Raw genomic sequence first — 55,780 nt, forward strand, 5'->3', positions numbered from 1 at the left:
CTCCAGTTCTGAGACCCTCTCCGTCCGCCCTCCCCTCGCTCAGGAGTCACGCACGCCATGGTTCGCGCCGCCGTACTGCCCGCCGTCGGCTCTCCGCTGGAGATCACCGACATCGACCTGCCCGCGCCGGGCCCCGGCCAGGTGCGGGTCCGCCTGGCCGCCGCCGGGGTCTGCCACTCCGACCTCTCGCTCACCAACGGCACGATGCGGGTCCCGGTCCCGGCCGTCCTCGGCCATGAGGGCGCGGGCACGGTCGTCGCCGTCGGCGAGGGCGTGACCTCCGTCGCCCCCGGCGCCGAGGTCGTCCTCAACTGGGCTCCGTCCTGCGGCAGTTGTCACCCCTGCTCGCTGGGTGAGGTGTGGCTCTGCGTCAACGCCCTGAACGGCGCGGGCGCGGTGTACGCGCACACCGCCGACGGCACCGAGCTGCACCCGGGCCTGAACGTGGCCGCGTTCGCCGAGGAGACCGTCGTCGCGGAGAACTGCCTGATCCCGCTCCCCGAGGGCATCCCGCTCACGGAGGCCGCGCTGCTCGGCTGCGCGGTGCTCACCGGGTACGGGGCGATCCATCACTCGGCGCAGGTGCGGCCGGGCGAGACGGTCGCGGTGTTCGGCGCGGGCGGCGTCGGCCTCGCCACCCTCCAGGCCGCCCGGATCGCGGGCGCGGGGCAGATCGTCGCGGTCGACGTCTCCCCGGACAAGGAGGGGCTGGCCCGCGAGGCCGGGGCGACCGACTTCGTGGTCGCCTCGCAGACGACGGCCAAGGACATCCGCAAGCTGACCGGCGGCCAGGGCACGGACGTGGCCGTCGAGTGCGTGGGCCGCGCGGTGACGATCCGTACCGCGTGGGAGTCGACCCGGCGCGGCGGCCGTACGACGGTCGTCGGCATCGGCGGCAAGGACCAGCAGGTCACCTTCAACGCCCTGGAGATCTTCCACTGGGGACGCACGCTGGCGGGCTGCGTCTACGGCAACTGCGACCCCGCGACCGACGTCCCGATCCTGGCCGACCACATCCGCGCCGGCCGCCTGGACCTCAACTCACTTGTCTCCGAGCGCATCGCCCTCGACGGCATCCCGGCCGCCTTCGACACCATGCTGGCGGGCAAGGGCGGCCGGGCGCTGGTGGTGTTCTAGGGCGACCGGCGAGGGCAGGGGCGGCCCACCCCCGGCGGCCGCGGCGGGCACCACCGCGGCCGCCGCGCCGCCGGAGGCAGGCCCGGGGCGGGACCGGGAGACGGCCACCCCCGCGAGGCACACCGCCCCGCCCGCCAGCGTGAGCGCGGCCGGTACCTCGTGCAGGACCGCCCAGGACATCAGGACGACCAGCGTGGGCACGACGTACGTCGTCGCCCCCATCCGGCTCGCCGAGGTGCGGGCCAGTGCGTATGCCCAGGTGGTGAAGGCGAGCGCGGTCGGGAACACGCCGAGATAGACCGTGTTGAGGGTCGCCGAGGCCGGCGCGCGCGAGGCGTCCGAGACGAGCTGCCCGCTGAAGGGCAGACAGGCGAGGGTCCCCACCAGGCAGGCGAAGAACGTCACTTGGAGCGGGCTGCCGTGCCGCAGCGCGGGCTTTTGGAGCACGACCCCGGCCGCGTACGTGGCCGCCGCGACCAGGCACAGGACCACCCCGAGCACCGACGCGTGCCCGTCGCCCGACATCGAGAGCCCCACGGCGATCGCGCCCGCGAAGGAGACGGCCATCCCCGCGACCAGCCGCGGCGGCAGCGCCTCGCCGAGGAAGCGGGCGGCGAGCAGCGCCATGAGGAGGGGCCCGATGTTCACGATCATCGCGGCGGTGCCGGCGTCGACCTGCTGCTCGCCCCAGTTCAGGGCCACCATGTAGCAGGCGAACCAGAGCACGCCGGACGCCACGATGCCCGGCCAGGCGCCCCGCGGCGGCAGCCCCTCGCGACGTATCAGCATCAGGAGGCCGAGCACGAGCGTGCCGGCGAGCAACCGGCCCAGGGCGAGCGCGCCGGGGGAGTAGGCGGCGCCCGCGCTGCGGATCGATACGAAGGCCGAGGCCCACAGCACGACGGAGACCGCCGCCGCGGCCAGGGCGAGCCGGGCGGCACGGCGCTCGGGCGAGGAGTTCGTCATGGTCATGCGAGGACAGTAGGCGCAGCGCGCCCCGGACCCGGCCGAATTTCCGGGCGGTTCGGGCGCGCCCCTGAACTCCCTTGCGGGAGCGCGGAGTTCGACGGAGCGGGCCGGGGCTAACCGTCCAGCGCCTCGTACTGGAGGCTGAGCCCGTCGAGCAGTGCCCGAAGGCCCGTCTCGAAGGCGCCCTCGTCGATCTCCTGCTGCCGCTCGGCGAGCAGATGTGCCTGCCCCAGGTGCGGATAGTCCGCCGGATCGTAGGCCGCCTCGTCGTCCACGAAGCCCCGGGCGAACGAACCGAGCGCCGAGCCCATGATGAAGTACCGCATCAGAGCGCCGATCCGGGTCGCCTGGGCCGGGGGCCACCCCGCCGCGACCATCGCGCCGAACACCGCGTCCGCGAGCCGCAGCCCGGCCGGCCGGCGGCCGGGCCCCTGTGCGAGCACCGGCACGATGTTGGGGTGCCGGGTGAGCACCGAGCGATAGGCCAGCGCCCAGTCGTGCAGGGACGTACGCCAGTCGCGCCCGTCGTCCGCGTCGAACATCGACAGGTCGACCTGTGCCGAGGTGGCGTCGGCGACGGCCTCCAGGATCTCGTCCTTGGTGCGGAAGTGGTTGTAGAGCGAGGGTCCGCTGACCCCGAGCTCCGCGGCGAGCCGCCGGGTCGAGACGGCCGCGAGGCCCTCCGCGTCCACGAGCGCGCTCGCCGCCGCGACGATGCGGTCGGTGCTCAGGAGGGGCTTGCGCGGTCGGGCCATGCGGCACATAGTAGGGCCTGCCAACCAAAAACTAGCAGTGGTAATTAAATCTGGGGTGCAGCGAACATGAACCTGGAGCTGAGCGAGGAACAGGCGGCGGTCCAGCGGCTCGCCGGGGAGTTCGTCGAGCGCGAGATCACCCCGCACGTCATCGAGTGGGACCGCGCCGAGAACGTCGACAAGTCGATCGTGAAGAAGCTGGGTGCGCTCGGCTTCCTCGGGCTCACCATCGACGAGGAGTACGGCGGCTCCGGCGGCGACCACCTCGCGTACTGCCTGGTCACCGAGGAGCTGGGGCGCGGCGACTCGTCGGTGCGCGGCATCGTCTCGGTGTCACTGGGCCTGGTCACGAAGACCATCGCGTCCTGGGGCGGCGAGGAGCAGAAGCGCGCCTGGCTGCCCCGGCTCACCTCGGGCGACGCCATCGGCTGCTTCGGCCTCACCGAGCCCGGCACGGGCTCGGACGCGGGCAACCTCGCCACCAGGGCGGTCCGGGACGGCGACGACTACGTCATCAACGGCACCAAGATGTTCATCACCAACGGCACCTGGGCCGATGTGGTGCTGCTCTTCGCCCGCACCGGCGACACCCCGGGCCACCGGGGCGTGTCCGCCTTCCTGGTCCCCACCGACACCCCCGGCCTCTCCCGCCGCACCATCCACGGCAAGCTCGGCCTGCGCGGCCAGGCCACCGCGGAACTGGTCCTGGAGGACGTACGGGTCCCGGCGGCCGCGCTGCTCGGCCCGGAGGGCAAGGGCTTCTCGATCGCGATGTCGGCGCTCGCCAAGGGGCGGATGTCGGTCGCGGCCGGCTGCGTCGGCATCGCACAGGCGGCCCTGGACGCGGCCGTCAAGTACGCCGGTGAACGCGAGCAGTTCGGCAGGTCCATCGCGCACTACCAGCTCGTCCAGGAGCTGATCAGCGACATCTCGGTGGACGTGGACGCGGCCCGGCTGCTGACCTGGCGGGTCGCCGACCTCATCGACCGCGGCCAGGACTTCGCGACCGCGGCGTCCAAGGCGAAGCTGTTCGCCTCCGAGGCCGCGGTGCGGGCCGCCAACAACGCCCTCCAGGTCTTCGGCGGCTACGGCTACATCGACGAGTACCCGGTCGGGAAGCTGCTCCGTGACGCCCGCGTGATGACCCTGTACGAGGGCACGAGCCAGATCCAGAAGCTCATCATCGGCCGTGCGGAGACCGGGATTTCGGCCTTCTGAACCCGGGCGCCCCGGTCGCGCGGACGAGGGCCCGGGCGACTGAGTACGTACTGAGTACGAGAGCGGATGTGGCACGTGCCACATCCGCTCCATGCTGTCGCCATGAGTGAGACACAGGTCAAGCAGCAGAACACCGCGGCGTACTACGGCCAGGCCGTCGCCGCCTTCGCGATCGCGCTGGTCGCCACCGCGATCGGCATCCTCCGCCTTCAGGCCGACGCCTGGGTCCGCGCCTTCCTCGCCATGGCGGTCCTCTACCTCGTCACCTCCGCCTTCACCCTGGCCAAGGTGATCAGGGACCGCCAGGAGGCCGGCCAGATCGTCAGCCGCGTCGACCAGGCCCGCCTGGAGAAGCTCCTCGCCGAGCACGACCCGTTCCAGAAGCTCTAGGCGTTTCCGGCCGAGGCGGCCGGACCCGCCGGACAGGCTCTAAGCGCTTGCTCACCTTCGGGGTATGGTGTTCGTCCCGCTGAACGATAAGCGCCGACGGACGGAAGGGGCGAGCGATGGGTACGGCTGACGTGACCGAAGAGACGGCCAACGGCGAGGAAAAGCCCTGGGGCGAAGTCACTCCCGAGGCCGCCAGGAGACTGCTGGTCGCCGCCGTCGAGGCGTTCGCGGAGCGCGGCTACCACGCCACCACGACCCGGGACATCGCGGGCCGGGCCGGCATGAGCCCGGCCGCGCTCTACATCCATTACAAGACCAAGGAAGAGCTGCTCCACCGGATCAGCCGGATCGGGCACGACAAGGCCCTGGAGATCCTGCGGTCCGCGGCCGAGGCCGAGGGCAGCGCGGCCGATCGGCTCTCCGCCGCCGTACGCTCCTTCGTCCGCTGGCACGCCGGGCACCACACGACGGCCCGTGTGGTCCAGTACGAACTCGACGCGCTCGGCGCCGAGCACCGCACCGAGATCGTGGAACTGCGCCGGCGGAGCGACGCCGCGGTGCGCCGCATCCTCAACGAGGGCGTGGCGGCCGGTGAGTTCGACGTCCCGGACGTGCCCGGCACCACGCTCGCCGTGCTCTCCCTCTGCATCGACGTGGCCCGCTGGTTCAACACCGAGGGCCGCCGCACGCCCGACGAGGTCGGCGCGCTCTACGCCGACCTCGTGCTGCGGATGGTGGGGGTCCAGAAGTAGCGGACCCGGCCTCGAAGGCCGAAGCCCGGGAAACCGCTGGAAGTCGGGGCCGCGCTCAGAAGAAGTAGCGCGAGACCGACTCCGCCACGCACACCGGCTTGTCGCCGCCCTCGCGCTCGACGGTGACCTTCGCGGTGACCTGTACCCCGCCGCCCGCCTCCACGACCTCCGTCAGCTCCGCCGTCGCGCGCAGCCGCGAGCCGACCGGCACGGGGGAGGGGAAGCGGACCTTGTTGGTGCCGTAGTTGATGCCCATCTTCATGCCCTCGACGCGCAGCACCTGCGGCACCAGGGTCGGCAGCAGCGACAGCGTCAGATAGCCGTGCGCGATCGTCGTGCCGAAGGGCCCGGACGCGGCCCGCTCCGGGTCGACGTGGATCCACTGATGGTCGCCGGTGGCGTCCGCGAACAGGTCGATGCGCTTCTGGTCGATCTCCAGCCAGTCGCTGTGCCCGAGCTGCTCGCCCACCCCGGCCTTCAGCTCCTCGGCGGACGTGAAGATCCTCGGCTCTGCCATGTCCCTGGTCCCTGCCTCTCGCGACGCTCTCGCCGTCATGAACAAGCGCCTGCGCAAGCACCTGTACAAGCGCTTGCTCAGCTAGCTCAGCATGGTTCGGGCCGCCGGTCCTGTCAACGACGTACGGCGGTGGGGGTGGGACCTGCGGTGGTGGGGGGTGGGGGGAAGGCGGCGCCGGGTCAGGGGGCGGGGACAGTAGGGTTCGAGGGGTGCCGCAGATTCCAGAGAAGATCCACGAGCTCACGGTCGGGCAGCTGGCCGCACGCAGCGGAGCCGCCGTGTCCGCCCTGCACTTCTACGAGTCCAAGGGCCTGATCGTCAGCCGCCGCACCTCCGGCAACCAGCGGCGCTACTGCCGCGACACCCTGCGCCGGGTGGCCTTCATCCGGGCCGCGCAGCGCGTCGGCATTCCGCTGGCCACGATCCGCGACGCACTGGCCGGACTCCCCGAGGAGCGCACGCCCACCAAGGAGGACTGGGCCCGCCTCTCCGAGAACTGGCGGACCGAACTCGACCGGCGCATCAGCCAGTTGGGCCGCCTGCGCGACCACCTCTCGGACTGCATCGGCTGCGGCTGCCTGTCCCTGGACAACTGCGTCCTGTCCAACCCGGACGATGTCTTCGGCACCACCCGGGTCGGCTCCCGGCTGCTCGCCGAACGCGAGGGCTGAGGGCTGGGGGCCGGAAGGGGGGCAGCTTGTTCGGCGCCGCCGCCCACTCGCGCAGCCCGGCCCGCCCCTCTCGCGGACGCCCGCTCCTCCCGCTCGCGGACGCCCGCTCCTCCCGCTCGCGCCGCCCGCTCCTCCCGCTCACGCCGCCGGCCCCTCCCGCGGACGCCGGCCCGCCCTCACGCGCGGGCCAGGGCCGCCCTCACCAACTCGGCGTTGGAAGCCGCCGGTTCGCCGTTCGGCAGCACCAGTACGTCCTCCAGGCCGATGCGGGTGTCGAGGCCGAGCGAGCGCGCCAGGCGCAGCACCGGCCAGGCGCCCGCGTCCTCGCCGTGCAGCAGCACGGGCCTGCCGTGTGCCGTACCCAGCTCGGCCAGCAGGGCGCGGGCCGTCGGCTCGGCTTCCCCCGGCGTCGGGGCGGTCACCTCGGCCAGGATCCGCAACACCCGTGACACATAAGGGGAGGTGAGGAAGCGGCGGGCTCCGTCCGTGCCGGACCGGATGCCCGCCTCGATGCCCACGCCCCGCTCCAGCAGGGCTGCCGCCACCTCGTCGGCGCCGTCCTCGTGCCAGTTGACCGAGGCGTAGTCGGGCAGCACCGTCCAGGACCGGACGCGCTCGGCGCGGCGTATCGGATCCGGCTCGGCCCAGGCGCCGGTGGTCACCCCGACCGGCACCTCCACCGCCACCCGTATCGCCTCGACGGCCGGGCCCACCACGCGCGGTGAGAGCGAGTCGCTGCCGCACGGTGTCTTGGGATGTACATGGACCTCGGACGCACCCGCCCTCACCGCGGCGGCCGCGGACTCGGCGAGGGCGGCCGGGGACAGGGGCACCGCCGTGCCGTCACCCGCACCGCGTGCGCCGTTCAGACAGACCTGGATCATGCGTTCGATGGTGCCAGGGCCCACTGACAACCGCCCCGGGACCACGGACAGGGCAGGGTTCCCCGGCAACGCGCGGTCTCCTGACACAGGGGGGTCTCCTGACACAGCGGGGTCTCCTGGCGGTGCGGGGTCTCCTGACAACGCGGGGGAGAGTCGGCTCGCCCCCGCGCCGCTCACGCCACCGATGCCAGCTCTCCGCGCCGTGCCGCCTTGGCCCGCGTCAGTGCCTCCGTGGTCAGCACGGGGCGCGGGACCAGAATGCCGCAGCCCGAACAGACCGGCCCGAACCACGGTTCGTGGGACAGGTCCTGGCTCCACACCAGCCGCCTTCCCCCGCACACCGGGCACCCCGCGCCGGGTGTGGTCCGCAGCGCCGCGATCATGCGGCCGAGTACCTCGGCCAGCGGCTCGGTGGGATGCGTGCGCGGATCGTCGCACCACGCCACCCCGAAACCGCCCCAGGTCCGCCGGTGCCAGTCGTCGAAGGAGCCCGGGCGCCGCAGCCCCGCGTGCTTCTCGCGCTTCCTGCGCGCCGCGAACTCCACTTCGTAGGCGAGCCAGACCGTCCTGGCCGCCTCCAGTTCCTCCAGCGCGGCCACCAGCCGCGCCGGATCGGGGGCCCGGTCCTCGGGCCCGATGCGGTGCCTGCCGCACAGATGGTCCCAGGTCGCCCGGTGCCCGTAGGGGGCGAACCTCTCCAGACACTTGCGCAGCGAATAGCGCCGCAACGCGAGGTCGTTCCTCGGGTCGCGCACCTGTCTCGCCAGACTGCGGAAACCAGCCATGGCCCTGCCACCTCCGTCGCTCGTACTTCGGCGTCGAGGAATGGACGTACCGGATGACGATCCGGCTCCATCGAAATTCCGATGGAGTCCATTACGGGGGATTCGCCTACCCTGTCCCAAGGCTTGGAATCCGATTCTCAGGAACTCCTCACAACGTGGCCCGTATGCGCCGGTTGCCCCGGCGACCTGCGGTAACACGCAAAGCCCCTGGCCGAGGGCGGGTCGGAGAAGGGGCCGAGGCGGTCGCGGGCGGGATTGACCCGTGCCTCGGGAAACGCGTCAACCCATCCCATCCCTCAGGGCACTTGTGCGTCATGGGCACGGCCCGCATCCGTCCGCCCCACATAACCCTGCGAAGGCCGGAAGGAATACGCGCGCCGACGGAGGCCGAAAGGGCACAGCGTCCGGTGGTACGGCGCCGCGCTCGCGGAGCCGATCGGGCGAGCGTGTGGGGATTCGGAGAAGGTGACGCATGTTCACCTTACGGCGTGCCGTACCCCCCAGTAGCCTCCCGCGCATCGGCCCCCACTAGGAGCGCGCATGCGACGACGCACCGCAAGGCTCACAACACCCGGAACATTCGGCAGACTTCGACGCACGACGGCCATCGGACGCGGCAGAGCCGCCGCGTGTGCCGTCACCGTCCTCGCCCTCTCCGCGGCCCTGCTCGGCCCCGCCGCCCAGGCCGGCGCCGCCGAACCCGCCGACGGCGACCACTGCCAGGGGCAGTGCTCCGACATCCTGCCGCCCGGCGCCAACGGCAACGCCACCCTCGTCGAGATCCTCGGCAACAAGGTGTTCGGGACCCACCCCGCACACAGCGACGACGAACTCGGCAAGTACGACGCGCTGGTGGCGGGCCAGTCCTCGCTCACCGACGACAAACTCAACTCCTTCTTCAACGACGCCTCCTTCGGGGTGCCGAACGGCCAGGCGCAGTCGACCAGTTCGCCCCGCCCGGACGTCACCATCACCCGGGACAAGGCGACGGGCGTGCCGCACATCAAGGGCACCACGCGCTACGGAACCGAGTACGGCGCGGGGTACGCGGCCGGGCAGGACCGGCTCTGGCTGATGGACCTGTTCCGGCACATCGGGCGCGGCGAGCTGACCTCCTTCGCGGGCGGCGCCCTCGCCAACCAGGGCCTGGAGCAGGAGTTCTGGCCGCAGGCCCCGTACACCGAGGCCGATCTCCAGGCGCAGGTCGACCGCATCCGCACCACCAACGGGCCCCGCGGCGAGCAGGCCATGGCGGACGCGCAGGCCTACGTGGACGGCATCAACGCCTACGCCAAGCAGTCCAAGGACGGCCGGTACTTCCCGGGCGAATACGTCCTCACCGGCAAGATCGACTCCATCACCAACGTGGGGGAGATCCAGCCCTTCAAGCTGACCGACCTGATCGCGCTCGCCTCCGTGGTGGGCGGGCTGTTCGGCGGCGGGGGCGGCGGCGAAGTGCAGGCCGCGCTCTCGCTCCAGGCCGCGCAGGCCAAGTACGGCGTCGCCGAGGGCACCAAGGTCTGGGAGTCCTTCCGCGAGCGCAACGACCCCGAGGCCGCGCTCACCGTGCACGACGGCACCAGCTTCCCGTACGCGGGCAAGCCCGCCGACGCGCAGGGCGCCGCGCTGCCCGACCCGGGCTCCGTCGTGCCCGAACAGCTGGTCTACGACCGCACCGGCTCGGCGAACACCCATGCCAAGGCCGATGTGAAGGTCCCGCAGAACCTCAAGCCGCTGAAGGGCATGTACGACAACGGGGCGCTGCCCGGCGTCGACCTCGGCAAGCCGCGCGGCATGTCCAACGCCCTCGTGGTGTCCGGCTCGCACACGGCGAGCGGCAACCCGGTAGCCGTCTTCGGCCCGCAAACCGGTTATTTCGCGCCACAGTTGCTGATGCTCCAGGAGATCCAGGGGCCCGGCATCAGCGCCCGGGGTGCCTCCTTCGCCGGGGTCGGCATGTACGTCCAGCTCGGCCGCGGCCAGGACTACGCCTGGTCGGCCACCTCCGCGGGCCAGGACATCACCGATACCTATGCGGTGGAGCTGTGCCAGGACGCCACCCACTACGTCTACCGCGGTGTGTGCACGCCGATGGAGAAGCTGGAGAAGACCAACAGCTGGAAGCCGACCGTCGCCGACACGACCGCGGCCGGTTCCTATCGGATGCAGGTGTGGCGCACCAACTACGGCATCGTGACGGCCCGCGCCACCGTGGGCGGCAAGCCCGTCGCGTACACCTCGCTGCGCTCCACCTACCGCCACGACGCCGACTCGATCATCGGCTTCCAGATGATGAACGACCCCTCGTTCGTCAAGGACGCCAAGACCTTCCAGGAGGCGGCGCAGGCCGTCGACTACACCTTCAACTGGTTCTACGCGGACTCGCGAACGGCGGCGTACTACAACAGCGGTCTGAACCCGGTCCGCGACCCGGACGTCGACCCGTCGCTGCCCGTCAAGGCGGAGCAGGCCTACGAATGGCAGGGCTTCGACCCCGCCGCCAACACGGCCGCGTACACCCCGCCCGCCCAGCACCCCCAGTCGGTCGGCCAGGACTACTACGTGTCCTGGAACAACAAGCAGGCCAAGGACTACTCCACGGCCGGCTTCGGCGACGGATCCGTGCACCGGGTCAACCTCCTGGACGACCGGGTGAAGGCCCTGGTCGCGCAGGGCGGTGTGACCCGCTCCTCGCTCACCCGGGCCATGGCCCAGGCAGCCGTCACCGACCTGCGCGGCGAGGACGTGCTGCCCGAGCTCCTCAAGGTGCTGCGCGGCGCACCCATCACCGATCCCCAACTGGCCACCGCCGTCCAGCAATTGGAGGCATGGCAAGGTGACGGAAGTCAGCGCCGCGAGACCGCGCAGGGCTCGCACACCTACACCCATCCCGACGCGGTGCGGCTGATGGACGCCTGGTGGCCGCTGCTGGTCGAGGGGGAGTTCCGGCCCGGTCTCGGCGACCCGCTCTACAGCGCCCTCACCACCAACCTCGGCATCGACGAAGCGCCCTCGGCCGGGCACGGCCCGACCGGCGCCCACGCCGGGTCCGCCTTCCAGTACGGCTGGTGGAGCTATGTCGACAAGGACCTGAGGACGGTCCTGGGCGAGAACGTGCAGGGTCCGCTGGCCCACGCCTACTGCGGCGGCGGCCAGCTCGCCGCCTGCCGCGAGGGCCTGCTCGGCACGCTCAAGCAGGCCGTCGCCAAGACTCCGGCCCAGGTCTATCCCGGGGACGCCGGCTGCTCGGCGGGTGACCAGTGGTGCGCCGACAGCATCACGCAGCGCCCGCTCGGCGGCATCACCCAGTCCACCATCAACTGGCAGAACCGGCCCACCTATCAGCAGGTGGTCGAGTTCCCCAGCCACCGCTAGGGAACGGACGGCCGCGGGTCAGGGTGCGACGATCCTGCCCGCGGCCAGCACCACCCGGGCCAGCTCCGGGTGGCAGATGTCGCTGTGCGCACCGGATGGCGGGCCGCCGTCCTTCACCACCGCCGCCGCGTCCACGCTGACGCAGCCCGAGTCCGGCACCCCGTCGCGCAGCGCCTCGGCGAGCGTGAGCGTGGTGCAGGGGCTGACCGCCTGGATGCCGTCGTGGCCGATCGCCCACCACCGCCGGTCGAGGCCGGGCAGCGCGCTCGCGTAGTCGCCGGACAGCGCGGAGGCCACGGGGTAGATCACGCCGAGCGCGGTGTCGAAGTGCGAGTAGCAGGACACGACCGGGCCGTCGACCCGGCCCTGCGCGTCGCTCAGGGCGCCCGCCCCCGAGAGCCCCTCCGGCAGCCGCTCCGCGAACGTGTAGTGCGAGAAGGCGCCTTCGAGCAGCGTCACCGACTTCACGTTGCGCGCCCCGCCCGGCAGCCCCTTCAGCGCGAAGGCGACCAGGCGTGCGCCCTGGCTGTGCCCGACGAGATGGATGCGCAAGTCCGGTCGGGCCAGGGTGAGTTGGCCGATCAGTGGGCCGAGGCCGCGCTGGCCGACCGTGCCCGCCCGGTGCTTCATCTCGTAGTACGTCGTCTGGCGGAGCACCTCCTTCGCGCCGTCCCAGAGGTGCTTGAGGGAGCCGCCGATCGAGAACGAGGGCCCCGGCGGCCCCGGACGCACGGCCATGCCGGTGTCGGCGAGGGCCGCCGTGAACCGTTGGCACAGGCCGAGGATGTCGTCGGTCAGGATCGCGGGCGAGGCTCCGGGGCCGTCCTCCGTCGCCAGGTCCCCGGGCGTGCCCGGCCCGGTCGTGGGAACCGTCACCAGCTGCCGGGTCAGCCGGGCGAAGTCGGTGAACGCGGCCTCGTCGTCCGGGCGTTGCTCCAGATGTCCGGCGATCCGGTCGATCGCGGCGTCCTGGCCGGGGAAGAACCCCTTGAGCGCGGCGACGGTCGCGCCGTCCAGTCCGGGCCCGGTGGGTGCGGTCACCGCCGCGGCGTGCGGGAAGTTCGGGATGGTCTCGTCCGTGAAGCGGATCGACGGCCAGATCACCCCGCCGTAGCCGAGGCGGACCCCGGCCGACCCGCTGACCCAGGCGGGGAACGCCGCGAAGAAGGCTCGGAACAGGCTCCTCGCGTTGTCGGGGGTGTTGTTCCAGCCGTGCGCGAACAGCACCAGGTCGGTGGCGTCCACGCCGGTCAGGGCCGTGCGTTCGGCGGGATCGGCGTCGCCGTCCGCGTCGAAGGTGATCTCCCGGTACGGCTCGACTCCGATGTCCGTCATGCCCCGACCTCCGGTCCGCTCGACGATGAGCGCCCTCCATCGTCCCGCCGCACCGTGGACCTGGCCATATGCGGGACGGGGTGGAGCGGTGGGGATCCCGGCGTTCGTGCTGCGGCTCAGCCGTGAAGCAGCTGCTTCAGCCGTACATCAGGTACTTGCGGCGTACGGTGCGGAACGCTTCGAGCCCCGGCTGCCAGGCGGCGACGACCTCGTCCGTGGTGGCGCCGGCGTCGATCATCGTCCGTACCAGGGTGGAGCCCGTCAGCTTGTCGATCCAGTGGTCCGACCGCCAGGCGAAGCCGCTCCAGGCCTGCTTGGCGGTGACGAGGAGCGCGATGCCGGTGCGTACCGGGTCGTACAACTCCCTTTCGTGGACGTGCAGTTGTACGCCGCCGATGGTCCTCCCCGCGAACTTGGAGAAGGTCGGCGCGAAGTACGCCTCGCGGAACCGTACGCCGGGCAGGGCGAGTCGGCCGAGCGCGGCCGCCCAGCGGCCGTCGATCCCCTCGGCGCCGAGGAGTTCGAACGGCCGGGTCGTGCCGCGGCCCTCCGACAGGTTGGTGCCCTCGAAGAGACAGGTGCCGGAGTAGACGAGGGCGGTGTCGGGGGTGGGCATGTTGGGGCTGGGCGGCACCCAGGGCAGGGCGGTGCGGTCGTAGAAGTCGGTGCGGCGCCATCCGGTCATGCCGACGGTCGTGAGGCGGACCTTCCCGCCGAGGAACTCGGCGTTGAAGAGCCGGGCGAGTTCGGCCGCCGTCATCCCGTGCGCCTGGGCGATGGGCCTGCGCCCGACGAAGGTGGCGAACGCCGGGTCCAGGACCGGGCCGTACGCGGCCCGGCCGGTCACCGGGTTCGGCCGGTCCAGGACGACGAACCGCTTGCCGGCGAGGGCTGCGGCCTCCATGCAGTCGTAGAGCGTCCAGATGTAGGTGTAGAAGCGGGCGCCGACGTCCTGGATGTCGAAGACGACGGTGTCCACGGCGGAGGCGGTGAAGATGTCGGCGAGGGGTTGGCCGCTCTTCGTGTACGTGTCGTAGACGGGCAGCCCCGTCGCCGGGTCGTCGTAGCGGCCCTCGGAGCCGCCGGCCTGGGCGGTGCCGCGGAAGCCGTGTTCGGGGCCGAAGACGGCGGTGAGGCGCACGCGGGGGTCGGCGTGCAGGACGTCCACGATGTGGCGGACGTCCTGGGTCACGCCGGTGGGGTTGGTGACGATGCCGATGGACTGGCCGGCCAGGGGGGTGTAGCCGTCGGCTGCGAGCCGGTCGAATCCGGTACGGGTGGGGGTGGGGCTGGTGGGGCTGGTGGGGTGGGGTTCCGGGGTGGTTCCCGTGCGGGGCCCTGCGGGGGCTCCTGCGGTGGTTCCCGTGTGGGGGGCTCCTGTGGCGAGGGCGGCCGCCAGCACGTCCCGTCTGGAGGGAGTCATCCTCCGGACGCTAGCCCCTGGGGTGGGGTTTGGGAACGCTCCATGCCGGGGCCCTCCGGGGGTTGGGCTGGGGGAGGTTTGCCCGCCCTCCCGCCCGTTGCCCGGGGTTGGTTGGTCCCGGCCCCGGGGGCTCTGCCCCCGGACCCCCGTTCGCGCCTTGAGGGCGCTCGTCCTCAAACGCCGGACAGGCTGAAAGTGCCTCGGTGCGGGCCGGTATCGAGGTACACGGGCCGCCTACAGGGGCGCGGGGAACTGCGCGGGAAGTGGGCAGGGTCCGCAGCCGGAACGGGGGTTAGGGGCGCGGGGAACTGCGCGAGAAGCGGGCACGGTCCGCAGCCGGAAAGGGTGGTTGGGGGCGCGGGGAACTGCGCGAGAAGCGGGCACGGTCCGCAGCCGAGAAAGGATGGTTGGGGGCGCGGGGAACTGCGCGGGAAGGGGGCACGGTCCGCAGCCGGGAAGGGGGTTGGGGGCGCGGGGAACTGCGCGAACGGCCACGCGCGGTGGGAGGGCGAGGGGCGCGGCCGGGCGGGCGGGCACGCGCTGTGCGAGGGGCACAGTGGGGCGGGCCGGGTGTGCCCGGAGGGAGGGGGCGGGGGGTTCCCCCGAGACATACCGACTGGTTAGTCTGTCGGGGCATTCGGCACGCAGAGAGGCGGGTCCAGATGAGTACGGGACAGCCGGGGCACAGCCCCGCGGTCGTCGTCACCGGCGCGGGCGGCGGCATCGGAGCCGCCCTCGCCCGCAGATTCGCGGCGGAGGGCGCCCGCGTCGTCGTCAACGACCTCGACGCGGACAAGGCCCACCGCACCGCCGAGGAGATCGGCGCGATCGCCGTACCGGGCGACGCGTCCACCGTCGTCCCCGCCGCCCGCGACGCGCTCGGCGGCACCATCGACGTCTACTGCGCCAACGCGGGCCTGGGATCGGGGGGTTCGGAGGCCGCCCCCGAGGACGTCTGGGCCGCGGCCTGGGACGTCAACGTCATGGCCCACGTACGCGCGGCCAAGGAGCTGCTGCCCGCGTGGCTGGAGCGCGGCGAGGGCCGCTTCGTGTCCACCGTCTCCGCCGCCGGGCTGCTCACCATGATCGGCGCCGCCCCGTACAGCGTCACCAAGCACGGCGCGCTCGCCTTCGCCGAGTGGCTGTCGCTGACCTACCGCCACCGGGGCGTGAAGGTGCACGCCATCTGCCCGCAGGGGGTCCGCACCGACATGCTGGCCGCCACCGGAACGGCCGGCGACCTCGTGCTCAGGCCCACCGCGATCGAGCCGGACCAGGTCGCCGAGGCCCTCTTCGCCGCGATGGCCGAGGACCGCTTCCTGGTGCTGCCCCACCCCGAGGTCGCCGATTACTACACGGCCCGGGCCGCCACCCCCGACCGCTGGCTGACCAGCATGAACCACCTCCAGCAGAAGTGGGAGGCCGACGCCGAATGACCTCGATCTACGCGGCCAAGCCCTGGCTCGCCCAGCTCAGCGAGGCCCAGCGGGCGGACATCAGCCCGCCCGAAACGGTGCTGCACTCCTTCCGCGCCGCCGTCGCCCGCGCCCCCGAACACACCGCTCTCGTGTACTTCGACGGCCGGCTCAGCTACGCCGAGACCGACGCGCTGTCCGACTCGGTGGCCGGCCACCTCGCCGCCCGGGGCCTGGTCCGCGGCGACCGCGTCGCGCTCATGCTCCAGAACACCCCGCACTTCGTCATCGCCCTGCTCGGCGCCTGGAAGGCCGGCGCCACCGTCGTCCCGCTGAACCCGATGTACAAGTCGGGCGAGGTCGCGCACGTCCTGCGCGACGCCGAGGTCGCCGCCCTGGTGTGCTCCGATCGCGCCTGGGAGGGGTATCTGCGGGATACCGCCGCCGACTCGACGGTCCGGGTCGCGCTCACCGCCTGCGAACTCGATCTCCAGAGCCTCGACGACGAGAGGGTGTTCGGCGGCTACGAGCGGCTCCCCGTACCGGCCGACACCGACGATCTCGTCACCGTCGCACGGCAGGGGCTGAAAGCACCTTCGGACCGGGAACTGTCCGCCGCCGACACGGCGTTGATCAGTTACACCTCCGGTACCAGCGGGACCCCCAAGGGCGCGATGAACACCCATCGCGGCATCACCTACAACGCGGAGAGGCAGCGCACGGGACATCCGATAGCGGAAGGCTCGGGCTACTTCGCGCTCGCGCCGCTCTTCCACATCACCGGCATGGTCTGCGAACTCGCCGCCTGCGTCGCCAACGCGGGCACGCTGATCCTGGCCTACCGCTTCCACCCGGGCGTCGTCCTCGACGCGTTCGCCGAACACCGCCCCGCCTACACGGTCGGACCCTCCACGGCCTTCATGGCGCTCGCGGCCACCCCCGGCGTCACCCGGGAGCACTTCGCCTCCTTCGAGGTCATCTCGTCGGGCGGCGCCCCCCTGCCGCCCGCGCTCGTCGAGAAGTTCCGCGCTGACTTCGGGCCGTACATCCGCAACGGTTACGGCCTGACCGAGTGCACCGCCCCCTGTGCCTCGGTGCCGCCCGAGAAGGTGGCGCCCGTCGACCCGGTGTCCGGCACGCTCTCGGTCGGCGTGCCCGGGCCCGAGACCGTGGTGCGGATCGTCGACCTCGAAGGCAACGACGTACCGTTCGGCGAGCAGGGCGAGATCGTGGTGCGCGGACCCCAAGTGGTGCCCGGTTACTGGCGCCGCCCCGAGGCCACCGCCGAGGCGTTCCCCGACGGGGAGCTGCGCACCGGCGACATCGGCTTCATGGACCGCGACGGCTGGCTCTACGTGGTCGACCGGATGAAGGACATGATCAACGCGTCCGGCTTCAAGGTCTGGCCGCGCGAGGTCGAGGACGTCCTCTACACCCACCCCGCCGTCCGTGAGGCGGCCGTCGTGGGCATTCCCGACGCCTACCGGGGCGAGAGCGTCAAGGCGTACGTCAGCCTGCGCCCGGGTGCCGAGGCCGATCCGGCCGAGCTCGCCGCGTACTGCAAGGAGCGGCTCGCCGCCTACAAGTACCCGCGCGTGGTGGAGGTCCTGGCGGAGCTTCCCAAGACCACGAGTGGGAAGATCCTCAGGCGGGAGCTGCGCACCCAGGCGTAGCGCCCGGCGCAGCGACACAGCAGGACCGGAACAGGGCGAGGGGCCACGGCCCCCGCGCACGTACGAGAGAAAGGTGGCGGCGATGGCCAAGGCGACGGACACGAGCGGCACCACCCCCGTCCCCCAGCGGCTGCTCGCCGCCGCCACCCGCCTGTTCGCGGAGAACGGCTACGACCGCACCTCCGTACAGGAGATCGTCGAGGCCGCCGGCGTCACCAAGGGCGCGCTCTACCACTACTTCGGCTCCAAGGAGGACCTCCTCCAGGAGGTCTACGCCCGGGTGCTCCGCCTCCAGCAGGAGCGGCTCGACGCGTTCGCCGGTGCGGACGCGCCGATCGAGCAGCGGCTGCGCGAGGCGGCCGCCGACGTGGTGGTGACCACCATCGACAACCTCGACGACGCGGCGATCTTCTTCCGCTCGATGCATCAGCTGAGCCCGGAGAAGAACAAGCAGGTGCGCGCCGAGCGCCGCCGCTACCACGAGCGGTTCCGGGCGCTCATCGAGGAGGGCCAGGCCGCCGGGGTGTTCTCCACCGCGACCCCGGCCGACCTGGTGGTGGACTACCACTTCGGCTCGGTCCACCACCTGTCCACCTGGTACCGGCCGGACGGGCCGCTCACCCAGCAGCAGGTCGCCGATCACCTCGCCGACCTGCTGCTCCGTGCGCTGCGTCCCTGATCCCGAACTGCCGCGCCGCTAGAGGTACTTCTTCAGTTCGCGGCGGGCCAGCGAGCGCTGGTGCACCTCGTCGGGGCCGTCCGCCAGCCGCAACGTCCTTGCCGCGGCCCACAGTTCGGCCAGCGGGAAGTCCTGGCTGACGCCGCCCGCGCCGTGCAGCTGCACCGCGTCGTCGATGATGCCGACCACCGTGCGCGGCGTGGCGATCTTGATGGCCTGGATCTCGGTGTGCGCCCCGCGGTTGCCCACGGTGTCCATCAGCCAGGCCGTCTTCAGGACGAGCAGCCGCAGCTGCTCGACCGCGACCCGGGCGTCCGCGATCCACTCCTGCACCACGCCCTGCTGAGCGATCGGCTTGCCGAAGGCCGTACGGGACACGGCCCTTCGGCACATCAGCTCGATGGCCCGCTCGGCCATGCCGATCAGGCGCATGCAGTGGTGGATCCGGCCCGGCCCCAGGCGGGCCTGGGCGATGGCGAAGCCGCCGCCCTCCTCGCCGACCAGGTTGCTCGCGGGCACCCGGGCCCCGTGGAAGACGACCTCGGCGTGGCCGCCGTGGGAGTGGTCCTCGTACCCGTACACCTGCATGGCGCGGCGGATCTCGACGCCCGGGGTGTCACGCGGGACCAGGACCATCGACTGCTGGCGGCGCACATCGGGGTTGGCCGGGTCGGTCTTGCCCATCACGATGAAGATCTTGCAGTCCGGGTTCATCGCCCCGGAGATGTACCACTTGCGGCCGGTGATGACGTAGTCGCCGCCGTCCCGCTCGATGCGCGTCTCGATGTTGGTGGCGTCCGAGGAGGCGACCTCCGGCTCGGTCATCGCGAAGGCCGAGCGGATCTCCCCGGCGAGCAGCGGCTCAAGCCACTGCTTCTTCTGCTCCTCCGAGCCGAACTGCGCGAGCACCTCCATGTTCCCGGTGTCCGGAGCCGCGCAGTTGAGGGCGGTCGGCGCCAAGTGCGGGGAACGGCCGGTGATTTCGGCCAGCGGCGCGTACTGGAGGTTGGTGAGGCCCGCGCCGTACTCCGCGTCGGGCAGGAACAGGTTCCACAGGCCCTGGCGGCGCGCCTCGGCCTTGAGGTCCGCCACCACCTGCGGGGTGTCCCAGGGCGAGGCGAGCAGGGCGCGCTGCTCGTGGTCGGTGGCCTCGGCGGGGTGGACGTAATCGTCCATGAAGGCGAGGAGTTTGGTCCGCAGTTCTTCGGTGCGGGCGTCGAATGCGAAGTCCATGACGGGCGTTCAGCCTTCCTGAAGGGTCGTGAGGCCGTGCTCGATGAAGACCGGGACCAGCTCGCCGATGCGGTCGAATCCGGCGCCCACGGTCTGGCCGAGGGTGTAGCGGTAGTGGATGCCTTCGAGGATCACGGCGAGCTTGAACCAGGCGAACGCCGTGTACCAGGAGATGGCGGAGGTGTCGCGCCCCGAGCCCGCCGCGTAGCGCTCGATCAGCTCGGCGGGGGAGGGGTGGCCGGCGGCCCCGGCCGTGGTGGAGACCGGGGAGTCGGCGACCTCCAGCTTCGCGCTGTACATCACGAGCAGGCCGAGGTCGGTCAACGGGTCGCCCAGCGTGGACATCTCCCAGTCGAGGACCGCCTTGATCCGGTCGTCGTCGCCGATCAGGACGTTGTCCAGGCGGTAGTCGCCGTGCACGACCGTGGGCGCGGGCGAGACGGGGAGGGCGCGCCCGAGTGACGCGTGCAGCTCGTCGATGCCGGCGAGGTCGCGGTTGCGGGAGGCGTCGAGCTGCTTGCCCCAGCGGCGCAGCTGCCGGTCCAGGAAGCCGTCGGGCCGCCCGAAGTCGCCGAGCCCGACCGCCTCGGGGTCGACGGCGTGCAGCTCGACGAGCGTGTCGACCAGCGCGAGCACGGCCGCCCCGGTCCGCTCGGCACCGAGCGGGGCGAGCTGTTCGGCGGTGCGGTACGGCGTCCCGGCCACGTACTCCATGACGTAGAACGGCGAGCCGAGCACCGACTCGTCCTCGCAGAGCAGTACCGGCTCGGGCACCGGGACGGCCGTGGGGTGCAGGGCGCTGATGACCCGGTGCTCGCGCTTCATGTCGTGCGCGGTGGCCAGCACATGGCCGAGCGGCGGCCGTCGCACGACCCACTGCCCGGTCCCGTCCGTGACGACGTACGTCAGGTTCGACCGACCTCCCTCGATCAGCCGGGCCTTGAGCGGTCCGCCCACGAGCCCCGGCCGCACCCGGTCGAGGTGGGCCCGCAGTTGCTCCGGGTCGAGGCCTGGCGGGGGGACTGTGCTCATCTGCGGCACCTCCGGAACGGGTCGGGCGTCCTGTACGGAGACACGCTACCGACCAGTCGGTATGCCGTCCAGGGCGGCCCCCGAATTCCGGCGCGCGGCGAGTGGCCCCGCTGTTCGCGTCACTGTTCGCGCCACCGTTCGCACGGTTCGCGAGGGCCAGTTCGCAGGTCGGAAGGGTGGAGCCCGGTTCGGAAGCCGGACAGGTGCGGAGCCGGGGTCGGGCGGGTGCGGAGCCGGGTTCGGACGGGTGGGGGAGCCGGGTTCAGAACAGCGTGGCGACGGCGAAACAGGCCAGGGCCACCGTGCAGGCGGCCGCCGCCAGGGCGGCACGCACCCCGAGCACCCGGGGCCGCGCGCCGCCGCTCAGGGTCTGGATACGGCGGTGCGCCACGGCCAGGAAGCCCAGCCACACGAGCCCGCTGAGCGTCACCGCGGCCGGCGCGAGGGGGGAACTCCCTTGGTGCAGCGCCTGTTTGGCGGCGAGTACGGCCGCCACCGTGCACGACAAGGTGGTGCGCCGCCAGGCGAGCCGGGTGCGCTCCGGCTGGAGCCCGGGGTCGCGGGCGGGGACCGGTGAGGGCATCAGCCGGCCCAGCCGAAGACGACGACCACCACCATCACCACGGCGACCACGGCGACGGCGAGGCTCAGCAGGGTGGGGAAGCGCGAGACCGGCAGGTCTTCGCCGCGCCGCATGGCCCGCTCGCAGCGCACCCAGTGGTTCACCGCCCGCAGCGCGCACAGCACCCCGGCCGCCAGCAGCGCGAGGGCCAGCGCGACCCGGACGCCCCGGCGCAGGTCCGGCAGGAACTGGTCGACCGCGAAACCGCCCCCGACCAGCGCCAGCGACGTCCTGATCCAGGCCAGGAAGGTCCGCTCGTTGGCGAGCGAGAACCGGTAGTCGGGGGTCTCGCCCTCCTCGCCGATGCGCTGGGGCGCGAACCACAGCCGCAGGGTCTGCACGATCGTGATCACCCGCCGCACCCTACCCGGCGGCCCCTCAGGACGGGCCGAGCCCCGAGGCACGCAGCCGCCGCCAGGCCGCGAGCCCGTCCGGCACCCACTCCCAGGTGTCGATGCGCGCCTCCAGTTCGGCGAGCGGCAGGAAGTCGTGCCAGGCGACCTCCTCGGCCTGGGGGTTCACCGGCAGCTCGCAGCGCACCTCGTACACCGACGACCACCAGCTGTGTTCGCCGTTCTCGTAGAGGAACTTGAACACCGGCCGCGGGCGCGGCAGTCCGGACACACCGAGCTCCTCCTCGGCCTCGCGCAGCGCCGCGCTGTCGTACGACTCGCCCGCGCCGACCACCCCGCCGACGAACATGTCGTACAAGGAGGGGAAGACGAGCTTCTGTGGGGTGCGGCGGTGCACGAAGATCCGGCCCGCCGCGTCGCGGGCGAGGACGAACACACAGCGGTGGCGCAGGTTGCGGGCGTAGGCGTCGGCGCGCCGGGCCTGCCCGGTCACGTTGTCGTGCTCGTCGACGATGTCCAGGATTTCGTCAGCCGGATTCATGGACCCATGAAATCACCGGGCGCCCGGTGGTCCGGCGCGTGCGGGTCACCAGCCGCCCGGTGCCTCGGCGCTGCCGTCAACGGCGGCCGCGACGGGCTCGCCTCACTGGCCCATCACGTACTTCACGGTCGGCCCGGTGGTCCAGCCGCCGTCCACGGCCAGCTCCGCGCCGGTCACGTAGGACGCCGCGTCCGAAAGCAGGAAGACGACCGCGCCCGCGATCTCGTCGGGCTCACCGACCCGGCCCATCGGGGTGTTCGGGTAGTTGCCCTCGCCCTTCTGGATGCCGACCGCCGCGGTCATCGGGGTGTACGTCATGCCCGGGTGGACCGAGTTGACCCGGATCCGGGCGGTGCCGAGCTCGACCGCGCCGATCTTCGTCAGTCCGCGCACGCCCCACTTCGAGGCGCCGTAGCCTGCCGTCAGGGCCAGGCCCATCAGGCCGGCGGCCGAGGAGATGTTCACGATCGAGCCGCCGCCGCTCTCCTTCATGGCCGGGACGACCGTCTTCATGCCGATGAAGACGCCGGTGAGATTGATGTCGAGGACCTTGCGGAAGTAGTCCACGGACTCGGCCTCCAGGAGGCTGCCCGCGGCTATGCCCGCGTTGTTGACCAGGCCGTGCAGCGCACCGAACTCGGCGACCGCGAACTCGGCGGCCCGCGCCCAGTCCTGCTCGGAGGTGACGTCGTGGTGCAGGAAGCGGGCGTTCGCGCCGAGGGCTTCGGCGGTGGCCCGGCCCTCCTCGTCCAGGACATCCGTGAGCACGACCCGGGCGCCGGCCGCCACCGCCTGGCCCGCGGCCTCGGCGCCGAGGCCGCGGGCGCCGCCCGTGATGATCACTGTCTTGCCGGTGAGGTCGTTCATCTCGTGTCCTTCGGGGTGTCGAGTGCGGGCTGGGGAGCCGTGAGCAGGGCGTTCGTGGTCGCCACCAGGTCGGCGCGGAACAGCTCCTCGCCGGTCAGCGGTTCGGTACCGGCCAGGTACTGACGGGCCCGGTCGGCCATCGCGGCGCCGACGAGGGTGAGCGCGAGATCGATCCGCTCCAGGCGGACCGGCTCGGGCAGCAGCCCGGCCAGGCAGCCCTCGATCCGGCCGATGAGGTGCCAGTAGACCGTGCCGGCCAGGGTGGGATGCGGGGTCCGGGTGCGCACCCCGCTCTCGTGGCTGAGCTGGGCCGAGATCCGCAGACAGCGCCGCCCGCGCCCGGAGCGCAGCTCGCTCGCCTCGGCACCGACGAGCGCCGCGAGCAGGACGGGCAGGTCGCCCGAGCCGGGCGCAGAGCCCAGCGGGGCCCGGGGCTCCTCGACGCGCTCCGCGAGCAGCGCTTCGAGGACTCCCTCCGTGCGCCGCTGGCGACCGGCCATCACCGCGTCGAGCAGCCCGGCGCGCGAGCCGAAGTGGTACTGCACGGCCGAGGGATTGCTCTGCCCGGCCAGCCTGACGATGTCGCGCAGCTGGGCGCCGTCGACGCCCTGGGCCGCGAAGACCTCCTCGGCCGCGCGGATCAGCTTCTCCCGGGTCTCGGGTCCCGACGTCCTTGCCATGACGCCATGGTAATGCTGGACATTATTAAAAAGCCAGCACCCTCCCTTGGGCCGAACGCGGTACGTCCCCGTGCGGCGCGGCAGGTTCTAGTGCGGCTGGAGGTCCCGGCTCTCTTCCCTCGCCGCCGTGCCCGACGGCATCGCCGGGTGCAGTCCCAGCAGCACGATGCCCGCCACGATCGCGGCGAGCCCGGCCGCCTCCCAGGCGAGCGCGCCCGTGTCCGTACGCAGCCGGTCCCCGAGGAAGCCGACCCCGCAGGCGATTCCGGCCAGTGGCTGGGCGGCGGTCAGAGCGGGCAGCGACATGCGCAGCGGGGCCGTCTCGAAGGCGCTCTGCACCAGGACGAGCCCGGTCACCCCGAGCGCGATCACCCCGTACGGCTGCCAGCTCGACATCAGTTCCGACCAGCCGCCGGCCGACAGGCGCTGGCCGCTGATCCGGGTCAGGGCATCCTGGAGCCCGTAGAGCAGGCCCGCGGCGATGGCCAGCATGACCGGGGCCGCCACGCTGAGCCGATCGTGTTTGGCGAAGCCCGCCAGGAGCAGCGCCGTACCGACCACCACGCCCACGATCAGCCAGTGCCGCAGCGCCCCGGCCTCCGAGACGCTGCCGTGCGGCTGGCCCGCCACGATGAACGCGGTGACCCCGCCGGCGAGCAGCGCGAGCCCGGCCCAGCCCTGGCGGCCCAGCGGCTGGCGCGTCCAGAGCCGGGACAGCCACATGGCGAAGAACAGATTGGTCGCCACCAGCGGCTCGACCAGGGAGACCTCGCCCCAGCCCAGCGCGAGCGCGCTCAGCACCATGCCCGCCACCATCAGGCCTATCCCGGCCAGCCAGCGCGGCATGCGCACCAGGTCGAGCAGCAGCCGGGGCGACAGGAAGTCACCGATCGGGGCTTGCTGCGCCGCGTTCTGCTGCAGCACGAAGCCCGAGCCCAGACAGCACGCTGCGCTCACGGCGAGGACGAGGACCAGAACCGACACGACGTACACCTCAAGTACGGCCGGGGGACGCCGACTTGGCCGACCCTAGCGCCCCGGGGGCCGGGCCGCCTCCCGGGGGACGGGAGCGCGACGGTTGACGCCGGGGGGTGGCCCGCCCAAGATCGGACGCACGGGTGACTTGGCGGACGAGCGGAGTGAGCGGCCGATGGCGTACGACGCCGATGTGATCGTGATCGGAGCGGGGCTCGCGGGGCTGGTGGCCACGGCGGAGCTGGCGGACGCCGGCAAGAAGGTGATCCTGCTCGACCAGGAGCCCGAGCAGTCCCTCGGCGGACAGGCCCACTGGTCGTTCGGCGGGCTCTTCTTGGTCGACTCGCCCGAGCAGCGCCGCATGCGGATCAAGGACAGCCGGGCGCTCGCCCTCCAGGACTGGTACGGCACGGCCGGTTTCGACCGGGCCGAGGACCACTGGCCGCGCCAGTGGGCCGAGGCGTACGTGGACTTCGCGGCCGGCGAGAAGCGGGCGTGGCTGCACGCCCAGGGGGTCCGGTTCTTCCCCGTGGTGGGCTGGGCCGAGCGGGGCGGGTACGACGCCAACGGGCATGGCAACTCCGTTCCCCGCTTCCACATCACCTGGGGCACCGGGCCCGGCATCGTGGCGCCGTTCGAGCGGAGGGTGCGGGAGGCCGCCGCCCGGGGGCTTGTCCGGTTCAGGTTCCGGCACCGCGTGACGGGCCTCGGGCGCAGTGCCGGGTCCGTCGACACCGTGACCGGCGAGATCCTGGAGCCGTCCGGCGCCGAGCGCGGGACGGCGTCGACCCGGACCGTCACCGGATCCTTCGAGCTTACGGCGCAGGCGGTCATCGTGACCAGCGGCGGCATCGGCGGAAACCACGACCTCGTACGGGCCCAGTGGCCCGAGCGGCTCGGCACACCGCCCGACCATCTGCTCTCCGGTGTCCCCGCCCACGTCGACGGCCTCATGCTCGGCATCACCGAGCGGGCCGGGGCCCACCACATCAACCGCGACCGCATGTGGCACTACACCGAGGGCATCCAGAACTGGAACCCCATCTGGGCCAAGCACGGCATCCGCATCCTGCCCGGCCCCTCCTCGCTCTGGCTGGACGCGCGCGGCAACCGGCTGCCCGTCCCGCTCTTCCCCGGCTTCGACACCCTCGGCACACTCGACCACATCATGAGGACCGGGTACGGCTACACGTGGTTCGTGCTCGACCAGAAGATCATCGGCAAGGAGTTCGCGCTCTCGGGCTCCGAGCAGAATCCCGACCTGACCGGCAAGTCCGTGCGCGGTGTCCTCGGGCGGGCCCGGGCCGATGTGCCGGGCCCGGTGAAGGCGTTCATGGACCACGGCGCCGACTTCGTCGTCGAGAAGGACCTGGCCTCGCTGGTGCGCGGCATGAACGCGCTCACCGAGGAACCCCTCATCGAGGAGGCCGCGCTGCGCCGCGAGATCGTGGCCCGCGACCGCGAGATCGCCAACCCCTTCAGCAAGGACCTCCAGGTCACCGCGATCCGGGGGGCGCGCAACTACCTCGGCGACAAGCTGATCCGCACCGCGCCCCCGCACCGCATCCTCGACCCGAAGGCCGGTCCGCTGATCGCGGTCAAGCTGCACATCCTGACCCGCAAGTCGCTCGGCGGCCTGGAGACCGACCTGTCCTCGCGCGTGCTCACCGCGGGCGGCGAGCCGCTGCCGGGCGTGTACGCGGCGGGCGAGGCGGCCGGGTTCGGCGGCGGAGGCGTGCACGGCTACCGCTCCCTGGAGGGCACCTTCCTCGGCGGCTGCATCTTCTCGGGCCGCGCGGCGGGCCGCGCCGCCGCGAAGGCGGTGTCCTAGGCACTCGCGGTCCGGCCGGTCCTCGACTCCCGTGGGTGCCCGCGGTCCGGCCGGTCCTCGATCCCCGTGGACACCCATGGTCCGGCCGGTCCCCAATCGCCTTGCGCGGGGGCCGTGTTCGCTGCCCGCGGGCAGGACCGGACGGCCTTGACCACGGCGGTGACCGGCGATTTGCTGGCGGTGACCATCGCGCATGCGTTCAGCGCGCATTCATGCTCCGGCGATCTTTCCGTGCGGGCGATGCCGTAAGTGTGGTCTGACCGGAAAACACCGAAAGGGCCAACCCCGCATGCCGAGCCGGACCAGCGAACCCGAGATCAGCACGTACGAGGAACCGGAACGGGCCCTGCGCGCCGGCCGGCTCGGCACCCCGGGGCTGCTGCTCCCGGTGCTCGCGGCGAGCGCGCCCCTGACGGTCGCGGCCTGGGTGATGCCCACCGCCTTCGCCGCGACGGGCGTCGTCGGACAGCCGCTGCTCTTCCTGATCCTCGGCGTGGTGCTCGCCCTGTTCGGCGTCGGGTACGCCGCGATGAGCCGGCACGTGAGCCACTCGGGCGCCCTCTACGCGTACATCGCCCGAGGGCTCGGCCCGACCGCGGGCGCCTCGGCCGCCTATGGGGCGTTCGCCGCCTACAGCGCGTTGCAGGCCGGCATCTACGGCCTGTTCGGTTTCGAGGTGTCGGGGCTGCTCGACACCTGTCGCGGGGTCACCATCGACTGGTGGGTGCCCGCGCTGCTCGCGGTCGCCCTCGTCGGGGCGCTCGGCCGGCTGAAGACCGACCTGAACGCCAAGGTGCTCGGGGTGCTCCTGCTCGTCGAAGTGGCGCTGGTCGTCGTCTTCGACCTCGCCGCGCTGGCGGACCCGGCCACCGGCCGCCTCTCGCCGCACGCCTTCAATCCGCACGCCCTGGCCCACGGCAGCGCCGGCCTCGCGCTGTGCTTCTGCGTCGCCGCCTTCATCGGCGTCGAACAGGCCCCGGTGTACGCGGAGGAGACCCGGCGTCCGAGGGTCGTCGTCAAGCGCGTCCTGTTCCTCGCGATCGGCTTCGTGACCGCCCTCCTCGCGCTCAGCTCGTGGGCGCTCACCCTCGCGGCGGGCCCGCAGGACATCGTGGACTCCGCGCAGAAGCAGGGCCCCGGCCTCCTGTTCGCGCTCGCCGAGAAGAACCTGGGCACCACCTTTGCCGACGTCCTCCACGTCGTGTTCGTGACCGGCATGTTCGCGGCGCTGCTCAGCCTGCACAACGTGGTCGCCCGGTACGCCTTCGCCATGGGCCGCGATGGACTGCTGCCCGCCGGGTTCGGCCGGACCAGCCCGACCAGCGGGGCGCCGGCGGCCGGCTCGCTGTTCCAGACCGTGATCTCGGTGGCCGTGGTCGCCGCCTTCGCGCTCACCGACCGCTGGCCGGCCGGCGACCCGACCGCCCCCGTCACGCACCTGTTCACCTGGACGGGCAACGTCGGCGCGCTCGGCGTGCTCCTCCTCATGGCCGCCTCGTCCCTCTCCGTGATCGTCTTCTTCGTCCGCCGGGGCGAGGCCGGTGCCCAGCGGTGGCGGCTGCTCGCCGCGGCCGCCGCGGGCGTCGCGCTGCTGGGCACCGCCGCCTACAGCGTCCGGCAGTTCCAGCTCCTCGTCGGGGCGGGGCCGGACGACGCGCTCACCTGGCTGCTGCCCGGGATCGTCGTCCTCGCCCTGCTCGTGGGCCTCGGGTACGGGCTCGTGCTGCGGGCGCGCAGGCCCGGGACGCACGCCGGGATCGGCCGGGGCGAGGAGCCCTCGCGGCTGTGAGCCGGCTGGGGAATTCCTGACGGAACGGTGACGTACGGCCGTGGCCCCTGGCAGGACCGGCCGCCGGGTGTTCGAATCGTCGGGTGACACCAGAACCAACGCCGTCGCCCGCGCGGGGCACCCCCGTGGGCCGCCGGCTCGTGCTCGGCATGCTCGGACTCGGCGCGGCCGGGGTCGCGTCGGCGCGCTATGTGCAGGGCGGCCTCGAATCGTTCCTCGGCGCGGCCTCCGACAAGGACCCCACCGGGCTCACCAGTCTGCTGCCCAACGGCGGCGGCTTCCGCTACTACTCGGTCACCTCCTCGGTGCCCGACAAGAGCGCGGCCGACTACCGGCTCACCGTCGACGGTCTGGTCACCAGGCCCGCCACCTACACCCTGGACGCGCTGCGCGCGCTGCCGCAGACCCGGCTGGTGCGCGATGTGCAGTGCGTGACCGGCTGGCGGGTCCCCGGCACCCCGTTCGCCGGGGTCCAGCTGTCCCGCCTCCTGGACGCGGCCGGGGTGCGGCCGGGCGCCGGAGCCGTCCGCTTCACCTGCTTCGACGGCGCGTACAGCGAGAGTCTCACCCTCGAACAGGCGCGCCGCGACGACGTGTTGATCGCGCTGAGCATGCAGGACAGACCGGTCAGCCACGCGCACGGCGGCCCGGTCCGCCTGTACGTGGCTCCCATGTACTTCTACAAGTCGGCGAAATGGCTGTCCGGGATCACCGTGACACAGAAGGTCGAGCGGGGATTCTGGGAGGAGCGGGGCTATGACATCGACGCCTGGGTCGGCCGGTCCAACGGACGCGAGGACCACCCCACCTCCTGAACTCCCGCACTCCGTAAGGCGGTTCACTCCTGCGGCGCGCTGGGTGCACCGGGCCACGGCCTGGCTGATGGGGGCCTGTGTGGTCACCGCGGCGGTCCTGTACGTCCCGCAGTTCGCCGAGCTGGTGGGCCGGCGCGAACTGGTGGTGCGGGTGCACGAGATCTGCGGGGCGCTCCTTCCGGTGCCGGTCCTGCTCGGCCTGGTCTCGCGCGCGTTCCGCGCCGATCTGGGCCGCCTCAACCGCTTCCACCCGTACGACCGCACCTGGCTGCGCACGGCCCTGCGCCGGGAGCGGGAGCCGCGGCCCGCCGGAAAGTTCAACGCGGGGCAGAAGCTGTACGCGGGCTGGATCGCGGGAGCCGCCCTGGTGATGCTGGGCACCGGGCTGCTGATGTGGTTCACGCACCTGGCGCCCATCGAGGTGCGGATCGGTTCCACGTTCGTGCACGACTGGCTGTCGCTCGCCGTCGGCATCGTGATCGCCGGGCATGTGTGGATGGCGGTCGGCGACCCGGTGGCACGCCGTGGCATGCGCACCGGGTCGGTCGACCGGCCGTGGGCGAAGCGCGAACACCCCTTGTGGGAGCCGGAGTCGGACGACGCGTCTCGGGACGGCGACGAGTTGACCGGAGGCCGGCTAGACGACCAGTGACAGGAGCAGGACGAAGCCGAGCGACACCACGGAGATGATCGTCTCCATCACCGACCACGTCTTGACCGTCTGGCCGACGCTCATCCCGAAGTACTCCTTCACCAGCCAGAACCCGGCGTCGTTCACATGGCTGAAGAAGAGCGAACCGGCGCCGACGGCGAGCACGAGCAGCGCCGCGTGCGCGGTCGACATGTCGGCCGCGAGCGGTGCCACCAGGCCCGCCGCGGAGATCGTCGCCACCGTCGCGGAACCGGTCGCGAGCCGGATCGCCACGGCGATCAGCCAGGCGAGCAGCAGCGAGGGGATCGCCCAGTCCTTGGAGAAGTCCAGGATCATCTGGCCGACGCCCACGTCGATCAGCGTCTGCTTGAAGCCGCCGCCCGCGCCCACGATCAGCAGGACGCCCGCGATCGGGGCGAGGGACTTCTCGACGGTCGTCGAGATGCGCTCCTTGGTGAACCCGGCGGCCCGGCCCAGGGTGAAGATGGCGACCAGGACCGCGGCGAGCAGGGCGATCAGCGGCGAGCCGATGACGTCGGTGACCCGCTGGAGGTGGTTCTTCGGGTCGTCGACCACGATGTCCACCAGCGCCTTGGCCAGCATCAGGACCACCGGGAGCAGCACCGTGACGATGGTCGCGCCGAAGCTCGGGCGCTTCTCCAGGTCCTCCGAGGGACGGGAGGGGACCATCTTGTCCGGGGCCGGGATGTCGACCCAGCGGGCCGCGTACTTGGAGAACAGCGGGCCCGCGATGATCACCGTCGGGATGGCGACGACCACGCCGAGCGCGAGGGTCACCCCGAGGTTGGCGCCGATCGCGTCGATGGCGACGAGCGGCCCCGGGTGCGGCGGGATCAGGCCGTGCATGACGGACAGGCCGGCCAGGGCCGGAATGCCGATGCGCATCAGCGAGTAGTTGCCGCGCTTGGCGACGAGCAGCACCACCGGGATCAGCAGCACGATGCCGACCTCGAAGAACAGCGGAAGCCCGATGATCGAGGCGATGGCCACCATCGCCCAGGGCATCGCCCGGCCGCCGGACTTCCCGGCCTTGGCCAGGATGGTGTCGACGATCTGGTCGGCGCCGCCGGAGTCGGCGAGCAGCTTGCCGAGGATCGCGCCGAGCGCGATCAGCACGCCGACGCCGGCGACGGTGCTGCCGAGGCCCGCGCTGAAGCTGGTGATGACCTTGTCGAGCGGGGCCCCCGCGAAGGCGCCGAGCGCCAGCGAGCCGATCGTCAGGGACAGGAAGGCGTGCAGCTTGAACTTGGTGATGAGCACGACGATGACGGCGATGCCCGCGAGTACGGCGATGCCCAGCTGGGCATGGCCGGCCGAGGTGATCGGCTGCGTGGCGTCCGCTGCCAGGAACTCGACGCTGAGTCTGGTCACGGTGGGATTCCTTACTTGGTGAGCGTTCGCAGCGCGGTGGCGGCCCGCTCCGCGATGTCCTCGGGGGTGCCGGACACGTCGACGGCGACGCCCGCCTCGTCGGGGCCCAGCGGCTGAAGGGTGGCGAACTGCGAGTCGAGCAGCGCGGCCGGCATGAAGTGGCCCTTGCGCTCGGCCATCCGGTGCTCGATGAGCGCCCGGTCGCCGGTCAGATGCAGGAAGACGACTCCGGGGGCGGCCGCGCGCAGCCGGTCGCGGTAGCTGCGCTTGAGCGCGGAGCTGCTCACCACCCCGCCGTGCCCGGCCCGGCCGTGTGCCCAGGCGCCGATGGCGTCCAGCCAGGGCCACCGGTCGTCGTCGTCCAGGGGGATGCCCGCGGACATCTTGGCGACGTTGGCCTCGGGGTGGAAGTCGTCGCCCTCGGCGTAGGGGAGGCCGAGCCGTGCTGCGACCAGCGGCCCGATGGTGGTCTTGCCGGTTCCGGCAACGCCCATCACGACGACGGTCAGGGGGGTGTTCATGGCGGGTGGTGCCTCGCTGTCCTCATCGACATCGATGTCCTTCGCGGACACTCAAACCCATTAGGTACGACATATTCAAGAGGTCGTGATTTAAAAGTCATACTTTTATGGCCTTCATCAGGGCCCGTAGGCTTGGCCCATGACGACTCGGGCCCGGGGCCTCCACACGCATGTGCTCGAAAGCCTGGGTCTGGCGATCACCGCGGGCGAGTACCCGCCCGGCAGCGTGCTGCGCACCGACGAGCTGGCCCAGCGCTTCGACGTGTCGCGCACGGTGGTGCGCGAGGTGATCCGGGTCCTGGAGTCCATGTACCTGGTCGAGTCCCGGCGCCGGGTCGGCGTGACCGTCCAGCCGGCCGAGCAGTGGAACGTCTACGACCCGCAGGTCATCCGCTGGCGCCTGGCCGGCGCCGACCGGCCGCGCCAGCTGCGCTCGCTGACCGTGCTGCGCTCCGCCGTGGAGCCGGTCGCCGCCGGCCTCGCGGCGCTGCGGGCCACCCCGGCCCAGTGCGCGGACCTCACCGAACAGGCCCTCGGCATGGTCGCCACCTCACGCGGGCGCCAGCTGGAGGCGTACCTCGTACACGACGTGGCCTTCCACCGGATCGTGCTCAACGCGTCCGGCAACGAGATGTTCGCCCGGCTCGGCGATGTGGTGGCCGAGGTGCTCACCGGCCGCACGCACCACCAGGTGATGTTCCCCGACCCCGATCCGGCCGCCGTCACTTTGCATGTGCGGGTGGCCGAAGCGGTCCGCGCGCGGGACACCGCCGAGGCCGAGCGGCTGACCCGCGAGATCGCGGTGGGCGCACTCCAGGAGCTGGACGTTCTCGCACCATAGGTACCCTGAGCAACGAATTCCGCGCGCCGGATCCCTTTCAGTTACCTCAGAAACATCTCAAATCTGTCTCTACGTGACATTGGCCACTGCCAAACTGTGCCGCCAGGCGGAACTATGGGCCGCTGGTCCGTGCCATGGTGACGCTAGTCCCCGCCACGGTGACGACCTGCGTCACCGGCACGACCGGTCCCGCACGACCGCATGACCCCTCACAAAGGCGAACTACTCCATGAGTGACCGCATGCCTGCGGCCGAGACCCAGAGTGCCCCCGCGGGGGCGACGACGGGCACCCCCCACATCGACGCCGGTGACGCCGGTTACAGCAAGGACCTCAAGTCCCGCCACATCAACATGATCGCCATCGGCGGAGCGATAGGCACCGGGCTGTTCCTCGGCGCCGGCGGCCGGATGGCGGGCGCGGGCCCCTCCCTCGCGATCGCGTACGCGGTCTGCGGCGTCTTCGCCTTCTTCGTCGTACGGGCCCTCGGCGAGCTCGTGCTCTACCGCCCCTCCTCGGGCGCCTTCGTCAGTTACGCCCGTGAGTTCATGGGCGAGAAGGGTGCCTACACGGCAGGCTGGCTGTACTTCCTGAACTGGTCGACCACCGCCGTCGCCGACATCACCGCGGCCGCGACCTACGCCCACTTCTGGGCCATGTTCAGCAGCGTCCCGCAGTGGGTCTGCGCGCTCGTCGCGCTCGCGGTGGTCCTCACCGCCAACCTCATCTCGGTGAAGTACTTCGGCGAGATGGAGTTCTGGTTCGCGATCATCAAGGTGGTCGCGCTCGTCGCCTTCATGCTGGTCGGCATCTACCTGGTGGTCACCCAGCACGACGTGGACGGCTCCACGCCGGGCTTCGCCAACATCACCAGCCACGGCGGCATCTTCCCGATGGGCATGCTGCCCATGCTGCTCGTCATCCAGGGCGTCGTCTTCGCGTACGCCTCGGTCGAGCTGTGCGGCGTCGCCGCCGGCGAGACGGAGAACCCGCAGAAGATCCTGCCCAAGGCGATCAACTCGATCATGTGGCGCGTCGCCGTCTTCTACGTCGGCTCCGTGGTGCTGCTCGCGCTGCTGCTGCCGTACACCGAGTACTCCGAGAACCAGAGCCCGTTCGTCACCGTCCTCGACAAGATCGGCGTGCCGGGTGCGGCCGGCGTGATGAACCTGGTGGTCCTCACCGCGGCCCTCTCCAGCCTCAACTCCGGCCTGTACTCCACCGGCCGCATCCTGCGCTCGATGTCGCTCGCGGGCTCGGCGCCCAAGTTCGTCGGCGTCATGAACAAGGGCAAGGTGCCGTACGGCGGCGTCCTGTTCACCGCCTTCTTCGGCGTCCTCGGCGTCGCCCTGAACAAGGTCGTGCCGGACGACGCCTTCGAGATCGTGCTGAACTTCGCCTCCATCGGCATCCTCGGCACCTGGGCGATGATCATGGTCTGTTCGCTGCTCTTCTGGCGCCGCGCACAGCAGGGCCACCTGGAGCGCCCCTCCTACAAGCTGCCCTGGGCGCCCTACACGCAGATCGTGACGCTGGTCTTCCTCGCGACCGTCGCGTTCTTGATGTGGTACGGCGGCGGCGTGGGCCGCACCACGATCTACTGCCTCCCGATCATCGCGGCGCTGCTCGTCGGCGGCTGGTACGTCGTCCGCAAGCGGGTCGGCGCGATCGCCGCGGACAAGCCCCAGCCCTAACCCCGGCTCTGTGAAAGGGCGGCACCCCGGACCACGGGGGGCCGCCCTTTTCCACGCCCTGCCGCGCCCGGTCCGGCCGCCCGGCTCACGCCCGCACGTGCCGCAGCCGGGCCTCGGCCGCCGCCAGCACCATCTCCAGGGCGGCCGGATAGGCGCTCCGGCCCATCTCCGCCACCAGGGTCGGCGCGGTGGCGGCCACATGCGGATGGGTGTCCGCGCCGAGCCGTGCGTACCGCTCCCGCCAGGTCCGCTCCTCCAGGATCCGGGACTCCTTCGGCAGGGTCAGCACGGTCGCGTCGAGCGCCGCGAACGCCAGCGTCTGGTCCACGAACACGTGGTAGATCCGCACCGCCTCGGCATCGGGGAACCCGGCGCCGCGCAGGATCCCCAGGATCGTCTCCACCGAGCGCATCTCGTGGACCCGGCCGGTCACCCGTGTACAGGTCAGGACCGCGGCCTGCGGGTGGGCCTGGTAGTCGGCGTGGATGCGCAGGCCGAGCGAGCGCAGGTCGGCCCGCCACTCGCCGCTCGGCCGCCAGGAGCGCAGGGTGCGCCCGATCAGCTCGTCCGCCACCGCGAGCAGCAGATCGTCGGTGTCCTGGAAGTACCGGTAGAGCGCGCTCGGATCCGCGCCGAGCGCGGTGCCGAGCCGGCGCACGGTCAGGGCCGCCGCCCCGTGCTCGCCGATCAGGCGCAGCGCGGTCTCGACGATCAGCTCCTCGGACAGCACCGTGCCCCGCTTGGTGGGCCGCCGCCGGCGCCGCTCCCCGTCCGCCACGACTCGCTCGCTCATGCGCCGCACCCTACGGACCGGCGCACCTTATGACAACGGCGTTGACGCATCGACTCCACCCGGAGTTCCATGTGCCGCCATCGGGGCCGAAAAGCGCCCCTCGGCGAAGGAGCGACCGTGCGCACTCCCTACGGCAGTGACCCGCCCGTTCTGCGCAAGAGCCTCGGCGTCCTCGACGGCGTCGCCATCGCCGCCTCCTCCACGGCGGCCACCACCAGCATCGGCATCGGGCTCGGCGTCACCGCGGGCGCGGTCGGGCTGCACCTGCCGATCGTGATGCTGCTCGCGTTCATCCCGATCCTCGGCATAGCGAGCGCGTACACCCGGCTCAACAAGGTCGAGCCCAACATGGGCAGCGGCTATGTGTGGGTGGGTCGCTCGCTCAACCCCTGGCTCGGCTTCCTGACCGGCTGGATCGGCATCGTCTCCACCGTCGTCTTCCTCGCCTACACCACCGCCGTCACCGGCTCCGCCCTGATCCAACTGGCAGGCGAGGCAGGCCTGGTGAGCCTCGGCGGACTGCGCCTGGACCCGGATTCCACCGCCCAGTCCACCGCGATCGGCATTGTCGTCCTGGTCGCCGTCACCTTCACCGCGGTCATCGGCACCCGCTCGGCCGCCGCCCTCCAGAAGTGGCTCCTGGTCTTCGAGTACGCGGTGCTGCTCGGCTTCTGCGGCTACGGGCTCGTCAAGGGCCCCCACCCCTTCAGCCTCGACTGGCTGAACCCGTTCACCATCCCCTCCGGCCAGGCCCTCGCCCAGGGCCTGCTGCTCTCCGTCTTCTGCTACTGGGGCTTCGAGTCGACCTTCAGCGTGAACGAGGAGATCAAGGACCCCGAGGACGCCTCCAAGGCCGGGCTCATCACCCTGTTCACCATGCTCGGTCTGTTCCTGCTCGGCTCGTTCGCCTTCCAGCGGGTGCTGTCCGCCGACGAGTTGGTGGGCCATGGCGCCCAGGGCCTCACCTTCTTCGGCGACCGGCTCGCCACCCGGCCGCTGGCCGCGCTGCCCCTGGTCGCGCTGACCTTCTCGGCCGTCGCCTCGCTCCAGTCCGGCGTCATCCCCACCGTGCGCGGCATGTTCGCGATGAGCCGCGACCGCACGCTCGGTCCGCTCTGGCTCAAGGTCAGCCCCCGCTACGGGACGCCGGCGGCCGGCACCGTCGCGATCGGCTGCGTCGCGGCCGGCATCGCCGTCCTCTCGCTGCTCATTCCCAAGATCGGCGACCTGATCCTCGCCTCCGTCAACGCCATCGGGATCGTGGTGTCCCTCTACTACGCGCTGACCGCACTGGCCGCGGCGAGCCGCTTCCGCGGGGCGCTGCGCGCGAGCGTCGGCGAGGCCGTACGCGCCGTGGTGATCCCGGTCCTGAGCGCCCTGTTCCTGCTCGGCCTCGGCGGCTACCTCGCCTGGACCTTCTACACCTCCGCCGACCACTTCGAAGTCAGCCCCGACAACGGCTGGTTCATGCTCGCCTGCCCCGCCGCGATGCTGCTCAGCGGTGTGGGGGCCGCCGCCTGGGCCAAGTGGGTAAGGAAATCCCCGTACTTCGTCACCGGCCTCTCCAGCACGGAAGCGGCCACGGCACCGCTCGGCGCCGCATCCGAACCCGCCTGAGCCCCCGGCAATCCTCTTCGCACCCACTCCTCCCTCGCAGAACGGAACCCCACATGCGCCACGACCCCGCCGACCTCGTCTTCACCGGCGGCCCGGTCCTCACCCTGGACGCCGCCCGCTCCCGTGCCACCACCGTGGCGGTCACCGGGGACCGCGTCACCGCGGTCGGCCACGACGAGGTGCGCGAACTGATCGGCCCGGGGACCCAAGTCGTCGATCTGGCGGGCAAGTTGCTGATCCCCGGCTTCCAGGACGCCCATGTCCATCCCGTCTCGGCCGGCATCGAACTGGCCCGCTGCGACCTGACGGGCCTGCGCACGGCGGCCGAGACGCTGGACGCGGTCCGCGCCTACGCCGACGCCCACCCCGAACAGGAGTGGATCACCGGGGGCGGCTGGTCGATGGAGGCCTTCGAGGGCGGCAGCCCGACACGCGACCTGCTCGACCGCGTCGTGCCCGACCGGCCCGTCTACCTCCCCAACCGGGACCACCACGGAGCCTGGGTCAACTCCCGCGCGCTCGCCGTCGCCGGCCTCACCCGGGACACCCCCGACCCGGCCGACGGCCGCATCGAACGCGACGCCGCCGGCCGGCCGACCGGGCTGCTCCAGGAGGGCGCCATGGACCTGGTCGGCCGGCTCACACCGCGCTCGACCCCCGCCGAACGCCTCGCCGCCCTGCTGCGCGCCCAGGCCCACCTCCACTCGTACGGGATCACCGCCTGGCAGGACGCGATCGTCGGGAACTTCGGCTCGATGGACGACCCCGCCGACGCCTATGTGACCGCGGCGCGCGACGGCTCGCTGACCGCACGGGTCGTCGGCGCCCTGTGGTGGGACCGCGAGCGCGGCGCCGAGCAGATACCCGAACTGGCCGAGCGGCGACGGGAACTGAGTCACGGACGCTTCCGCGCCGGATCGGTGAAGATCATGCAGGACGGGGTCGCGGAGACCGGCACCGCCGCCCTGCTCGGCCCCTACCTCGACGCCTGCGGCTGCGCCACCGCCAACACCGGCACCAGTTTCGTCGACCCCGCCGAACTGCGCTCCTACGTGACCCAGTTGGACGCCCTCGGCTTCCAGGCCCACTTCCACGCGCTCGGCGACCGGGCGGTGCGCGAGGCGCTCGACGCGGTGGCGGCGGCCCGCGAGGCCAACGGACGGACCGACACCCGGCCGCACCTGGCCCACCTCCAGATCGTCCACCCCGACGACATCGCCCGCTTCCGCGCGCTCGGCGCCACCGCCAACATCCAGCCCCTGTGGGCCTCCCACGAACCCCAGATGGACGAGTTGACCATCCCCTTCCTCGGTGCCGAGCGGGCCGGGTGGCAGTACCCGTTCGCAGCGCTGCTCCGCTCCGGGGCGACGGTGGCGGCGGGCTCGGACTGGCCGGTCAGCAGCCCCGACCCGATGGAGGGCATCCACACCGCGGTCAACCGGGTCGCGCCCGGCGAGAAGGGCCCGGTGTTCCTGCCGGAGCAGCGCATCACCCTGACCGCGGCCTTCGCCGCGTACACCGCGGGGACGGCGTATGTGAACCACCTCGACGACACGGGCTCGATCAGGCCGGGCGCGCTCGCCGACCTCGCGGTCCTCGACCGCGATCCGTACGCGGGGCCGCCCGAGGAGATCGGCGCGACCCGGGTGCTCGCGACCTATGTCGGCGGCCGACGGGTGCACGAAGCCACCTCATAAGGTGTATTCCTGATACACCCGAACACAGCCGACGGTACGAAGCAGGGAGTGGCGGCATGGCGCAGCAGGTCCAAGGGGTCATCGCACCGGGCAAGAACCAGCCCGTGCGGGTGGAGACCATCGTGGTACCGGACCCGGGCCCGGGCGAGGCGGTGGTGAAGATCCAGGCCTGCGGCGTCTGCCACACCGATCTGCACTACAAGCAGGGCGGAATCAACGACGACTTCCCGTTCCTGCTCGGCCACGAGGCGTCCGGCATCGTGGAGTCGGTCGGCGAGGGCGTCACCGATGTCGCGCCCGGCGACTTCGTGATCCTCAACTGGCGCGCGGTGTGCGGCAGTTGCCGGGCCTGTCTGCGCGGCCGTCCGCAGTACTGCTTCAACACCCACAACGCGAAGCAGAGGATGACGCTGCTCGACGGCACCGAACTGTCGCCGGCGCTCGGCATCGGGGCGTTCGCCGAGAAGACCCTGGTCGCGGCGGGCCAGTGCACCAAGGTGGACCCGGCGGTCTCGCCGGCGGTGGCCGGGCTGCTCGGCTGCGGGGTCATGGCCGGCATCGGCGCGGCCATCAACACCGGTAACGTGGGCCGGGGCGACTCGGTCGCCGTCATCGGCTGCGGCGGCGTCGGCGACGCGGCGGTCGTCGGGGCCCGCCTCGCCGGCGCGGCGAAGATCATCGCGGTCGACATCGACGACCGCAAGCTGGCCACGGCCAAGTCGATGGGCGCCACGCACACCGTCAACTCCCGCAGCCAGGACGCCGTCGAGGCGATCCGCGAGCTCACCGGCGGCAACGGCGCGGACGTCGTCATCGAGGCGGTGGGCCACCCCGAGACGTACAAGCAGGCCTTCTACGCGCGCGACCTGGCGGGCACGGTCGTCCTGGTCGGCGTGCCGACCCCGGACATGACACTCGAACTCCCGCTCCTGGACGTCTTCGGCCGGGGCGGCGCCCTGAAGTCCTCCTGGTACGGCGACTGCCTGCCCTCGCGCGACTTCCCGATGCTGGTTGACCTGCATCAGCAGGGGCGCATCGACCTCGGGGCGTTCGTCACGGAGACGATCGCGCTGGACGAGGTGGAGAAGGCGTTCGAGCGGATGCACCAGGGTGACGTACTGCGCTCGGTGGTGGAGTTCTGATGGCGGTCCGCGCACGCATCGACCACCTGGTCACGTCCGGCACGTTCGAACTCGACGGCGGTACGTGGGACGTCGACAACAACGTGTGGATCGTCGGGGACGACGAGGAGGCCGTCGTCATCGACGCCGCGCACGACGCGGAGGCCATCCTGGCGGCGCTGGGCGGCCGCACCCTGCGGGCCATCCTGTGCACGCACGCCCACAACGACCACATCGACGCGGCACCGGCCCTGGCGCAGGCCACGGGTGCGCCGGTCCTGCTGCACCGGGACGATCTGCCGCTGTGGAAGCAGACGCATCCCGACCGGCTGCCGGACGGTGAACTCACCGACGGCCAGCACGTCTCGGTGGCGGACGTCGAGTTCGAGGTGATCCACACCCCGGGCCACGCGCCGGGCGCGGTCTGCCTCCACGCGCCGGCCCTCGGCACGGTCTTCACCGGCGACACCCTGTTCGCCGGGGGACCCGGGGCGACAGGGCGGTCCTTCTCCGACTTCCCGACGATCATCGACTCGATCAGGGACCGGGTGCTGACGTTGCCGTCGGACACGGTGGTCCGTACGGGGCATGGCGACGGGACGACGGTCGGGGCGGAGGCGCCCCACGTGGCCGAGTGGATCGCCCGGGGCCACTGAGACCCCGGCCCCTGTGGGCCGCGGCCCCGTTCGGGATCTGGCCCCTGTGGGCCGCGGCCCCTTCGGATCTGGCCCCTGTGGGCCGCGGCCCCCTGTTCGCCGGGGCCGCGAGCCCGGGCTGTCCGCCGGGGGCCGCGAGCCCGGGGTCCCTGAAACCCGCTTTCGTCCGTCCACCGTGCGTGGCTGGTCGCGCGGTTCCCCGCGCCCCTCAACGGCACGGGCGCGGGGGCACTCCCGGGGTCCGGGGCGGAGCCCAGCGCCCTTGACCCCGGGCCGCTAGTGGCCCGGGGCCCGTGCGTCGGACCACGCCCCCAGCCGAAGCCGGCTCTCGAACCGGCGCGCCCGCCCGTCCACCGGATCGGCGAACTCCATGACCCGGGCCAGCAGTTGGAGCGGTTCGGCGAAATCGTCCCGATCGGCCTCCGGCAGCACCACCGGATACACCGGATCGTGGAGGATCGGCAGGCCGAGCCGGTTCATATGGACCCGCAGCTGATGTGTGCGGCCGGTCATGGGCAGCAGGCGGTAGCGGCCGAGGCCACCACGCCGCTCGGCCAGCTCGATCCGGCTCTCGGCATTGGGCTCGCCCGGCTCCTCGCGTGCGGCGATGACCCCGCGCTCCTTCACGATCCGGCTGCGTACGGTCGCGGGCAGGGCGACCTCGGGGTCATACGGCGCGACCGCCTCGTACTCCTTGCGCACCCGGCGCCCGCTGAACAGGTTCTGGTAGGTGCCCCGGTCCTCGGGCCGCACCACGAACAGAGCCAGGCCCGCCGTCAGGCGGTCGAGCCGGTGGGCGGGCTGGAGTGCCGGCAGCGACAGGTCCCGGCGCAGCCGGGCCACCGCCGTCTCGGTGATGTGCCGCCCGCGCGGGGTGGTCGCGAGGAAGTGCGGCTTGTCCGCGATCACGATCCGCTCGTCGCGGTACACGATCCCGATCTCGAACGGCACCGGCACCTCCGGCGCGAAGTCCCGGTGGAACCACACGAACGTCCCCGCCCGGTACGCCTCCGCGCCGCTCAGTGCCCCCTCGACCCCGACGAACCGCCCCTCGCGCAGCATCGTGCCCACCCGCTGTGCGCCGATCGCCCCCTCGAACCGGGCCCGAAGGTGATCACCGACCGTCGCCCAGGCGCCGTCCGGATCGGCCGGCAGCCGTACACGTACCGGATCGATGCCGTCGCGCTGCGCGAGCGGGGCGTCGGGAGTCCTGGATCTGCGTCTCACGGAACCAGAGAACCCCATCGGACCCGCCACGGGCAAGAGAGTCCCAGGTCAGCGCCCGTGTGAGCAGACGGTGACGGGGGAGCCCGGCGGCGCGACGGATTTCCCTGGCCTGCGGACGTCCCCGCCGGGAGGCATGCTGCCTGAGGGGATCGCGTCCGCTATAGCCGCTTCTGTGGCGAACAGGGCAAGGGTTCAGAATGAGCGAAGAGCCGGTCATGGGCGGAAAGTGCCTGCTGCTCACCACGGGAGAACTGGCGCCCGGCGACGTCATCGCCACGGACCCCGAAGGCCCCTGGCTCGTGGTCGTGCGCACCGCGCCCGCGACCGAGACGAAGACCCGGCTGCAGCTGCGTCCGCTGACCGGCGGCCCCGACGTGGAACGCGTCATGCCCCGCTACGAACGCCAGGTCGTGCGCACCACCCGCGTGAACCCGGCCGAGCTGCCCGGCCCCGCGCAGTGGGCCGTCCCCGGCCGCCGCCGGGTCGTCGTGACCGGCCTCGGCGCGATCACCCCGCTCGGTGCGGACGTACCCGAACTGTGGCAGGGCCTGCTCGACGGCCGCTGCGGGGTCACGCTCGTGGAGGGGGCCGACTTCGACGGGCTTCCGGTGCGCATCGCGGCCCGCGCCGCGGTCGACCCCGCGCTGCTGCTGCCCAGACACCTGGCACGGCGGATGAACCGGTCCACCCAGCTCGCGCTCGTCGCGGCCCGCGAGGCCTGGCGGGACGCGGGGCTCGACCCCGGGGGCACGGAGGCGAGCGGGCTGCGTCCGACCCGTACCGGAGTGTCCATGGGCACGATCATCGGCGGCGCGCCCGTCATGGTCGAGAGCAGGCTCACGCTCATCGCGCGGGGCCCGAGGGCGGTCTCCCCGCACACCTCGCCCATGACCGTGCCGTCCGCCTCCGCCGCGCAGATGTCCAAGGACCTGGACATCCGCGGCGAGGCACGCACCTTCGTATCCGCCTGCGCCTCCGGTACGGAGGCGATCGGGCAGGCCGTCGAGGCCATCCGCGGCGGACGGCTCGACCTCGTCGTCGCGGGCGGCACCGAGGCGGTGATCACCCCGGAAATCCTCGCCGCCTTCGCCGCGATGCGGGCCGTGTCGCGGCGCAACGACCAGCCCGAGCACGCGTCCAGGCCGTTCGACGACGCCCGCGACGGATTCGTCCTCGGCGAAGGCGCCGGCGTACTGGTCCTGGAGGCCGAGGAGCACGCCCGGGCGCGCGGCGCCCGCGTCTACTGCGAGGCGGCCGGCTGGGGCCTGTCCGCGGACGCCTTCCACATGGCGGCCCCCGAACCCCACGGGCGCGGCATCGAGGCCGCGCTGCGCTCCGCCCTCGCGGACGCCGGGGCCACGCCCGACGACGTGGCCCACGTCAACGCGCACGCCACGGCGACCGTCGAGGGCGACCGCACGGAGGCGCTCGCGCTCGGCCGGCTCTTCGGCAGCCAGATCCGGGACATCCCCGTCACCGCGAACAAGGGGGCCCTCGGTCATCTCCAGGGCGGCGCGGGCGGCGTCGAGGCCATCGCCTCGGTCCTCACCCTGCGGGACGGCCTGATCCCCCCGACCGTCGGTTGCGACCACCCGGAGGAGGGGCTCGGCCTGGACATCGTCCGGGACACCCCTCGGCCCCTGCCGCCGTGCGGCGACCTGGTGCTGAGCGATTCCTTCGGCTTCGGCGGCCACAACGCGGTCCTGGCCTTCCGCCGGCTCTGAGCGGAGGCGGGCGGGGGCCGACCGATCGGGCCCGCCGACGAAGGTCCCCGGAAACGCAGAGAACCCCACCGAAGTGGGGTTCTCGCTGGTGTCCGAGGGGGGACTTGAACCCCCACGCCCGATAAAGGGCACTAGCACCTCAAGCTAGCGCGTCTGCCATTCCGCCACCCGGACAAGGTGTCTGTCTCGCGGGCCGTGCCCGTTCCGACGTGGAAAACAATAGCAAACATCCGGGGGTGCTCGATCACCCCCCTGGCCTGCGTGAACTCCGGATGTCGACGGGAAGCCGCCCTTGGGTGCCGAGGGGGGCCGGGGGGAGGATGGGGGAGTACCGAGCGGAGCGACAGCGGGAGGAAGCAGCGTGAGCGAGTCGAGCACGACCCGGACCGGCGGCGTGACCGGTGAGGACGAGGTCGTCGACCTCTGTCGCGATCTGATCCGGATCGACACCAGCAACTACGGAGACCACTCCGGGCCCGGCGAGCGTGCGGCCGCGGAGTACGTCGCGGAGAAGCTCGCGGAGGTCGGCCTTGAGCCGAAGATCTTCGAGTCCCACAAGGGCCGCGCCTCCACCGTGGCCCGGATCGCGGGCGAGGACCCGTCCCGGCCCGCCCTGCTCATCCACGGCCACACCGATGTCGTGCCGGCCAACGCCGACGACTGGACCCACGACCCGTTCGCCGGCGAGATCGCCGACGGCTGTGTGTGGGGTCGCGGCGCGGTCGACATGAAGGACATGGACGCGATGACCCTCGCGGTCGTGCGCGACCGGCTGCGCAGCGGCCGCAAGCCCCCGCGCGACATCGTCCTCGCCTTCCTCGCGGACGAGGAGGCGGGCGGCACCTACGGGGCGCGCTTCCTCGTCGACAAGCACCCCGAGCTCTTCGAGGGCGTCACCGAGGCGATCAGCGAGGTCGGCGGGTTCTCCTTCACCGTCAACGAGAAGCTGCGGCTCTACCTCGTCGAGACGGCCCAGAAGGGCATGCACTGGATGAAGCTCACCGTGGACGGCACCGCCGGACACGGTTCGATGATCCACAAGGACAACGCCATCACCGAGCTGTCCGAGGCGGTGGGGCGGCTCGGCCGGCACAAGTTCCCGGTGCGGGTGACCAAGACGCTGCGGCACTTCCTCGACGAGCTCGGGGACGCGCTCGGCACCGAGCTCGACCCCGAGAACATGGACGAGACCCTCGCCAAGCTCGGCGGCATGGCCAAGCTCATCGGCGCCTCTCTCCAGAACACCGCCAACCCGACGCAGCTGGGCGCCGGCTACAAGGTCAACGTCATTCCGGGGCAGGCGACCGCCCATGTCGACGGGCGGTTCCTGCCGGGCTACGAGGAGGAGTTCCTCGCCGACCTGGACCGGATCCTGGGCCCGCGCGTCAAGCGCGAGGACGTGCACGCGGACAAGGCCCTGGAGACCTCGTTCGACGGCGCCCTGGTGGACGCGATGCAGACCGCGCTCCAGGCCGAGGACCCGATCGCCCGGGCCGTGCCGTACATGCTCTCGGCCGGAACCGACGCCAAGTCCTTCGACGACCTGGGCATCCGCGGCTTCGGCTTCGCGCCGCTGAAGCTGCCGCCGGAGCTGGACTTCGCCGGTATGTTCCACGGCGTCGACGAGCGGGTCCCGGTCGACGGCCTGAAGTTCGGCGTACGGGTCCTGGACCGGTTCATCGACGCCTCCTGAGGCGCCGGTCGCGAGGTCGAACGGGGCCCGCGGACATCGGGCACCACGCGCCGGGGTGGCGCTCCGCTAATCGTTTGAACGTACGTATACGACTGAAAAGAGTGAATGCACTCATATGCTCGTAGCCCCATAACTTCCCCCTCGTTACAGGGTGTGCGGTCCGCGGCTGGGACCGCGCATATGCCAACAAGGAGGAAGTAATGATCAAGAAGGTCGTCGCTGCTGCGGCTGTCACTGGTGGTCTGGTTCTCGCGGGTGCGGGTCTGGCTGTCGCGGATGCCGGTGCCGAGGGTGCCGCTGTGCACTCCCCGGGTGTCGCTTCCGGCAATGTCATCCAGGTCCCCGTGCACGTCCCCGTGAACCTGTGCGGCAACACGGTCTCCGTGATCGGGCTGCTGAACCCCGCCTTCGGCAACACCTGCGTCAACAAGTGACGTTGTGCCTCAACCCGTGAGGGTCTGAGCCGGGCGGCCCCGGAGTGCGCGCCACGCACTCCGGGGCCGCCGGGCATTTCAGCCCGGGCGCAACGGCGCAGCCGGGCTTTCCGGAAGGCAGAAGGCAGGGAACGAATCTATGCGACAGGTCACCCGCAAGTCACTGATCACCATGGCGGCTGCCGGCGGGGTCATCGCCATGGGCAGCGGGGCGGCGCACGCCGACTCGGCGGCCCGGGGCAGCGCCGCGAACTCGCCGGGCGCGCTGTCCGGCAATGCCGTCCAGCTCCCGGTGCACGTGCCGGTCAATGTCTGCGGCAACACCGTGAACGTGGTCGGCCTGCTCAGCCCGGCGTTCGCCAACGGCTGTGCCAACCAGGGCCACCCGGGTCGTCAGGGCGGCGGCGCGGACGCGCACGGCAAGGCGGTCGACTCGCCCGGCGTGGGCTCCGGCAACCACGTCCAGGCCCCCATCGACGTGCCCGTGAACCTCTGCGGGAACAGCGTCAGCGTGATCGGCATCGGCAACCCCGCGTTCGGCAACGACTGTGCCAACGACGAGGGCGGCCGCGCCGGCACCCCGCAGCACCCGGGCCACCCCGGCCACCCCCAGCACCCCGGCCAGCCCCACCACCCGGGCAAGCCGCAGCACCCCGGTCACCCCGGCCACCCGGGCCACCCGGGCGGCCACCAGCAGCCCTGCCCGCCGCACCACCCGGGTCAGCCGGGTCAGCCGGGCCACCCCGGGCAGCCCGGTCAGCCGGGGCACCCCGGTGTCCCGCAGCACCCGGTCAGCCCGGTCGCGCACCAGCCGGCCCAGCCCGCGGGGCCTGCCGCGCCCGTCCGGGCCGCTGTCCCGGTCACGCACGCCGTGACCGCGGCGGGCCCCCGGGCCACGGCCCCGCAGCTCGCGCACACCGGGTCGGAGGGCATGGGCTTCGCCGTTCCGGCCGCGGGTCTGCTGCTCGGCGGAGCGGTGCTCTACCGCCGCGGACGCGCGGCGCAGTAGCCGCAGCGGTCCCGGCAGGCCGTCCCGCACGGCTGTCATGACGGAGCGGGCCCCGCACGCGCGGGGCCCGCTCCGTCATACGTCCACGTTCACCACGTGGCTCGCACCTGGCGGATGATCCGCCTGCGCAGCCGCACGCGGCGGCTGCCGTCCCGGTGCAGACTCAGTCGGTCCAACTCCCAGTGTCCGTACTCGGCATGGTCGGTCAGCAGCCGCGTCGCCTCCTTGCGGGATACCCCGCGGGGGACGTACACGTCGACAAATTCGTATTCCACCATCGCATCTATTGTGCGGGCAGAGGCCCGGTACGGATAGCGTCTGCACTATGTCTGATGCTGCGCAGCCCACCGCTGCCGAGGTACGTGCCGCCGCCGAGGCGGTCAAAGCCGCGCTGGACCGTCACCTCGATGCGGTGGAACGCCGCACGGGGGACGACGATCCCGATGTGTACGAGGCCTTCAACGCGCTCGCGGCGGCCGCCGAGGCGTACGACGAGCGGCTCTACGACCGCTACGACGAGGTGACCCCCTTCGAGATCCCCGGCGCCGACGACTCGCTGCCGCCCTACGCGGGCCCCGAGGAGCCCAACGCCCTGAGCGTCCTCATCCGCCGCGACTACGCGGTCGCCGAGCCCCAGCGGCTGCTCGCCCAGGCTCAGCGCATCACGGACCTCGACCCCGAGCCGGACGAGGCCGAGCGCACCGCCCCGGTCGTCGGCAGCAGTGTGCACGCCGCGCTCGGGGTGCTCTTCGGCGAGTACGAACCCGATGAAATCGCCTCCCGGCACAAGGAGTTCGGCCTGGAGGAGGGCGACTCCACGCTGTGGGTGTCGGCCGCCGAGGAACTGCCCGAACCCGGCGAGTGGCTGAGCACCCCGTTCGGCCACGCCGACCCGCAGCACGTGGTGTGCCGCTTCGATGTGAGCGCGGTCTTCGACGAGGAGGAGCTGGAGGACGACCTCGACGAGGAGGACGGCCCCCACACCGCCCCCTGACCCGGCCAGATACGGCGGAGGCCGCGTACCCCGGAATCCCGGGGTACGCGGCCTCCGCCGTACGCGCCCTGCTACTGCTCCGCGGGCTTCACCAGGCCGTGCAGCAGCGGCGTGAGGCGTGTCGTGCGCGGGGCCGGAAGGACCTCCGCCACGGCGCGGGGCAGCGCCTGGTCGACGCCGTGGACGACGGACAGATGCCGTTCGGCGCGGCCGAACGCGGTGTACACCCAGGCCCGGTTGAGCCCCTGCGCCGCGTCGCCCGGCAGCACCGCGACCACCGCGGGCCAGCGCATCCCGATCGCCTGGTGCGCGGTCAGCGCCCAGCCGTGCCGCAGCGCGGACTCGACCCGCTCCTTCGGCACGAGGACGGGCGTGCCCGCACAGTCGAGCCGCAGGCCCTCCGCGTCCGCCTCCACGACGGTGCCGACGACCGTACGCCCCAGGTCCTTGGCGTACGCCGCCCGGTCGCCGGGGTCGAAGCCGCCGAAGCGGCCGGGGCCGGGGTTGAGGCGCTGCTTCAGCGCCGCGTTCAGGGCGCGGGTGCCCGCGGAGCCGCCGTGGCCCACCGTGATGACCTGGGCCTGCTCCACCGGGATGCCGAAGGCCCGGGGGATGGAGTCGGCCAGGAGCTGCACGGACCGGTGCACGGCCTCGCCCGCGTCGCGCACCGGCACGATCACGACTTCCTTGCCGGGCGCCTCCACCTGGTTCAGTTCGCCGATGCCGATGCCCGACACCAGCTCGCCGACCGGCCCGGGGTCGGGCAGCCGTGACGCCACGACGGGGCAGACGCGGGCGGCCAGCAGGTCCTGGAAGACCTGGCCCGCGCCCGCCGGGCCGAGCACCCCGGGGTCACCGCTCAGAACCAGACGGCAGCCGTCGGCCAGCGACTCCACCAGGATCGCCGCGGTCTCCACGTCGACCTGGCCCGCGTCCTGCACCACCAGGACGTCGAGCGCCAGTGTGCCGTCCGCGTCCCGGCCGGGGCCCTCGCCGGACAGCAGCCCGGCGAGCGTGAACGCGGCCAGCGGGCCGGTCAGTTCGGCCAGGCGGCGCTGCCCGTCCATGGTGTGCGCCGCGCCCGCCGCGCGCAGTCCGGCCGCGGCGGCCGCGGTCACCACCGCGGCCGACTCGGCACGCGCGGCCTCGCCGCCGGTGTGTGCCACCAAGCCGCTGCCCGCGACCGCGCGGACCAGCTCACCGCTCTCGGGCCACACCGAACCGTCGTTCCCCACCGGGGAGTTGAGCAGCCGGGCGAGCCCGTCGGCCAGGCTCTCCTCGGCCAGCGCGTACCGGTCGAGCCCGAGCAGCACCTGGACCGGCTCGGCGGGCTCCGCCGCCTCCTCCGCCCCGTCGATGTCCGCGGCGTCCGCGGCGTCCGCGGCGTTCCCGGTGGGGTCCGATTCCTCCGCCAGGCCGTCCTGGAACACCAGCACCACGCCCTCGGCGATGGCCTGTTGGACCGCCTCGTCGGGATCGGGCACGGACCGCCCGGCCAGGGCCTTGCGCACGTCGTCGGCGGCCAGCGCCGTATGCCCCCGTACCGCCGCCTGTTCCAGGATCCAGCCGACCAGGGCGGCCGCCCTGCGCTCGTCGTCCGGGCGGCACTCGGCGCCGAGCAGCGCCCGCGCGAAGCCGTCGGCCTGCTCGGGGCGCACCCCGGGTACGGCCAGGAGCTGCCAGGGGTCCGCCCCGAGCCGCTCGGCCGCCTGCTCGCCGAGGGCGCCGGTGACCTGTGCGGCCAGCGCCTCGGGGGCGCCGCCCCTGCGCAGTACGCCCCGTACGGAGTCGAGCGCCTCGGCCGAAGTGGCGGGGGCCTGCGCCGGTTCGGGCGCGCGGGGCCGTGCCGGAGCCGTCTCCTGGGCGGGCCCGGGGGCGGGCTTGCGGGGCGCGGGCGGCGGGCCCGCGAAGAACGCCGCCCCCGACTTCTCGCCGCTCTCCACCGCCCGTACCGCCGCGAGGAGGTCGGCCGCCGTTCCGCTCAGCTTGGTGCCGGCCGGGATCGGCGCCTCCTTCTCGGCCTTGCGCGCTGCGATCCTGGCCCGCAACTCCCGCTGGGCCGCGAGCTCGGCCGCGGCCTCGGAGACCTGGGCCGCCTCGGCTGCCTTGGCAGTCGCGTCGGCGTCGGCGTCGGCGTTGGCGGTGGTGGCGTTGGCGTTGGCGTCGCTGGCGTCGGGCTGAGCGTCGTGCCCGGCCTCTCCGGCGCCGGCTTCAGCACCGCCGGCCGCCTCCGTGGGCCCGGCTTCCTCGCCCGCTGGCGCATCAGGCGCATCAGGCGTATCAGCCGGTCCGGCTGCCTCGGCGGCGGCCGCGTCGGCAGGCTCCGCTTCCCCGGCCGTGGCCCCATCCGCAGGTTCGCCGCCCTCGGCCCAGGACCGCGCCCCACCCGTGCCGCCGGGCCCGGCACCCTCGGGGGACCCGGGCTCCTCGGCGGGCGCCTGAGCGGTCTCGGGCGCCACCTCCGCCTCGGCGGATTCGTCGGCCGTGGATCCAGGGGCCGAGCCCTGGGGAAGCGCAGTCACAGCGTGCTCCAGTCCTGATCGGGATAGCGGTGCACGGGCGCCGACACATCGTCGAGCGCCTGGCAGATCTCGTCAGGAAGACTAAGGGCCTCCACTGACAATGCCGCCGCGAGCTGCTGCGCGTTGCGCGCGCCGACGATCGGCGCCACCACTCCCGGCCGGTCCCTCACCCAGGCCAGCGCCACCTGAAGGGGTGTCGCGGCGAGTCCGTCCGCCGCTATGGAGACCGCCTCGACGATCCGGCTCGCCGCGTCGTCCAGATAGGGCGCGACGAACGCCGAGAAGCCGTCGGACGCGCCTCGTGAGTCCGCCGGCGTCCCGTGCCGGTACTTGCCGGTCAGTACGCCACGCCCCAGCGGCGAGGACGGGAGGAGCCCGAGGCCCAGGTCCAGGGCGGCGGGCAGCACTTCGCGCTCCACCCCGCGCTGGAGCAGCGAGTACTCCATCTGGGTGCTGGCGAGGCGGGTGCGGACACCGGGCGCGGCGAGTTGCCAGGTCGCGGCCTTGGCGAGCTGCCAGCCGCTGAAGTTGGAGATGCCGGCATAGCGCGCCCGCCCGCTGCTGACCGCGATGTCGAGGGCCTGGAGCGTCTCCTCCAACGGTGTTCCGCGGTCGAAGGCATGCACCTGCCACAGGTCCACGTAGTCGGTGCGAAGCCGTTCGAGCGAGGCGTCCAGGGCGTTCAGGAGGTGCCCGCGCGAGCCGTCGAAGCGCCGGTCGGGATCGGGCACGCTGCCCGCCTTGGTCGCGACGACCAGGTCCCTGCGCGGCACGAGCCGCTCCATCAACTGGCCGAGCAGATACTCCGAGTCCCCACCGCCGTACACGTCGGCCGTGTCGATCAGGGTGCCGCCCGCGTCCCAGAACGCCTTCAGGAGATCGGCGGCGTCCTGCTCGCCGACGTCCCGGCCCCATGTCAGGGTGCCGAGCCCGATCCGGGATACGCGCAGGCCCGTGCGGCCGAGATGCCTCTGCTCCATGGGCGCGAGATTACTGGCCAAGGGCCTGCGGGGAGAGAGCCTGTGGACAACTCGGCCCTGCCGCATCACGGCCGCGCGCGCTAGAGTCCCCGGCACAGGAACGTTACTCATGAGTAAGACGCGGGAGTGGGCGCGTGCGTACGCGTCCCGACGAGTAAGGGGATCGGCCATGCGGCTCGGCATCAACCTCGGCTACTGGGGCGCCGGAATGGACGGCGACAACCTCGCCGTCGCCAAGGAGGCGGACAAGCTCGGTTACGACGTCTGCTGGGCGGCCGAGGCCTACGGTTCGGACGCGCCGACGGTGCTCGCCTGGGTCGCCGCGCAGACCGAGCGCATCGACGTCGGCTCGGCGATCCTCCAGATCCCGGCCCGCCAGCCCGCCATGACCGCGATGACGGCCGCCACCCTCGACTCGCTGTCCGGCGGCCGTTTCCGCCTGGGCCTCGGCGTCTCGGGGCCGCAGGTCTCCGAGGGCTGGTACGGCGTCAAGTTCGACAAGCCGCTCGCCCGCACCCGCGAGTACGTCGAGATCGTCCGCAAGGCGATGACCCGCGAGCGGCTCTCCTACGAAGGCGAGCACTGGACGCTGCCGCTGCCCGGCGGCCCCGGCAAGCCCATCAAGCTGACCGTGCACCCCGAGCGCGAGCACATCCCGCTCTACATCGCCGCGATCGGCCCGAAGAACCTGGAGCAGACCGGCGAGATCGCCGACGGCGCGCTGCTGATCTTCCCGGCCGCCGAGCACATCGAGGCCACCGCGATCTCCCACATCCGTACGGGCCGCGAGAAGGCCGGCCTCACCATGGACGGCTTCGACGTCTGTCCCACGCTGCCGATCGCGCTCGGCGCCGACGCGGACGTCTCGGCCCTGGCCGACATGTTCCGCCCGTACACCGCGCTGTACGTCGGCGGCATGGGCAGCCGCAAGCAGAACTTCTACAACCAGCTGGCCCAGCGCATGGGGTACGAGAAGGAGGCCGCCGAGATCCAGGACAAGTACCTGGCCGGCGACAAGGCGGGCGCGGGGGCGGCGGTGCCCCAGCAGCTCATCGACTCGACCACGCTGCTCGGCTCGGTGGAGCGGATCGCCGACCGGATGCAGGCGTACGCCGCCGCCGGCGTCACCACGCTGACCCTGGCCCCGGCCGGCTTCACCCTGGACGAGCGGCTCGCCTCGCTGCGCGCGGGCACCGAGGCGCTGGAGCGCGCGGGCCTCGCGTAGGCAGAGGGGGATCGAAGAGGTTCCGCGGCCGTGGTGGGGGCTCGGGGGTCTTCCCCGCCACGGCCGTCATGACGCACAACGCCCGCCCCCGCCGCCTGGTTACGGCGCCGGGGCCACCGCACATTCCTTCGTTCGGCCCAGTGGGGCCCGATCCCTGTTGCCGGGGTCGATGTGCCGCATTTGACTCGGTTCGGCAGAGTCCTGCGCGCACCCGGAGGTACGGCGATGCTCTCGGCCAAGAGCCTGTTCCAGGAGATCCTCGACAACGACGAGTCGTACCGGCTCTTCTGTTCCGTCGCCGCCGCCGGCGAGGCTCAGGGCGGCTGGGAGAACGGCCGGATCGCGGCGCTGCTGCCGGACGAGTGCCGCGCCCTCGCCCCGAAGGTGGCCCGGCACGGCGCCGACGAGGACAAGCACGGGCGGATCTTCCACGCGCTCCTGAAGAAGCGCGGCCTGCGCCCGGTCGACGTACCGCACGACACCAACTACACGATGCTGCTCGAACGGCAGGGCATCGGGCTCGGCCACGCCCAGCTGCGCGGCGAGGAGCCGCTCACCGCGCGGGACGTCGTGGTCTACCTCGCACACAGCCGTGTCACCGAGCAGCGCGCCTCCGAACAGATGCGGCTGCTGTGCCGGCACTTCGGCGACGACCCCGACCTCGGGCGCGCGGTGCGGATGATCTCCGCCGACGAGGACAACCATCTCGCCTACTGCCACGAGGAGCTGCTGCGCCTGGCCCGCGCCGGACACGGGCCCGCCATCCAGCGGGAGCTGCGCCGCAGCGCGCTCGCCGAGATCCGCGTCCACCGTGACGTCGCCCTCGCCGTCATGGCCCACATGGGACGGATCCTCGGCTGGCCGAGCTCCAAGGCCGCCGTCCTCGTCGCGGGCATCCACGCGGTGTACGCCTACGAACGCCTCGCCGGGTGGCGGCGGATGGTCGGCCTCACCATGCCCGAGCGGCGCGACGCGCTCGGCGGCCCCGCCGTCGCCGCGCCCGGATTCGCCTAGCCACCAGTCGTCTACAGCCAGCCGCGCCGCTTGAACAGGCGGTACAGGCCGAACTCCAGGAGCACCATCAGGAGGATCAGCGCCGGATAGCTCCACGCCCAGTGGAGTTCCGGCATGTGGTCGAAGTTCATGCCGTACACGCCGGCCAGCATCGTGGGGACCGCCGCCATCGCGGCCCACGCCGAGATCTTCCGCATGTCGTCGTTCTGGCGGACGCTGACCTGGGCCAGATGCGCCGACAGGATGTCCGAGAGCAGCCGGTCCAGGCCCTCCACGGCCTCGTTGGCCCGCATCAGGTGGTCGTCCACGTCCCGGAAGAACGGCTGGGACTTGGCGTTCACGAACGGCACACCCGCGCTCGCCAGACGCTGCACGGGCTGAGCCAGCGGACCGGTGGCCCGCCGGAACTCCTGGAGCTGCCGCTTGAAGGTGTAGATCCGCGACGCGGTGTCCTTGGTGTCGCGGCCGCCCGTGGTGGGCGAGAAGATCTGCGCCTCCAGCTCCTCCAGGTCCGTCTGGAGTTCGGCCGCCACGTCCGTGTAGTGGTCGACGACCGCGTCGCTCACCGCGTACAGGACGGTCGTGGGCCCGTGCGCGAGCAGCTCGGGCTCCGCCTCCAGGCGCTGCCGTACCGCCTTGAGCGGCGCGCCCTCGCCGTGCCGGACGGTCACCACGAAGCAGTCGCCCACGAACAGCATCAGTTCGCCGGTGGACACGGTGTCGCTGTCCGGCTCGTACACGACGGGCTTGAGGACCATGAAGAGCGAGTCGTCGTAGACCTCCAGCTTGGGGCGCTGATGCGCCTTCAGGGCGTCCTCCACGGCCAGTTCGTGCAACCCGAACTCGGTGCTGACCAGGTCGAACTCCTCCTCCGTGGGTTCGTGGAGGCCCACCCACAGGAAGCTGTCCCCCTCGGCGCGGGCCCGGGCGAGGGCATCGGAGAAGTCCTGGGGCCCCTCGGTGCGGCGGCCCTCGTGGTAAATGGCGCAGTCGACGATCATCGCGTGCATTCTCCCGTGAACGGGAGCCGCCCGCACCCGAGGGGAACGGGCCGCTTAGGCTGGCGCCCATGGCCACGCTGATCCTCGTACGCCACGGACGTTCCACCGCCAACACGGCGGGGGTGCTGGCCGGCTGGACGCCGGGTGTCGCCCTCGACGAGCGGGGCAACGCCCAGGCCGCAGCCCTGCCCGCCCGGCTCGCCGGAGTGCCGCTCGCCGCCGTCGTCACCAGCCCGCTCCAGCGCTGCCGGGAGACCGTGCAGCCGCTCCTCGACGCCCGCCCCGGGCTGCCGCTGCACCCCGAGGACCTGATCGGCGAGTGCCACTACGGCGACTGGTCGGGCCGCAAGCTCGCCGAGCTGTCCCCCGAGCCGCTCATGGAGGTCGTGCAGCAGCACCCCTCCAACGCGGCGTTCCCCGGCGGCGAGTCGATGCGCGCGATGCAGGCCCGGGCCGTGGGGGCCGTACGGGACTGGAACGAGCGGATCGAGACCGAGCACGGCCCCGACGCGGTCTACGCCATGTGCTCGCACGGCGACATCATCAAGTCCGTCGTGGCGGACGCCCTCGGCATGCATCTGGACCTCTTTCAGCGCATCTCGGTGGAACCGTGTTCCCTGACCGTGATCCGCTACACCCGGCTGCGGCCCTACCTCGTACGCCTGGGGGACACCGGGGATCTCGCCTCCCTGATGCCGCGCGAGAAGCCGGCGGACGAACAGGCCGAGGTCGGTGGCGGTGCGGGAGCACCGTGATCGCCGGGCACAGTAGGGTGGACGCGCCGAAAACCGCCGCTCCAACTCCGAACTAGGGAGACCAGAACGTGTCCCGTCAGGTGTTCTTCTACGACCCGCCGGACCGTTTCGTGGCCGGCACGGTCGGGCTCCCCGGGCGCCGGACGTTCTTCCTCCAGGCGTCCTCGGGCACCCGCACCACCAGCGTCGCCCTGGAGAAGACCCAGGTGGCGGCGCTCGCCGAGCGGATCGACGAGCTGCTGGACGAGGTCGTGCGCCGGACCGGAGGAAACGCTCCTGTACCTGCCGTGGCCCCGCCGGACGTGACCGACACCGCGCCCCTCGACTCGCCGGTCGAGGAGGAGTTCCGGGTCGGCACCATGGCGCTGGCCTGGGACGGCGACGAACAGCGCATGATCATCGAGGCGCAGGCCCTGGTCGAGCTGGACGCCGACACCGAGGACGACCTCGCCGAGGCCGAGGAGCGGATGCTCCAGGACGAGGAGAACGGCCCGCCGATGCTGCGGGTGCGCCTGACCGGGGCCCAGGCCCGGGCCTTCGCCAAGCGGGCCCTCGACGTCGTGAACGCGGGCCGTCCGCCGTGCCCGCTGTGCAGCCTGCCGCTCGACCCGGAAGGACACGTATGCCCGCGCCAGAACGGATACCGCCGCGGAGCCTGACGTCCGTCGAGCTCCTGACCCGGGGCGAGCTGACCGTCCTGGGGCAGATCCGCGAGGCGTCCAACGCGGTGCTCTACTGCTCCGTCGCGTACGGGGACGAGAGCGCCGAGTGCGTCTACAAGCCCGTCGCGGGGGAGCGGCCGCTCTGGGACTTCCCCGACGGCACGCTCGCCCAGCGCGAGGTCGCGGCGTACGAGGTCTCGCAGGCGACCGGGTGGGACCTCGTGCCGCCCACCGTGCTCCGCGACGGCCCCTACGGCCAGGGCATGGTCCAGCTGTGGATCGAGCCGGTGGAGGGCGACTCCGGGCTGCTCGCGCTCGTCGAGGACGAGGAGCCGGCCGAGGGCTGGAAGGCGGTCGCGCTCGCGGAGGTGGGCGAGGGGCGGACCGCGCTGCTCGTGCACGCGGACGACGCCCGGCTGCGGCGGCTCGCCGTGCTCGACGCGGTGATCAACAACGGGGACCGCAAGGGAGGGCATCTGTTGCCCGCGCCCGAGGGGCGGCTGTACGGGATCGATCACGGGGTCACGTTCAACGTGGACGACAAGTTGCGGACGCTGTTGTGGGGGTGGGCGGGCGAGCCGCTCACCTCGGAGGCGGTGGGCGCTCTGAAGGGCCTGGCCGAGGCCCTTCTGCCCCTGGGGGATCTGGCTGTGCGGCTGTCCTCGCTCATCACCGGGGCCGAGCTGGACGCCCTCCGGGCGCGGGTGGCCTCCCTGCTGGACTCGGGCCTCCATCCCGTCCCCTCGGGCGAATGGCCCGCCATCCCCTGGCCTCCGGTCTGACCCCGCGGCCCCCGAGCGCCGGGGGTTTGCCCACCCGCCCGCCCGCCCGTGACCCGGGG

Annotated in this window: 53 protein-coding genes and 1 tRNA gene (1 of these 54 only partly in view); 30 read left to right on the top strand and 24 right to left on the bottom strand. The window is 72.3% G+C overall.

The features are described 5' to 3' along the window. Together ACFYNP_RS30390 and ACFYNP_RS30395 are read left to right on the top strand one after the other, a co-directional pair. Positions 1-12, top strand: partial view of an aldehyde dehydrogenase family protein gene (locus ACFYNP_RS30390; RefSeq protein WP_388789969.1) — the final stretch only. 1,383 nt of this gene lie to the left of the window's left edge; the window shows 12 of its 1,395 coding nt (coding positions 1,384-1,395); the start codon falls outside the window, past its left edge; the stop codon is at positions 10-12. Between the two features lie 45 nt (positions 13-57). Further along, the gene (locus ACFYNP_RS30395) at positions 58-1,137 is read left to right on the top strand and encodes a Zn-dependent alcohol dehydrogenase (protein ID WP_388789972.1); all 1,080 of its coding nucleotides are present in this window, start codon (positions 58-60) and stop codon (positions 1,135-1,137) included. On the opposite strand, the gene ACFYNP_RS30400 is transcribed toward ACFYNP_RS30395, so the two are convergent. Beyond that, positions 1,042-2,109, bottom strand: a complete 1,068-nt coding sequence (locus ACFYNP_RS30400) for a DMT family transporter (protein ID WP_388789974.1) — start codon at positions 2,107-2,109, stop codon at positions 1,042-1,044. The genes ACFYNP_RS30395 and ACFYNP_RS30400 overlap by 96 nt on opposite strands. A gap of 110 nt (positions 2,110-2,219) precedes the next feature. Then, a complete protein-coding gene (locus ACFYNP_RS30405; RefSeq protein ID WP_388411151.1) occupies positions 2,220-2,861 on the bottom strand; it encodes a TetR/AcrR family transcriptional regulator in 642 nt (213 codons plus the stop codon). A 66-nt stretch (positions 2,862-2,927) separates the two neighbouring features. On the opposite strand from ACFYNP_RS30405, the gene ACFYNP_RS30410 reads away from it, so the two are divergent. From ACFYNP_RS30410 to ACFYNP_RS30420, 3 genes are all read left to right on the top strand, one after another. After that, entirely contained in the window at positions 2,928-4,079 is a 1,152-nt protein-coding gene (locus tag ACFYNP_RS30410) for an acyl-CoA dehydrogenase family protein (RefSeq protein WP_388789977.1), read from the top strand. A 102-nt stretch (positions 4,080-4,181) separates the two neighbouring features. Next, complete coding sequence (locus tag ACFYNP_RS30415; protein ID WP_100577020.1) at positions 4,182-4,469, top strand: YiaA/YiaB family inner membrane protein; 288 nt, start codon at positions 4,182-4,184, stop codon at positions 4,467-4,469. A gap of 116 nt (positions 4,470-4,585) precedes the next feature. Then, positions 4,586-5,221, top strand: a complete 636-nt coding sequence (locus tag ACFYNP_RS30420; protein ID WP_388411157.1) for a TetR/AcrR family transcriptional regulator — start codon at positions 4,586-4,588, stop codon at positions 5,219-5,221. Between the two features lie 55 nt (positions 5,222-5,276). On the opposite strand, the gene ACFYNP_RS30425 is transcribed toward ACFYNP_RS30420, so the two are convergent. Beyond that, entirely contained in the window at positions 5,277-5,738 is a 462-nt protein-coding gene (locus ACFYNP_RS30425; RefSeq protein WP_100577022.1) for a MaoC family dehydratase, read from the bottom strand. A gap of 209 nt (positions 5,739-5,947) precedes the next feature. Here ACFYNP_RS30425 and soxR point away from each other — a divergent pair, with 209 nt between their 5' ends. Then, the gene (gene soxR, locus ACFYNP_RS30430) at positions 5,948-6,409 is read left to right on the top strand and encodes a redox-sensitive transcriptional activator SoxR (protein ID WP_388411159.1); all 462 of its coding nucleotides are present in this window, start codon (positions 5,948-5,950) and stop codon (positions 6,407-6,409) included. A gap of 176 nt (positions 6,410-6,585) precedes the next feature. Here soxR and ACFYNP_RS30435 read toward each other — a convergent pair whose 3' ends face one another. Both ACFYNP_RS30435 and ACFYNP_RS30440 read right to left on the bottom strand, forming a co-directional pair. After that, the gene (locus ACFYNP_RS30435) at positions 6,586-7,293 is read right to left on the bottom strand and encodes a 3-keto-5-aminohexanoate cleavage protein (RefSeq protein WP_388789979.1); all 708 of its coding nucleotides are present in this window, start codon (positions 7,291-7,293) and stop codon (positions 6,586-6,588) included. 173 nt (positions 7,294-7,466) lie between these two features. Next, entirely contained in the window at positions 7,467-8,078 is a 612-nt protein-coding gene (locus tag ACFYNP_RS30440) for a hypothetical protein (protein WP_388411163.1), read from the bottom strand. Positions 8,079-8,618: 540 nt separating this feature from the next. Between ACFYNP_RS30440 and ACFYNP_RS30445 the strand changes: the two genes are divergently transcribed. Continuing rightward, entirely contained in the window at positions 8,619-11,453 is a 2,835-nt protein-coding gene (locus tag ACFYNP_RS30445) for a penicillin acylase family protein (RefSeq protein ID WP_388789982.1), read from the top strand. 18 nt (positions 11,454-11,471) lie between these two features. On the opposite strand, the gene ACFYNP_RS30450 is transcribed toward ACFYNP_RS30445, so the two are convergent. After that, a complete protein-coding gene (locus tag ACFYNP_RS30450; RefSeq protein ID WP_388789985.1) occupies positions 11,472-12,788 on the bottom strand; it encodes a serine-threonine protein kinase in 1,317 nt (438 codons plus the stop codon). 136 nt (positions 12,789-12,924) lie between these two features. Then, positions 12,925-14,211, bottom strand: coding sequence for an exo-beta-N-acetylmuramidase NamZ domain-containing protein (locus tag ACFYNP_RS30455; protein WP_388789988.1), 1,287 nt, complete (start codon positions 14,209-14,211; stop codon positions 12,925-12,927). Between the two features lie 662 nt (positions 14,212-14,873). Between ACFYNP_RS30455 and ACFYNP_RS30460 the strand changes: the two genes are divergently transcribed. The 3 genes from ACFYNP_RS30460 (at position 14,874) to ACFYNP_RS30470 (ending at position 17,978) form a co-directional block, all read left to right on the top strand. Further along, on the top strand, positions 14,874-15,647 hold the full coding sequence (locus tag ACFYNP_RS30460) for an SDR family oxidoreductase (RefSeq protein ID WP_388789991.1): 774 nt from the start codon (positions 14,874-14,876) through the stop codon (positions 15,645-15,647). Continuing rightward, entirely contained in the window at positions 15,644-17,299 is a 1,656-nt protein-coding gene (locus ACFYNP_RS30465) for a class I adenylate-forming enzyme family protein (RefSeq protein WP_388789994.1), read from the top strand. Before ACFYNP_RS30460 ends, ACFYNP_RS30465 begins: the two co-directional genes overlap by 4 nt. An 82-nt stretch (positions 17,300-17,381) precedes the next feature. After that, positions 17,382-17,978, top strand: a complete 597-nt coding sequence (locus tag ACFYNP_RS30470) for a TetR/AcrR family transcriptional regulator (protein WP_100577030.1) — start codon at positions 17,382-17,384, stop codon at positions 17,976-17,978. Positions 17,979-17,996: 18 nt separating this feature from the next. Here ACFYNP_RS30470 and ACFYNP_RS30475 read toward each other — a convergent pair whose 3' ends face one another. From ACFYNP_RS30475 to ACFYNP_RS30510, 8 genes are all read right to left on the bottom strand, one after another. After that, on the bottom strand, positions 17,997-19,211 hold the full coding sequence (locus tag ACFYNP_RS30475; protein ID WP_388411179.1) for an acyl-CoA dehydrogenase family protein: 1,215 nt from the start codon (positions 19,209-19,211) through the stop codon (positions 17,997-17,999). A 9-nt stretch (positions 19,212-19,220) separates the two neighbouring features. Continuing rightward, entirely contained in the window at positions 19,221-20,243 is a 1,023-nt protein-coding gene (locus ACFYNP_RS30480; RefSeq protein WP_388411181.1) for a phosphotransferase family protein, read from the bottom strand. A 262-nt stretch (positions 20,244-20,505) separates the two neighbouring features. Beyond that, positions 20,506-20,826 (bottom strand): DUF202 domain-containing protein, encoded by a 321-nt coding sequence (locus ACFYNP_RS30485; RefSeq protein WP_388411184.1) that lies wholly within the window; start codon positions 20,824-20,826, stop codon positions 20,506-20,508. Next, entirely contained in the window at positions 20,826-21,218 is a 393-nt protein-coding gene (locus ACFYNP_RS30490; RefSeq protein WP_388411187.1) for a YidH family protein, read from the bottom strand. The genes ACFYNP_RS30485 and ACFYNP_RS30490 overlap by 1 nt, the downstream gene beginning before the upstream one ends. 25 nt (positions 21,219-21,243) lie before the next feature. Further along, on the bottom strand, positions 21,244-21,759 hold the full coding sequence (locus ACFYNP_RS30495) for an NUDIX hydrolase (protein ID WP_388789997.1): 516 nt from the start codon (positions 21,757-21,759) through the stop codon (positions 21,244-21,246). A 102-nt stretch (positions 21,760-21,861) separates the two neighbouring features. Continuing rightward, positions 21,862-22,626, bottom strand: a complete 765-nt coding sequence (locus ACFYNP_RS30500; RefSeq protein ID WP_388411191.1) for a glucose 1-dehydrogenase — start codon at positions 22,624-22,626, stop codon at positions 21,862-21,864. Beyond that, positions 22,623-23,306, bottom strand: a complete 684-nt coding sequence (locus ACFYNP_RS30505; protein ID WP_388411194.1) for a TetR/AcrR family transcriptional regulator — start codon at positions 23,304-23,306, stop codon at positions 22,623-22,625. Before ACFYNP_RS30505 ends, ACFYNP_RS30500 begins: the two co-directional genes overlap by 4 nt. An 87-nt stretch (positions 23,307-23,393) precedes the next feature. Next, positions 23,394-24,290 (bottom strand): DMT family transporter, encoded by an 897-nt coding sequence (locus ACFYNP_RS30510; RefSeq protein WP_388411197.1) that lies wholly within the window; start codon positions 24,288-24,290, stop codon positions 23,394-23,396. Positions 24,291-24,456: 166 nt separating this feature from the next. Between ACFYNP_RS30510 and ACFYNP_RS30515 the strand changes: the two genes are divergently transcribed. The 4 genes from ACFYNP_RS30515 to ACFYNP_RS30530 all read left to right on the top strand — a co-directional run bounded on the left by ACFYNP_RS30515 (position 24,457) and on the right by ACFYNP_RS30530 (position 29,368). Beyond that, a complete protein-coding gene (locus ACFYNP_RS30515) occupies positions 24,457-26,112 on the top strand; it encodes an FAD-binding dehydrogenase (protein ID WP_388789999.1) in 1,656 nt (551 codons plus the stop codon). 289 nt (positions 26,113-26,401) lie between these two features. Beyond that, a complete protein-coding gene (locus ACFYNP_RS30520; protein WP_388790002.1) occupies positions 26,402-27,901 on the top strand; it encodes an APC family permease in 1,500 nt (499 codons plus the stop codon). A gap of 83 nt (positions 27,902-27,984) precedes the next feature. Then, complete coding sequence (locus tag ACFYNP_RS30525) at positions 27,985-28,716, top strand: molybdopterin-dependent oxidoreductase (protein WP_388790005.1); 732 nt, start codon at positions 27,985-27,987, stop codon at positions 28,714-28,716. Further along, positions 28,658-29,368 carry a cytochrome b/b6 domain-containing protein gene (locus ACFYNP_RS30530; protein ID WP_388790008.1) on the top strand — a complete coding sequence of 237 codons (711 nt, stop codon included), beginning with the start codon at positions 28,658-28,660 and terminating at the stop codon, positions 29,366-29,368. Before ACFYNP_RS30525 ends, ACFYNP_RS30530 begins: the two co-directional genes overlap by 59 nt. Here the strand turns inward: ACFYNP_RS30530 and ACFYNP_RS30535 are convergent. Continuing rightward, the gene (locus tag ACFYNP_RS30535; protein WP_388790010.1) at positions 29,354-30,760 is read right to left on the bottom strand and encodes a gluconate:H+ symporter; all 1,407 of its coding nucleotides are present in this window, start codon (positions 30,758-30,760) and stop codon (positions 29,354-29,356) included. The two genes, ACFYNP_RS30530 and ACFYNP_RS30535, sit on opposite strands and share 15 nt — an antisense overlap. Before the next feature lie 11 nt (positions 30,761-30,771). Then, on the bottom strand, positions 30,772-31,281 hold the full coding sequence (locus ACFYNP_RS30540; protein WP_388411786.1) for a gluconokinase: 510 nt from the start codon (positions 31,279-31,281) through the stop codon (positions 30,772-30,774). Positions 31,282-31,420: 139 nt separating this feature from the next. Between ACFYNP_RS30540 and ACFYNP_RS30545 the strand changes: the two genes are divergently transcribed. Then, positions 31,421-32,122 carry a FadR/GntR family transcriptional regulator gene (locus ACFYNP_RS30545; RefSeq protein WP_388411211.1) on the top strand — a complete coding sequence of 234 codons (702 nt, stop codon included), beginning with the start codon at positions 31,421-31,423 and terminating at the stop codon, positions 32,120-32,122. 229 nt (positions 32,123-32,351) lie between these two features. Beyond that, positions 32,352-33,815, top strand: a complete 1,464-nt coding sequence (locus tag ACFYNP_RS30550) for an amino acid permease (protein WP_388411214.1) — start codon at positions 32,352-32,354, stop codon at positions 33,813-33,815. Positions 33,816-33,900: 85 nt separating this feature from the next. On the opposite strand, the gene ACFYNP_RS30555 is transcribed toward ACFYNP_RS30550, so the two are convergent. Continuing rightward, complete coding sequence (locus ACFYNP_RS30555; protein ID WP_388790013.1) at positions 33,901-34,608, bottom strand: TetR/AcrR family transcriptional regulator; 708 nt, start codon at positions 34,606-34,608, stop codon at positions 33,901-33,903. A 117-nt stretch (positions 34,609-34,725) separates the two neighbouring features. On the opposite strand from ACFYNP_RS30555, the gene ACFYNP_RS30560 reads away from it, so the two are divergent. From ACFYNP_RS30560 to ACFYNP_RS30575, 4 genes are read left to right on the top strand one after another with little or no spacing between them, the layout of a single operon-like run. Further along, the gene (locus ACFYNP_RS30560; RefSeq protein WP_388411219.1) at positions 34,726-36,225 is read left to right on the top strand and encodes an APC family permease; all 1,500 of its coding nucleotides are present in this window, start codon (positions 34,726-34,728) and stop codon (positions 36,223-36,225) included. Positions 36,226-36,278: 53 nt separating this feature from the next. Beyond that, the gene (locus tag ACFYNP_RS30565) at positions 36,279-37,922 is read left to right on the top strand and encodes an amidohydrolase (protein WP_388411221.1); all 1,644 of its coding nucleotides are present in this window, start codon (positions 36,279-36,281) and stop codon (positions 37,920-37,922) included. A 56-nt stretch (positions 37,923-37,978) separates the two neighbouring features. After that, the gene (locus ACFYNP_RS30570; protein ID WP_388790016.1) at positions 37,979-39,064 is read left to right on the top strand and encodes an S-(hydroxymethyl)mycothiol dehydrogenase; all 1,086 of its coding nucleotides are present in this window, start codon (positions 37,979-37,981) and stop codon (positions 39,062-39,064) included. Continuing rightward, complete coding sequence (locus tag ACFYNP_RS30575) at positions 39,064-39,699, top strand: MBL fold metallo-hydrolase (protein WP_388790019.1); 636 nt, start codon at positions 39,064-39,066, stop codon at positions 39,697-39,699. Before ACFYNP_RS30570 ends, ACFYNP_RS30575 begins: the two co-directional genes overlap by 1 nt. A 276-nt stretch (positions 39,700-39,975) precedes the next feature. Here the strand turns inward: ACFYNP_RS30575 and ACFYNP_RS30580 are convergent, their stop codons facing one another. Continuing rightward, positions 39,976-40,926, bottom strand: coding sequence for a pseudouridine synthase (locus ACFYNP_RS30580; RefSeq protein ID WP_388790022.1), 951 nt, complete (start codon positions 40,924-40,926; stop codon positions 39,976-39,978). Between the two features lie 197 nt (positions 40,927-41,123). On the opposite strand from ACFYNP_RS30580, the gene ACFYNP_RS30585 reads away from it, so the two are divergent. Next, entirely contained in the window at positions 41,124-42,650 is a 1,527-nt protein-coding gene (locus ACFYNP_RS30585) for a beta-ketoacyl-[acyl-carrier-protein] synthase family protein (RefSeq protein WP_388790024.1), read from the top strand. Positions 42,651-42,736: 86 nt separating this feature from the next. Here the strand turns inward: ACFYNP_RS30585 and ACFYNP_RS30590 are convergent. Then, positions 42,737-42,824, bottom strand: a tRNA-Leu gene (locus ACFYNP_RS30590). Positions 42,825-43,011: 187 nt separating this feature from the next. Between ACFYNP_RS30590 and ACFYNP_RS30595 the strand changes: the two genes are divergently transcribed. From ACFYNP_RS30595 to ACFYNP_RS30605, 3 genes are all read left to right on the top strand, one after another. Continuing rightward, the gene (locus ACFYNP_RS30595) at positions 43,012-44,343 is read left to right on the top strand and encodes a M20/M25/M40 family metallo-hydrolase (RefSeq protein WP_100577049.1); all 1,332 of its coding nucleotides are present in this window, start codon (positions 43,012-43,014) and stop codon (positions 44,341-44,343) included. A gap of 200 nt (positions 44,344-44,543) precedes the next feature. Beyond that, a complete protein-coding gene (chpH, locus tag ACFYNP_RS30600) occupies positions 44,544-44,777 on the top strand; it encodes a chaplin ChpH (protein ID WP_388790027.1) in 234 nt (77 codons plus the stop codon). A gap of 139 nt (positions 44,778-44,916) precedes the next feature. Next, on the top strand, positions 44,917-45,786 hold the full coding sequence (locus ACFYNP_RS30605; protein ID WP_388790029.1) for a chaplin family protein: 870 nt from the start codon (positions 44,917-44,919) through the stop codon (positions 45,784-45,786). Positions 45,787-45,875: 89 nt separating this feature from the next. On the opposite strand, the gene ACFYNP_RS30610 is transcribed toward ACFYNP_RS30605, so the two are convergent. Continuing rightward, positions 45,876-46,064 carry a DUF5703 family protein gene (locus ACFYNP_RS30610; protein ID WP_100577052.1) on the bottom strand — a complete coding sequence of 63 codons (189 nt, stop codon included), beginning with the start codon at positions 46,062-46,064 and terminating at the stop codon, positions 45,876-45,878. 47 nt (positions 46,065-46,111) lie between these two features. Here ACFYNP_RS30610 and ACFYNP_RS30615 point away from each other — a divergent pair, with 47 nt between their 5' ends. Next, a complete protein-coding gene (locus ACFYNP_RS30615) occupies positions 46,112-46,780 on the top strand; it encodes a hypothetical protein (RefSeq protein ID WP_388790031.1) in 669 nt (222 codons plus the stop codon). Between the two features lie 71 nt (positions 46,781-46,851). Here ACFYNP_RS30615 and ACFYNP_RS30620 read toward each other — a convergent pair whose 3' ends face one another. Further along, on the bottom strand, positions 46,852-49,302 hold the full coding sequence (locus tag ACFYNP_RS30620; RefSeq protein ID WP_388790034.1) for a helix-hairpin-helix domain-containing protein: 2,451 nt from the start codon (positions 49,300-49,302) through the stop codon (positions 46,852-46,854). Then, positions 49,299-50,282 carry an aldo/keto reductase gene (locus tag ACFYNP_RS30625; protein ID WP_388411256.1) on the bottom strand — a complete coding sequence of 328 codons (984 nt, stop codon included), beginning with the start codon at positions 50,280-50,282 and terminating at the stop codon, positions 49,299-49,301. Before ACFYNP_RS30625 ends, ACFYNP_RS30620 begins: the two co-directional genes overlap by 4 nt. Positions 50,283-50,451: 169 nt before the next feature. Here ACFYNP_RS30625 and ACFYNP_RS30630 point away from each other — a divergent pair, with 169 nt between their 5' ends. After that, entirely contained in the window at positions 50,452-51,507 is a 1,056-nt protein-coding gene (locus ACFYNP_RS30630) for an LLM class F420-dependent oxidoreductase (RefSeq protein WP_388790049.1), read from the top strand. A 225-nt stretch (positions 51,508-51,732) separates the two neighbouring features. Then, on the top strand, positions 51,733-52,521 hold the full coding sequence (locus ACFYNP_RS30635; protein ID WP_388790037.1) for a ferritin-like domain-containing protein: 789 nt from the start codon (positions 51,733-51,735) through the stop codon (positions 52,519-52,521). Between the two features lie 11 nt (positions 52,522-52,532). On the opposite strand, the gene corA is transcribed toward ACFYNP_RS30635, so the two are convergent. Beyond that, positions 52,533-53,531 (bottom strand): magnesium/cobalt transporter CorA, encoded by a 999-nt coding sequence (gene corA / locus ACFYNP_RS30640; RefSeq protein ID WP_388411262.1) that lies wholly within the window; start codon positions 53,529-53,531, stop codon positions 52,533-52,535. A 59-nt stretch (positions 53,532-53,590) separates the two neighbouring features. Here corA and ACFYNP_RS30645 point away from each other — a divergent pair, with 59 nt between their 5' ends. The 3 genes from ACFYNP_RS30645 to ACFYNP_RS30655 all read left to right on the top strand — a co-directional run bounded on the left by ACFYNP_RS30645 (position 53,591) and on the right by ACFYNP_RS30655 (position 55,721). Beyond that, entirely contained in the window at positions 53,591-54,277 is a 687-nt protein-coding gene (locus tag ACFYNP_RS30645; protein ID WP_384496678.1) for a histidine phosphatase family protein, read from the top strand. Between the two features lie 68 nt (positions 54,278-54,345). Beyond that, the gene (locus ACFYNP_RS30650) at positions 54,346-54,936 is read left to right on the top strand and encodes a DUF3090 domain-containing protein (RefSeq protein ID WP_161246271.1); all 591 of its coding nucleotides are present in this window, start codon (positions 54,346-54,348) and stop codon (positions 54,934-54,936) included. Next, a complete protein-coding gene (locus ACFYNP_RS30655) occupies positions 54,900-55,721 on the top strand; it encodes an SCO1664 family protein (protein ID WP_388411266.1) in 822 nt (273 codons plus the stop codon). The genes ACFYNP_RS30650 and ACFYNP_RS30655 overlap by 37 nt, the downstream gene beginning before the upstream one ends. Positions 55,722-55,780 lie beyond the last annotated feature (59 nt).

It is taken from the genome of Streptomyces sp. NPDC006691 (assembly GCF_042869955.1).
Taxonomy (GTDB): Bacteria; Actinomycetota; Actinomycetes; order Streptomycetales; family Streptomycetaceae; genus Streptomyces.

Coding starts and splice junctions, on each gene's coding strand:
- ACFYNP_RS30395 (WP_388789972.1), top strand. CDS start 58: ATGGTTCGCGCCGCCGTACTGCCCGCCGTCGGCTCTCCGCTGGAGATC.
- ACFYNP_RS30400 (WP_388789974.1), bottom strand. CDS start 2,109: ATGACCATGACGAACTCCTCGCCCGAGCGCCGTGCCGCCCGGCTCGCC.
- ACFYNP_RS30405 (WP_388411151.1), bottom strand. CDS start 2,861: ATGGCCCGACCGCGCAAGCCCCTCCTGAGCACCGACCGCATCGTCGCG.
- ACFYNP_RS30410 (WP_388789977.1), top strand. CDS start 2,928: ATGAACCTGGAGCTGAGCGAGGAACAGGCGGCGGTCCAGCGGCTCGCC.
- ACFYNP_RS30415 (WP_100577020.1), top strand. CDS start 4,182: ATGAGTGAGACACAGGTCAAGCAGCAGAACACCGCGGCGTACTACGGC.
- ACFYNP_RS30420 (WP_388411157.1), top strand. CDS start 4,586: ATGGGTACGGCTGACGTGACCGAAGAGACGGCCAACGGCGAGGAAAAG.
- ACFYNP_RS30425 (WP_100577022.1), bottom strand. CDS start 5,738: ATGGCAGAGCCGAGGATCTTCACGTCCGCCGAGGAGCTGAAGGCCGGG.
- ACFYNP_RS30435 (WP_388789979.1), bottom strand. CDS start 7,293: ATGATCCAGGTCTGTCTGAACGGCGCACGCGGTGCGGGTGACGGCACG.
- ACFYNP_RS30440 (WP_388411163.1), bottom strand. CDS start 8,078: ATGGCTGGTTTCCGCAGTCTGGCGAGACAGGTGCGCGACCCGAGGAAC.
- ACFYNP_RS30445 (WP_388789982.1), top strand. CDS start 8,619: ATGCGACGACGCACCGCAAGGCTCACAACACCCGGAACATTCGGCAGA.
- ACFYNP_RS30450 (WP_388789985.1), bottom strand. CDS start 12,788: ATGACGGACATCGGAGTCGAGCCGTACCGGGAGATCACCTTCGACGCG.
- ACFYNP_RS30455 (WP_388789988.1), bottom strand. CDS start 14,211: ATGACTCCCTCCAGACGGGACGTGCTGGCGGCCGCCCTCGCCACAGGA.
- ACFYNP_RS30460 (WP_388789991.1), top strand. CDS start 14,874: ATGAGTACGGGACAGCCGGGGCACAGCCCCGCGGTCGTCGTCACCGGC.
- ACFYNP_RS30465 (WP_388789994.1), top strand. CDS start 15,644: ATGACCTCGATCTACGCGGCCAAGCCCTGGCTCGCCCAGCTCAGCGAG.
- ACFYNP_RS30470 (WP_100577030.1), top strand. CDS start 17,382: ATGGCCAAGGCGACGGACACGAGCGGCACCACCCCCGTCCCCCAGCGG.
- ACFYNP_RS30475 (WP_388411179.1), bottom strand. CDS start 19,211: ATGGACTTCGCATTCGACGCCCGCACCGAAGAACTGCGGACCAAACTC.
- ACFYNP_RS30480 (WP_388411181.1), bottom strand. CDS start 20,243: ATGAGCACAGTCCCCCCGCCAGGCCTCGACCCGGAGCAACTGCGGGCC.
- ACFYNP_RS30485 (WP_388411184.1), bottom strand. CDS start 20,826: ATGCCCTCACCGGTCCCCGCCCGCGACCCCGGGCTCCAGCCGGAGCGC.
- ACFYNP_RS30495 (WP_388789997.1), bottom strand. CDS start 21,759: ATGAATCCGGCTGACGAAATCCTGGACATCGTCGACGAGCACGACAAC.
- ACFYNP_RS30500 (WP_388411191.1), bottom strand. CDS start 22,626: ATGAACGACCTCACCGGCAAGACAGTGATCATCACGGGCGGCGCCCGC.
- ACFYNP_RS30505 (WP_388411194.1), bottom strand. CDS start 23,306: ATGGCAAGGACGTCGGGACCCGAGACCCGGGAGAAGCTGATCCGCGCG.
- ACFYNP_RS30515 (WP_388789999.1), top strand. CDS start 24,457: ATGGCGTACGACGCCGATGTGATCGTGATCGGAGCGGGGCTCGCGGGG.
- ACFYNP_RS30520 (WP_388790002.1), top strand. CDS start 26,402: ATGCCGAGCCGGACCAGCGAACCCGAGATCAGCACGTACGAGGAACCG.
- ACFYNP_RS30530 (WP_388790008.1), top strand. CDS start 28,658: ATGACATCGACGCCTGGGTCGGCCGGTCCAACGGACGCGAGGACCACC.
- ACFYNP_RS30540 (WP_388411786.1), bottom strand. CDS start 31,281: ATGAACACCCCCCTGACCGTCGTCGTGATGGGCGTTGCCGGAACCGGC.
- ACFYNP_RS30545 (WP_388411211.1), top strand. CDS start 31,421: ATGACGACTCGGGCCCGGGGCCTCCACACGCATGTGCTCGAAAGCCTG.
- ACFYNP_RS30550 (WP_388411214.1), top strand. CDS start 32,352: ATGAGTGACCGCATGCCTGCGGCCGAGACCCAGAGTGCCCCCGCGGGG.
- ACFYNP_RS30555 (WP_388790013.1), bottom strand. CDS start 34,608: ATGAGCGAGCGAGTCGTGGCGGACGGGGAGCGGCGCCGGCGGCGGCCC.
- ACFYNP_RS30565 (WP_388411221.1), top strand. CDS start 36,279: ATGCGCCACGACCCCGCCGACCTCGTCTTCACCGGCGGCCCGGTCCTC.
- ACFYNP_RS30570 (WP_388790016.1), top strand. CDS start 37,979: ATGGCGCAGCAGGTCCAAGGGGTCATCGCACCGGGCAAGAACCAGCCC.
- ACFYNP_RS30575 (WP_388790019.1), top strand. CDS start 39,064: ATGGCGGTCCGCGCACGCATCGACCACCTGGTCACGTCCGGCACGTTC.
- ACFYNP_RS30585 (WP_388790024.1), top strand. CDS start 41,124: ATGAGCGAAGAGCCGGTCATGGGCGGAAAGTGCCTGCTGCTCACCACG.
- chpH (WP_388790027.1), top strand. CDS start 44,544: ATGATCAAGAAGGTCGTCGCTGCTGCGGCTGTCACTGGTGGTCTGGTT.
- ACFYNP_RS30605 (WP_388790029.1), top strand. CDS start 44,917: ATGCGACAGGTCACCCGCAAGTCACTGATCACCATGGCGGCTGCCGGC.
- ACFYNP_RS30610 (WP_100577052.1), bottom strand. CDS start 46,064: ATGGTGGAATACGAATTTGTCGACGTGTACGTCCCCCGCGGGGTATCC.
- ACFYNP_RS30615 (WP_388790031.1), top strand. CDS start 46,112: ATGTCTGATGCTGCGCAGCCCACCGCTGCCGAGGTACGTGCCGCCGCC.
- ACFYNP_RS30625 (WP_388411256.1), bottom strand. CDS start 50,282: ATGGAGCAGAGGCATCTCGGCCGCACGGGCCTGCGCGTATCCCGGATC.
- ACFYNP_RS30630 (WP_388790049.1), top strand. CDS start 50,452: ATGCGGCTCGGCATCAACCTCGGCTACTGGGGCGCCGGAATGGACGGC.
- ACFYNP_RS30635 (WP_388790037.1), top strand. CDS start 51,733: ATGCTCTCGGCCAAGAGCCTGTTCCAGGAGATCCTCGACAACGACGAG.
- corA (WP_388411262.1), bottom strand. CDS start 53,531: ATGCACGCGATGATCGTCGACTGCGCCATTTACCACGAGGGCCGCCGC.
- ACFYNP_RS30645 (WP_384496678.1), top strand. CDS start 53,591: ATGGCCACGCTGATCCTCGTACGCCACGGACGTTCCACCGCCAACACG.
- ACFYNP_RS30655 (WP_388411266.1), top strand. CDS start 54,900: ATGCCCGCGCCAGAACGGATACCGCCGCGGAGCCTGACGTCCGTCGAG.